38 protein-coding genes and 2 riboswitches are annotated in these 41201 nt (G+C 69.7%); of the genes, 12 read left to right on the top strand and 26 right to left on the bottom strand.

Annotated features, from left to right (window positions below; genetic code table 11):
- From BM297_RS15290 to BM297_RS15280, 3 genes are all read left to right on the top strand, one after another.
- On the top strand, positions 1 to 152 hold a 152-nt coding region (locus BM297_RS15290; protein ID WP_175526664.1), incomplete at its 5' end, for a transposase.
- Between the two features lie 739 nt (positions 153 to 891).
- On the top strand, positions 892 to 1518 hold the full coding sequence (locus BM297_RS15285) for an alpha/beta fold hydrolase (protein WP_245768266.1): 627 nt from the start codon (positions 892 to 894) through the stop codon (positions 1516 to 1518).
- Positions 1519 to 1803: 285 nt separating this feature from the next.
- Positions 1804 to 2343: a hydrolase gene (locus BM297_RS15280; protein WP_092433031.1), complete on the top strand. Its 540-nt coding sequence runs from the start codon at positions 1804 to 1806 to the stop codon at positions 2341 to 2343.
- A gap of 13 nt (positions 2344 to 2356) precedes the next feature.
- Here BM297_RS15280 and BM297_RS15275 read toward each other — a convergent pair whose 3' ends face one another.
- The 15 genes from BM297_RS15275 to BM297_RS22145 form a co-directional block, all read right to left on the bottom strand.
- On the bottom strand, positions 2357 to 3868 hold the full coding sequence (locus BM297_RS15275) for a proton-conducting transporter transmembrane domain-containing protein (protein ID WP_092433029.1): 1512 nt from the start codon (positions 3866 to 3868) through the stop codon (positions 2357 to 2359).
- Positions 3865 to 5313: a complex I subunit 5 family protein gene (locus BM297_RS15270; protein ID WP_092433028.1), complete on the bottom strand. Its 1449-nt coding sequence runs from the start codon at positions 5311 to 5313 to the stop codon at positions 3865 to 3867. Before BM297_RS15270 ends, BM297_RS15275 begins: the two co-directional genes overlap by 4 nt.
- Positions 5306 to 5608 carry an NADH-quinone oxidoreductase subunit K gene (locus BM297_RS15265; RefSeq protein WP_092433027.1) on the bottom strand — a complete coding sequence of 101 codons (303 nt, stop codon included), beginning with the start codon at positions 5606 to 5608 and terminating at the stop codon, positions 5306 to 5308. Before BM297_RS15265 ends, BM297_RS15270 begins: the two co-directional genes overlap by 8 nt.
- Positions 5605 to 6261: an MnhB domain-containing protein gene (locus tag BM297_RS15260; protein ID WP_092433025.1), complete on the bottom strand. Its 657-nt coding sequence runs from the start codon at positions 6259 to 6261 to the stop codon at positions 5605 to 5607. Before BM297_RS15260 ends, BM297_RS15265 begins: the two co-directional genes overlap by 4 nt.
- Positions 6258 to 6521 (bottom strand): Na(+)/H(+) antiporter subunit B, encoded by a 264-nt coding sequence (locus BM297_RS21625; protein WP_139231069.1) that lies wholly within the window; start codon positions 6519 to 6521, stop codon positions 6258 to 6260. Before BM297_RS21625 ends, BM297_RS15260 begins: the two co-directional genes overlap by 4 nt.
- Complete coding sequence (locus tag BM297_RS15250) at positions 6518 to 6820, bottom strand: cation:proton antiporter (RefSeq protein WP_092433024.1); 303 nt, start codon at positions 6818 to 6820, stop codon at positions 6518 to 6520. The genes BM297_RS21625 and BM297_RS15250 overlap by 4 nt, the downstream gene beginning before the upstream one ends.
- Positions 6813 to 7085 (bottom strand): MrpF/PhaF family protein, encoded by a 273-nt coding sequence (locus BM297_RS15245; protein ID WP_092433022.1) that lies wholly within the window; start codon positions 7083 to 7085, stop codon positions 6813 to 6815. The genes BM297_RS15250 and BM297_RS15245 overlap by 8 nt, the downstream gene beginning before the upstream one ends.
- Positions 7082 to 7552 (bottom strand): Na+/H+ antiporter subunit E, encoded by a 471-nt coding sequence (locus BM297_RS15240; RefSeq protein ID WP_092433020.1) that lies wholly within the window; start codon positions 7550 to 7552, stop codon positions 7082 to 7084. The genes BM297_RS15245 and BM297_RS15240 overlap by 4 nt, the downstream gene beginning before the upstream one ends.
- 111 nt (positions 7553 to 7663) lie before the next feature.
- Complete coding sequence (locus tag BM297_RS15235) at positions 7664 to 8140, bottom strand: cytochrome P460 family protein (protein ID WP_092433018.1); 477 nt, start codon at positions 8138 to 8140, stop codon at positions 7664 to 7666.
- A gap of 291 nt (positions 8141 to 8431) precedes the next feature.
- Entirely contained in the window at positions 8432 to 9712 is a 1281-nt protein-coding gene (locus BM297_RS15230; RefSeq protein WP_092433015.1) for an amidohydrolase family protein, read from the bottom strand.
- Between the two features lie 114 nt (positions 9713 to 9826).
- Positions 9827 to 10687, bottom strand: coding sequence for a mechanosensitive ion channel family protein (locus BM297_RS15225; RefSeq protein ID WP_092433012.1), 861 nt, complete (start codon positions 10685 to 10687; stop codon positions 9827 to 9829).
- A 77-nt stretch (positions 10688 to 10764) separates the two neighbouring features.
- Complete coding sequence (locus BM297_RS15220; RefSeq protein ID WP_092433010.1) at positions 10765 to 11679, bottom strand: transglutaminase family protein; 915 nt, start codon at positions 11677 to 11679, stop codon at positions 10765 to 10767.
- Between the two features lie 14 nt (positions 11680 to 11693).
- A complete protein-coding gene (locus tag BM297_RS15215) occupies positions 11694 to 14195 on the bottom strand; it encodes a circularly permuted type 2 ATP-grasp protein (RefSeq protein ID WP_092433007.1) in 2502 nt (833 codons plus the stop codon).
- Between the two features lie 15 nt (positions 14196 to 14210).
- Positions 14211 to 17516, bottom strand: coding sequence for a transglutaminase family protein (locus tag BM297_RS15210; protein WP_092433001.1), 3306 nt, complete (start codon positions 17514 to 17516; stop codon positions 14211 to 14213).
- A gap of 153 nt (positions 17517 to 17669) precedes the next feature.
- On the bottom strand, positions 17670 to 18404 hold the full coding sequence (locus tag BM297_RS22145; protein WP_281250252.1) for an adenosylcobinamide-GDP ribazoletransferase: 735 nt from the start codon (positions 18402 to 18404) through the stop codon (positions 17670 to 17672).
- A 270-nt stretch (positions 18405 to 18674) separates the two neighbouring features.
- Positions 18675 to 18783, top strand: a riboswitch (guanidine-I (ykkC/yxkD leader).
- A 68-nt stretch (positions 18784 to 18851) separates the two neighbouring features.
- Between BM297_RS22145 and BM297_RS15200 the strand changes: the two genes are divergently transcribed.
- The 8 genes from BM297_RS15200 to BM297_RS15165 all read left to right on the top strand — a co-directional run bounded on the left by BM297_RS15200 (position 18852) and on the right by BM297_RS15165 (position 29081).
- Positions 18852 to 19919, top strand: a complete 1068-nt coding sequence (locus BM297_RS15200) for a putative urea ABC transporter substrate-binding protein (protein ID WP_092432996.1) — start codon at positions 18852 to 18854, stop codon at positions 19917 to 19919.
- A 73-nt stretch (positions 19920 to 19992) separates the two neighbouring features.
- Positions 19993 to 20808, top strand: a complete 816-nt coding sequence (locus tag BM297_RS15195) for an ABC transporter permease (protein WP_092432994.1) — start codon at positions 19993 to 19995, stop codon at positions 20806 to 20808.
- Positions 20805 to 21599, top strand: coding sequence for an ABC transporter ATP-binding protein (locus tag BM297_RS15190; RefSeq protein ID WP_092432992.1), 795 nt, complete (start codon positions 20805 to 20807; stop codon positions 21597 to 21599). Before BM297_RS15195 ends, BM297_RS15190 begins: the two co-directional genes overlap by 4 nt.
- A 10-nt stretch (positions 21600 to 21609) precedes the next feature.
- Positions 21610 to 22338 (top strand): urea amidolyase associated protein UAAP1, encoded by a 729-nt coding sequence (locus BM297_RS15185; protein ID WP_092432990.1) that lies wholly within the window; start codon positions 21610 to 21612, stop codon positions 22336 to 22338.
- Positions 22339 to 22347: 9 nt separating this feature from the next.
- Positions 22348 to 22983, top strand: coding sequence for an urea amidolyase associated protein UAAP2 (locus tag BM297_RS15180; protein ID WP_092432988.1), 636 nt, complete (start codon positions 22348 to 22350; stop codon positions 22981 to 22983).
- Positions 22984 to 23234: 251 nt separating this feature from the next.
- The gene (gene uca, locus BM297_RS15175; RefSeq protein ID WP_092432985.1) at positions 23235 to 26834 is read left to right on the top strand and encodes an urea carboxylase; all 3600 of its coding nucleotides are present in this window, start codon (positions 23235 to 23237) and stop codon (positions 26832 to 26834) included.
- Positions 26835 to 26989: 155 nt separating this feature from the next.
- Complete coding sequence (atzF, locus tag BM297_RS15170) at positions 26990 to 28798, top strand: allophanate hydrolase (RefSeq protein ID WP_092432984.1); 1809 nt, start codon at positions 26990 to 26992, stop codon at positions 28796 to 28798.
- Positions 28799 to 28862: 64 nt separating this feature from the next.
- The gene (locus tag BM297_RS15165) at positions 28863 to 29081 is read left to right on the top strand and encodes a cysteine-rich CWC family protein (protein ID WP_092432982.1); all 219 of its coding nucleotides are present in this window, start codon (positions 28863 to 28865) and stop codon (positions 29079 to 29081) included.
- Between the two features lie 27 nt (positions 29082 to 29108).
- Here BM297_RS15165 and cobC read toward each other — a convergent pair whose 3' ends face one another.
- The 11 genes from cobC to btuB all read right to left on the bottom strand — a co-directional run bounded on the left by cobC (position 29109) and on the right by btuB (position 40022).
- The gene (gene cobC / locus BM297_RS15160) at positions 29109 to 29675 is read right to left on the bottom strand and encodes an alpha-ribazole phosphatase family protein (protein ID WP_092432981.1); all 567 of its coding nucleotides are present in this window, start codon (positions 29673 to 29675) and stop codon (positions 29109 to 29111) included.
- Positions 29672 to 30727 carry a nicotinate-nucleotide--dimethylbenzimidazole phosphoribosyltransferase gene (cobT, locus tag BM297_RS15155; RefSeq protein ID WP_092432980.1) on the bottom strand — a complete coding sequence of 352 codons (1056 nt, stop codon included), beginning with the start codon at positions 30725 to 30727 and terminating at the stop codon, positions 29672 to 29674. The genes cobC and cobT overlap by 4 nt, the downstream gene beginning before the upstream one ends.
- Positions 30724 to 31245 (bottom strand): bifunctional adenosylcobinamide kinase/adenosylcobinamide-phosphate guanylyltransferase, encoded by a 522-nt coding sequence (cobU, locus tag BM297_RS15150; protein WP_092432978.1) that lies wholly within the window; start codon positions 31243 to 31245, stop codon positions 30724 to 30726. Before cobU ends, cobT begins: the two co-directional genes overlap by 4 nt.
- 177 nt (positions 31246 to 31422) lie before the next feature.
- Positions 31423 to 32901, bottom strand: coding sequence for a cobyric acid synthase (locus tag BM297_RS15145; RefSeq protein ID WP_394328020.1), 1479 nt, complete (start codon positions 32899 to 32901; stop codon positions 31423 to 31425).
- On the bottom strand, positions 32898 to 33896 hold the full coding sequence (cobD, locus tag BM297_RS15140) for a threonine-phosphate decarboxylase CobD (protein ID WP_092432976.1): 999 nt from the start codon (positions 33894 to 33896) through the stop codon (positions 32898 to 32900). The genes BM297_RS15145 and cobD overlap by 4 nt, the downstream gene beginning before the upstream one ends.
- On the bottom strand, positions 33889 to 34797 hold the full coding sequence (gene cbiB, locus BM297_RS15135) for an adenosylcobinamide-phosphate synthase CbiB (RefSeq protein ID WP_092432974.1): 909 nt from the start codon (positions 34795 to 34797) through the stop codon (positions 33889 to 33891). Before cbiB ends, cobD begins: the two co-directional genes overlap by 8 nt.
- Positions 34794 to 35444: a 5,6-dimethylbenzimidazole synthase gene (bluB, locus tag BM297_RS15130; protein ID WP_092433045.1), complete on the bottom strand. Its 651-nt coding sequence runs from the start codon at positions 35442 to 35444 to the stop codon at positions 34794 to 34796. The genes cbiB and bluB overlap by 4 nt, the downstream gene beginning before the upstream one ends.
- Before the next feature lie 86 nt (positions 35445 to 35530).
- The gene (locus tag BM297_RS15125) at positions 35531 to 36826 is read right to left on the bottom strand and encodes a cobyrinic acid a,c-diamide synthase CobB (protein ID WP_092432972.1); all 1296 of its coding nucleotides are present in this window, start codon (positions 36824 to 36826) and stop codon (positions 35531 to 35533) included.
- Between the two features lie 112 nt (positions 36827 to 36938).
- On the bottom strand, positions 36939 to 37556 hold the full coding sequence (gene cobO / locus BM297_RS15120) for a cob(I)yrinic acid a,c-diamide adenosyltransferase (RefSeq protein ID WP_092432971.1): 618 nt from the start codon (positions 37554 to 37556) through the stop codon (positions 36939 to 36941).
- A complete protein-coding gene (locus BM297_RS15115; RefSeq protein ID WP_092432970.1) occupies positions 37553 to 38125 on the bottom strand; it encodes a hypothetical protein in 573 nt (190 codons plus the stop codon). The genes cobO and BM297_RS15115 overlap by 4 nt, the downstream gene beginning before the upstream one ends.
- A gap of 55 nt (positions 38126 to 38180) precedes the next feature.
- Positions 38181 to 40022 (bottom strand): TonB-dependent vitamin B12 receptor, encoded by a 1842-nt coding sequence (btuB, locus tag BM297_RS15110; RefSeq protein WP_092432968.1) that lies wholly within the window; start codon positions 40020 to 40022, stop codon positions 38181 to 38183.
- A gap of 124 nt (positions 40023 to 40146) precedes the next feature.
- Positions 40147 to 40371, bottom strand: a riboswitch (cobalamin riboswitch).
- A 236-nt stretch (positions 40372 to 40607) separates the two neighbouring features.
- Between btuB and BM297_RS15105 the strand changes: the two genes are divergently transcribed.
- On the top strand, positions 40608 to 41057 hold the full coding sequence (locus BM297_RS15105; protein WP_092432967.1) for a bacteriohemerythrin: 450 nt from the start codon (positions 40608 to 40610) through the stop codon (positions 41055 to 41057).
- Positions 41058 to 41201: the final 144 nt, after the last annotated feature.

Genomic DNA, 41201 nt, shown 5'->3' with positions numbered 1-41201 from the left:
CCACGGTGGAACCGGTGTTCGGCAACCTGCGCCACAACAAACGGCTGGACCGCTTCACCCTGCGGGGCCGGGCGCGTGTGGACGGGCAATGGAAACTCTATTGCCTGACCCACAACATCGAAAAACTGGCTACCCACAGGGCCTGGCGATGAATGCCGTCCCCCGCAACCGAGCCGACCGCGCCCATCGCCAGGGCTTGCCAGCTCTGCATGGGCGTCAACCGGGCCGACTTTCAATCCAGAGACTCCCGAACACCCTGTTGATCACCCACCCCGGCCGCACGCAAAAAATCGCGGCGCGGGGAGGTGGCAGTGGTGTTTTCGGGTTTTTTCTACAGCTTCGTTAGGCGCTATTGTTTTTTTTGCACGTGCGGGCATGAAAGTCAGAAAGTCTCATTCCATTCCGATTACCCTCTCGCAACATGTGTTTTACCGTCACGTATTCGCCCGTTCCGGCGCCGCTTTCCTTTTGCGGTTCGTCGCCACTGGGCTGGCCTCCAGGCCGCTGGCGGCACCACCTTTTTCGGCTACTCTCATTAGGTGAGGGCAGGTGGCGGTAGCGTGCCTGTGGTTTCCGTTTTGTTTGCGGCCACGCTGTTCGTGTAGCCTTCATCCACTGCGCTCGGCTGGACTCCTCTGCCTGACTCGGCGCTCACCTGGGACGCGCTAAAGCGCATCCTTTAGCTTCAGCGTTGGCCGTCAACCCTTTGTTGTGGTGATCCGGCGTCCGAATTCAGTCAGTTGCCGTCATGCCAGCTGGTTGTCCCGATTAACCCGCACGGTAAAGATGAGGCCCACGGTGTTGCACATGCCACGAGAGAGAAGGTTTGACGCAAATGGGGCGAGACTGAACTACCTTGACTACGGGTCTTCCTCGGACCAACCGTTGATCATGCTGCATGGCGGAGCTTGGCGTTGGCAAGAGTACCTCTCGCTGATTCCGAGCTTGGGACAACGATGGCACACCTATTCGTTGGATCTGCGGGGAAACGGGCGATCCGGATGGGTTCCAAACAAATATCGTCTGCAGGACTTCGCAGAAGACAACGCTGAATTCTTGAGCCGATTGAACGCGCCCGCGGTGCTGGTGGGACACTCGATCGGAGGTGTAATCGCGCTCATGGTCGCCGCGCGATGCCCAGGCAAGGTGAAGGCCTTGATCATCGAGGATTCGCCTCTTACCTTAGACAACTACAGGAGAGTCATCGATTCAAGCCGTGACATGTTTGGCCTTTGGCTGAGACTCAAGAAATCGGCGCAATCGGAACAAGAACTATCCTTGGCGCTGGCGGAAGCATACAAGGATTACCCCGATGCAACCAGTACATGGACTTTGTTCTTCGCCGGATGTCTGTGGCAACTCGACCCCACTTTTTTCAATGCGCTGTTACACGATTTCGATGGCTTTACCGAAGGGTACTATTGTCAGGACATCCTGTCCAAGATTGAATGTCCGGTGCTGTTTCTACGGGGTGAGAGCAAGCTCGGCGCGCTAATTACGGATGAGGAAATCGCCTGACTGCAACACAATTTCAGCAATGTGCAATGTACCCAGATCAAGGGAGTCGGTCACCTCTTGCATCTCCAGGACAGAGGTCAGAAACCGGTTCTCGCCGCGATGAGGGCGTTTCTGGAATGCGTCTAGGGCAGCCGTTGGCCGCCGCCATGTATAACCAACCGCAGCAGTACGCACCCCAGTCGCTGGGGGTCACTGACGGGCCGCAACGGTGCTTCAGCGCAATACTCCAGAACGGCATGGTTGAGAAAATACACCATGCAAGACAACTCGCTCCAAGGAAAAAACATGCTGAGCAAAGAGAACACAGGCCTTATCATCGTCGACATTCAAGGCAAGCTGGCTCGTCTGGTATCCAATAGCGACTCTCTGATTGCACATTGCCAGAAGCTTATCAACGGAGCAAAAGCGCTAGACCTGCCAATAGTATGGCTTGAGCAGAACCCTGAAAAACTGGGCGCAACCGTTGACGAACTCAGCATGCTTCTAGTCGAGCAAGAGCCAATCCCCAAGTTCACTTTTGACGCATGCGAAGAGCCCGGCTTCATGCACGCCATCCGGGCATCAGGCAGGAACACATGGCTCGTTTGTGGCATAGAAGCTCACATATGCGTCTACCAGACAGCCTCTCACTTGAAAAACCTGAACTACGATGTGCATCTGGTGAGCGACTGCATTTCCTCTCGCGAGCTTGTCAACAAAGAACTCGCGATAACCAAACTGGCTAATCACGGGATTTCAATCACCGGCTTGGAAATGTGCCTGTATGAACTGGTTAAAGACTGCCGAGCACCGGAATTCAAAGAAATACTTAACCTGATCAAATAGGACGGCCGCGCTCTCACGGTATTTCCCGCTGGTATTCCCGCTCGGCAATCAGTTGCGCCCAGGCCAGCGGGCTCCAGGCCGTGTCGGCGAACAGGCCGGCGGCCAGCACCGCGCCTGCGGTGACCAGCGGCGGCAGGAGCAGCAGCCAGGCAATCTGGTACCACTGCCGCGTGTGGGTGGGTTCGTGCGGCCAGGCGAAGGGCCGGCGGCGGAACCAGGCGCGCCAGAGGATGGGCAGGAAGTAGGCGGCGTTGAGCAGGCTGGAGATCCACAGCACCCAGATGGCCCAGTGCATGCCGGCCAGCGCCGCCCCCTCCATTAGCCAGGCCTTGCTCACCGCGCCGGCGGTGAACGGCATGCCCATCATGCTCAGCGCGGCGATGCTGAACGCCAGGGTGGTCAGCGGCATGCGCCGGCCGGCGCCGTCCATCTCGCTGACCTTGTGGATGCCGAGGGTCTCGGCGTAGTTGCCGGCACAGAAGAACAGGGTGATCTTCATGATGCCCTGGTGGACTAGGTGCACCAGGCCGCCGACGCTGCCGATGGGGCCGAACAGGGCGACGCCGAGGACGATGTAGGACACCTGGCTCACCGTCGAGTAGGCCAGGCGCCGCTTCAGGTCGTCCTGGAACAGCGCGCGCAGACTGCCCCAGATGATGGTGATCGCCGCGACCACCGCCAGCGGGGCGAGCAGGCCGAGCGCCTGGCTGAGCTCGACGCCATACACCTCGTAGACGATGCGGGCGATGCCGAAGGCGCCGGCCTTGACCACCGCCACCGCGTGCAGCAGGGCCGAGACGGGCGCCGGGGCGACCATGGCCAGGGGCAGCCAGCCGTGCAGCGGCACCAGCGCGGCCTTGACGCCGAGGCCGACGATCAGCAGCACGAAGATGATCCGCAGCTCGCCGCCGTGCTCGGCCTGCAGGGCCGCCGCGATGCCGCCGTGGGCGAACTCGGTATGCCCCAGCAGGTGGTTCAGCCAGACGATGCCGGTCAGCAGCAGCGTACCGCCGATCAGCGTGTAGGCCAGGTAGACGGCGCCCGCCCGCAACGCCTGGGCGCTGCCGCGATGGACCACCAGGGGGAAGGTGGACAGGGTCAGCAGCTCGTAGAAGACGAAGAAGGTGAACAGGTTGGCGGCCATGGCGATGCCCATGGTGGCGGTGACGCAGACGCTGAAGAAGCCGAAGAAGCGGCTGCGGTGCGGTTTGCCTTCCAGGTAGCCGATGGCGTAGAGGGTGGTGAACAGCCAGAGAATCGCCGACAGGGTGATGAACAGCATGCCCAGGGCATCGGCATTCAGCGCCAGGTCGAGGCCGGGCAGCACGGCGAAGCGCACCTGGTAGGCCTCGCCGGCATGCACGCCGGCGATCAGGATGCCGACCAGCACCAGCTTGGTGATCGCGGCAAACAGGTTGAGCGCGGTGCGCAGGCCGTGGCGGGTTTCCGGCAGGACGAAGATCAGCAGGCCGGGCAGCAGCGACGAGGCCAGCACGGCGAGCGGCAACAGCTCGTGGCCGGTCATGCCGCGCTCCCGATGGACAGCAGCGCCATCAGCTCGACACCGCGCAACCCGAGCAGCACGCTCGCCGCCGCCAGCACGAAGGCCATCAGTTCCAGGCTGCGCGGCACCGCCACCAGCTTGCTGGCCCGCGGCGCACGCAGGAAGGCCTGGCGCAGCACGCGGAACACGTACGCCGTCGCCAGCAGACCACCGACCAGCACCATCAGGGCGATGATCCAGTGCCCCTGCTGCAGCGCCGCCTCGATCAGCAGCCACTTGGCGAGGAATCCCGACGAGGGCGGCAGGCCCATGATGGTGATGCCGGCCAGCCCGAAGGCATACAGGCTCAGCGGGCGGCGCCCGGCCACGCCGGCCAGGCCGGCCACCGTGTCCTGCCCGGTGGCCTTGATCAGTGCGCCCGCCGCCGTGAACATCGCGGCCTTGGCCAGGCCGTGGGCGAAGGCATGCATCATGCCGGCCTGCAGCGCCCCGGCGGCGCCGAGCAGCGGAAAGATCAGGAACAGGTAGCCGAGCTGCGCCACGGTCGAATAGGCGATCAGCATCTTCAGGCGCGGCGCGCGGATCGCCTTCCAGGAGCCCCAGAGGATCGCGGCCGAGCCGAGTGCCACGGGCAACCAGGCGATCAGCTCGACGTGCGCCGTGAGGGCGCCGAACGGCCCCAGCCACAGGCGCAGGATCAGGTAGAACGACGCCTTGACCACCAGCGCCGAGAGCAGCGCGGAAACCGGCGCCGGAGCGCCGCCGTGGGCGGACGGCAGCCAGTAGTGGAAGGGAAACAGCGCCGTCTTGAGCATCAGCCCGACCAGCATCAGGCCTCCGGCGATCCACACGGCGCGCGGCGCCTCGCTGCTCAGCAGCGGCTCGAGGGTGGCCAGGGAGACCGTGCCGTAGGCGCCATAGATCAGCGCCACGCCGAGCAGGTAAGCGCCGGAGCCGGCCAGGGCGGCGAACAGGTAGCGCAGCGCGGCGGCGACCTGGCTCGCCCCGCCGCCGGCGGCGACCAGACCGACGGCAGACAGGCCGACCAGTTCGAGCGTGACGTAGAGGTTGAACAGGTCGGCGGAAAGAAACAGCGCATTGAGACCGGCCATCAGGATGCCGGTCAGCGGCCAGAAGTAGCCGGCCTCGGCGCTGCCATCGGCATAGTAGGCCCGAGCATAGACGGCCAGTGGCAGGGCGATGAGCTGGGCCAGCAGCAGCATCAGCAGCGACAGGCCGTCCGCCGCCAGGGCGATGCCCAGCGGCGCCGGCCAGCCGCCGACGGCATGGCTGGCGGCGAGCGAGCCGGACAGCGCGATCGCCAGCAGCAGGGCCAGCCCCAGCTGCAGCGCCAGGCCGATGATCGCCGGCCGCGCGCCCTGCCCCGGGCCGAGCAGGAAGGCCAGGCAGGCCCAGGCGAGCGGCAGCAGGACCAGCCAGACCATCCAGGTGCCGGGCTCAGTCATCGTCCACCTCGGGCAGTTGCGTACGGCCCGTCAGTGCATGCAGGCGGCGCAGCAGGGCGAGGGCCAGCGCGGTGGAGGCGACGGCGACGACGATGCCGGTCAGCACCATGGCATGCGGTACCGGATCGGCCACGTCATGGCGCTGGGCCAGGCCGACCAGGACCAGGAAGGCGCCGCTGCCCATCAGGTTGAAGGCGAGGATGCGCCGCAGCAGGTGGTCGATGAGCAGCACGCCAGCACCGCCCATGGCGAACAGCAGCACGCCGACGATGGCGAACAGCAGGCCGCTGGTCATCGCTCGCCACCTTCGTCGCAGGACATGAACAGGAACAGGCCGCCAAGGATCAACCCGAGGGAGAGCGTCAGGCCGGCCTCGATCAGCAGGATCAGCGCACCGGCCTGGGCCGGCGGGTACTCCAGTAGCGCGCCGCGAGCCAGCATGGCCGCTGCCACGCCGAGGAAGATCAGGAAGCCGCCGACCAGCCCCCAGCGCAGCCAGGCACGCGGCTGCATCCAGCCCGGCAGCAGTCCGGTGAGATGCAGCAGCACGGCCGCGGCGGCCAGCACGGCGCCGGCCTGGAAGGCGCCGCCGGGCCGGAAGGCGCCGGCCCACAGCAGGTAGACGGCGACCACCACCATCGGTGCGGCGGCCACACGCGCCAACAGGGCCAGCGGCGGCTCGAAGGAGCTCAGGGCGCACAGCCGGCGTTCGAGGCCGAGGGCGAGCAGCGCGAACAGGGCGAGCAGCAGCACGGCGATTTCCAGCAGGGTGTCGTAGCCGCGGTAGTTGAGCAGCACGGCGGTGACCGGATGCGCCACGCCGCTGGCCGCCAGGTTGCTGGCCACGGCGGGGCGCAGATCGATCGCCGCCGGGGGCAGCTCGAACAGGGCGCCGATCAGCCCCAGGCTGAAGAGCAGCGCGCCGAGCATGCCGGCCAGGCGTTTCATGAGCCCTCCTGGTCCGTGTCGCGCCGGCGCAGGGTGCCATAGGCGTCGAGCAGCAGCGCGCCGGTCAGTCCCGCGCCGATGGCCGCCTCCGCCAGGCCGATATCCGGGGCCTGCAGCCGCGCCCAGGCCAGCGCCATCAGCAGGCCGAAGACGATGAACATCACCACCGCGCGGTCGAGTCCGGGCGCCGCGAGGGCGCGCCAGGCGCTCCACAGCAGGGCGCAGCCCAGCAGCAGGTCGAAGCCGAGGGCGAGGCTCACGGCTGCTCCTTGCGCCAGGGGACGATGCCCAGCGCATCGGCACGGCGGGCGATCGCATAGCTGACCCCCGCACTGGCGGCGAGCCACAGCGGCCAGATCAGCAGCAGTTTCAGCGCGGCGGCCAGGCTGTCCGCCTGCAGAGCCAGCCCCAGCAGCAGGCAGCCGAGGCCGAGGTTGTCCGCCTTGGCCAGCGCATGCAGCCGGCAATAGACATCGGGAAAACGCAGCAGGCCGAGGGTGCCGGCGAAATAGAAGAAGGCACCGGCGCAGAGCAGGCCGCTGCTGGCAAGCTCAAGCATCGGGGTGCTCCCTGCGGTGCCAGGCGCGCCTGGCGAAGGCGATGCCGGTGATCGCGGCCAGCAACGCGATGACCAGCGCCACGTCGACGAACGGCCCTCCTCCGCCCCCATGGGCCAGCAGCACGAGGATGCCGACCCCGGTGGTGCCGAACAGCAGCGCCACCAGCATGCGGTCGGCGGCGGTCGGCCCGCGCGCGGCGGCGAACAGCGCCACCAGCAGGTTGACCAGCAGGAACAGCGCGATGGGCAACTCGAATCCGGTCATTGGCTGACTCCGAACATCCGTGCAATGTGCGCTTCCAGCACCTCGACCTCGGCGAGGATCGGCAGCCGTTCATCGACCACATGAATGCGCAAGCGGTCGTCGCGCAGCTCCACCCCGAGCGTGCCGGGCATCAGCCCCAGCGTGTTGAGCAACAGCACGCTGGGCGCGCCGGGCGGCAAGCCCAGCTTCCACTCCAGTATGGCTGGCTGCAGCGTCTGGCGGCCACGCAAGGCCATCCACGAGACCTGTGCCCCGCCGCGCGCCGAGTTCCAGACGAAGAAGGTCAGATAGCCGAGCAGACCCGCCAGGCTGATGCGCCGCGATCCGGGGGGGAGCAGGCGCAGGCTCGCCCACAGGGCCGCGAAGACCGCGAGCACGCCGAGGCCCCAGCTGTCCGCGCGCCCTTCCACCAGCACCCACCAGAGCAGGGCGAACAGCAGGCTGCGCAGGATGATGGCGCGGCTCATGGCGCGGCCGGCCGGCGCGGCTCGCCGCCGGCGATAGGCGCGAGGCTGCACGGTGCGCGCAGGCGCGCAGCGTGACTGATGGCCATGACCGCCCCGCCGCGCCGGGCGAACTCAATCGCGCGGACGGCTGAACACGTAGTCGTGGTCCTTCTCGGGAGCATGGCAGGCATAGCAGGCGGTCGCCGCGTCGGCACCCACGGTGCGCTTGGTCGGATCGCCGCCGGCGAAGCCTTCGAAACCCCAGCCGCCGGTGGCGGCGTACTTCTGCGCATCCTTGTGCATCACCCCGACCACCTTGCGCGCGCCCTCGGTCACCGCGCTGTCGGCGCGCTGGGCTTCCAGCAGGTCGAAGACGATCACCGCGCCATCGGGAAACTTGCCGGCCTGATAGCCTTCCAGGGCCGCCGCATTGGCATACAGGTGATGGATGCCGCCGAAGGCCTCGAACAGCGGGTGGCCCTGCTCGATCACCATGCTCTTGACGTGATGCCAGTGCCGATAGCCGGTCGGATAGGGCACCTCGGGGTCCGCGGCCAGCGCGGTGGACGCGGGCAGCACGGTCAACAGGGCCAGCAGTAGCGATTTCATGACGTGTTCCTCGTTGCGGGTCGGCCGGAGCTGCAGCGCAGCCACCGAGAACGAACCGACCCTGGATTGCCCGAACAAGGACGACCCGACTCGCCCCCGCGGGAATCGCCCTGGAACACCGCCTCGACACCCCGACAACCGCACCAGCCGCAGCCACGGCAGGGCCCAACGACACCTTGCTCGCGGCAGGCCTGCACACTCATGCATCGAGTCGATGCATGAGCAGCGTAGGAGCGCCACATCCCCCTGTCAAAACCGGGCCTGGCGGCAAGAGCCGTCCGCGCGGCACCTTCAGGGACGGCCGGTCTGCCAGTCCACCGTCGCCGGCCGCCCCGGCAGGGCCAGCCTGGCCACTGCCGGCGGCGTACGGGCCACGATGCGCCCGCCGCGCACCACCGCCAGGCGGGTGGCGCGCAGGCGGATCGCCTCGATCGGGTCGCGCGCCTGCAGCAGCACCAGGTCGGCGCGGCAGCCGGGTTCCAGGCCGTAGCCGTCCAGGCCGAGGATCGCCGCGGGCGTGCTGGTGACCGCGGCGAAGCAGGCGCGCATGGCCTCCTGGCCGGTCATCTGCGCCACATGCAGGCCCATGTGGGCGACCTCCAGCATGTCGGCGCTGCCCAGGCTGTACCAGGGGTCCATCACGCAGTCGTGGCCGAAGGCGACCGGAATGCCGGCGGCGAGCAGTTCGGGCACCCGGGTCATGCCGCGGCGCTTCGGGTAGCTGTCGTGGCGGCCCTGCAGGGTGATGTTGATCAGCGGGTTGGCCACCGCGGCGACGCCGGCCTCGGCCAGCAGCGGCAGCAGCTTGGAGACGTAGTAGTTGTCCATCGAGTGCATCGAGGTCAGGTGCGAGCCGGTGACCCGGCCGCCGAGGCCGAGGCGCTGGGTGTGGCTGGCGAGCGTCTCGATGTGCCGCGACAGCGGGTCGTCCGACTCGTCGCAGTGCATGTCGACGCGCAGGCCGCGTTCGGCGGCCAGTTCGCAGAGGATGCGCACCGACTCGGCGCCGTCGGCCATGGTGCGCTCGAAGTGCGGGATGCCGCCGACCACCTCGACGCCCAGGTCCAGCGCGCGCTTGAGGTTGTCCAGCGCGCCGGCGCTGCGCAGCAGGCCGTCCTGCGGGAAGGCGACCAGTTGCAGGTCCAGCCAGGGCTTCACCGTCGCCTTGACCTGCAGCAGCGCTTCCACCGCCAGCAGGCGCGGATCGCAGACGTCGACATGGCTGCGGATCGCCAGCAGGCCCTTGGCCACCGCCCAGTCGCAGTACTGCAGGGCGCGCTCGACCAGCGCCTCCTGGGTCAGCTGCGGCTTCAGCTCGCCCCACAGGGCGATGCCTTCGAGCAGAGTGCCGGAGGCGTTGACCCGCGGCAGGCCGTAGGACAGGGTGGCGTCCATGTGGAAGTGGGCGTCGACGAAGGGCGGGCTGACCAGCTGGCCGGCGGCGTCCAGCTCCTCGGCGGCGCTGGCGGCCAGCGCCGGCTGCAGGGCGACGATGCGGCCGTCGCGGATGGCGATGTCGAGGCCGCTGCGGCCGTCGGGCAGGGTGCAGTTGCGGACGATGAGATCGAACACGGGGGTCTTCCTTGCGTTTGGGTTCCCGGGATGGCGCGGCAGCGACGAGCATCGCAAGGCCCGGCCACGATTGCCATGAGCGTGGCCGGGCCTGACCGCTGGTCGCCGCCCCGTTCAGCCCTGGCCTCCCCCTGTCTGCTGCAGCATCACCAGCTGCGCCGGCATCGGCGCCGGGAAGCCCGCCTCGCCGAGGGCGTCCTTGATCGTCCGGTTGGTGTCGAAGTAGACCTGCCAGTAGTGGTCGGTGTGGCAGAACGGGCGTACCGCCAGCACCGGACCGACCAGGTTGAACTCGAGGATTTCCACCTCCACCGGCGGATCGGCACGCACGTTGTCGATGGCGCCGATGCGCTCCTTGAGCAGGGCCGCCGCCGCCTTCCAGTCGGCGGCGCCGGACAGCTGGGCCTTGAGTTCGACGCGGCGATACGGATTGGCCGTGTAGTTGAGAATGTTGTCGGCGAAAATCTTGTTGTTGCCGACCAGGGTCAGCACGTTGTCCGGGGTGGTGATCGCGGTGGCGAACAGGCCGATCTCGGTGACCGTGCCGGTCACCCCGCCGGCGCTGATGAAGTCGCCGACCTTGAACGGGCGCAGGACGATGATGAAGCCACCGGCGGCCAGGTTGGCCAGCAGCCCCGACCAGGCCATGCCGATGGCCAGGCCGACCGCGGCGATCAGCGCGGCGAAGGTGGTGGTCTGCACGCCGAAGTAGCCGAGGATGCCGATCACCAGGAGGATGTTGAGGGTGACGGTGATGAACGAGCCGAGGTAGCGCAGCACCGTCGGGTCGACCTGCTGGCTGCCCAGGGTCTTCTGCACCAGGCCGACGGCGACACCGATAAGCCAGCGGCCGACCACCCAGAAGGCGATGGCGGCGAGGATCTTCACGGCGAAGGCCGCGCCGTAGTCGGTGACCAGCTGCCAGAGCTGGCTGGCCTTTTCGGTACCGGCGGTAATCAGAGCTTGTTCGTCCACGGCGGAGCACCTGTGCGGAGAGACTGACTCCGAAAACGCTAGCAGCTCTGCGGAAAATCGCCCGTTCGTGCCCGCCCTCAGATGCCCCGCGCCAGCGCCTCCTCCAGCGGCATCACCGTCACGCTGACCTCGGGATCGTGGCTGCCACCGCCGAGGATCACCCCGCGCAACGGCGAGACGTCGCCGAAGTCGCGGCCCCAGGCCAGGGTGATGTGCTCCAGCGCCGGGATCAGGTTGTTGGTGGGATCGAAGTCGACCCAGCCCAGACGCGGGCACCACACCGAAATCCACGCGTGCGAGGCGTCGGCACCGATCAGCCGCGGCTTGCCGGGCGGCGGCTGGGTCAGCAGGTAGCCGCTGACGTAGCGCGCCGCCAGGCCGCGCGAGCGCAGGCAGGCAAGCATCAGGTGGGCGAAGTCCTGGCACACGCCGCGCTTTTCCTCGAGCACCTGCGCCAGCGGGGTGGCCACCTGGGTGGCGGCGGCATCGTAGGTGAACTCGCCGAAGATCTTCGCCATCAGCGCCTGCACCGCCAGCAGCAGCGGGCGGCCGGGCACGAAGCAGTCGTCGGCCCAGGCGACGAAGCCCTGCTTGAGGTTCACGTAGGGCGACTCGAAGCGGTAGCGCGCCGCCTCCAGCTCCTCGGCAGCGAGGCGCTTGCCGCAATAGCTCAGCTCCAAGCGCACCTGCTCCCAGGTCGGCGAGTCGGCCAGCTGCAGGGTGGGCCGCGGCAGCACCGTCACGTCGAGGCAGGCGCCGACCTTCAGCTCGTCGTGCGGGCGCTCGAAGGCCAGGCGGGTCAGCGGGTTGCCGAACACGTCGAGGCCGTCGACCCGCCGCGTCGGCTCCGGGCTGACGCTCAGCTGGCGACTGCGACAGCGCTGCCAGAGGCTCTCGCGCGGCCACAGGTGGGCGAGCTGCTGGGCCAGCGACACCGGCGCCGAGTAGTGGTAGTGGGTGTCGTGGAGAATCCGGTAGTGGGCGCCGTTCATTACAACTGCACTGCTCATAAAGACTGGGTCTGCTGGCTGGCGTCGACGTGCACGAAGAAGCGCAGGCCAAGGTGATCGGAAAGCTGGCCGGCCGCGGCGGCGACCTCCAGCAGCTGTTCGGCCAGCACCGCCAGTACCGCCGTGCTGCCGGCGCTGGCCAGCGGGTTGAATTCCAGCGGGCCCAGATCGAAGCCGGCCAGACGGGCGCTCAGCGCCTGCAAGCCCGCCCCCTCCTCGCCCAGCTCGAAGCGCTCGCCGAGGCTGGCCAGCGAACGCTGCAGCGAGCGCAGCTGGAACAGCACCGCATGCGGGTTCTGCGCGTCGAGCACCAGCAGGTCGAGCACCGGAATCAGCTGCGCCGCGGCCAGGTAGCGGGTGCGGTAGGTGATGCTGCTGTTGCCCAGCTCGAGCAGCCAGGCCAGCGCCGACTGGTCGTGGGCCGCCGGGCCGGCGACGAAGTCGGCGATGCTCTCGGCGAGGAACTGCAGGCGCTCGATGCGCCGGCCGATCATCAGGAAGCGCCAGCCGTCGTCGCGGGTCATGTCGTCGAGGGCGAAGCCGGACAGCGCCGCCAGCGACATCAGCAGGCGATCGAGAAACTCCAGCAGCGCTCCGGGATCGGCTTCCGCGCTGTCCAGTCCCTGCGCCTCCTGGTGCAGTTCCACCAGCGCCTGCCAGTTCTCCCGCGACAGCTTGCCGCGCACGCTGGCGGCAGCCCACTGCAGGTGCTGCAGGACGACGCGCAGGCTGGCCGGCCAGTCCTTGTCCAGAATGGACTGCAGCAGGCGCGTCTCCAGGCTGGCATCCTCTTCGCCGAGCGGGGGCAGCAGACCGAGGGTTTCCGCCAGGGTCAGCGCCGCGTGCAGGGCCTGCGGGTCGTCATCGTCGTCCACGTAGCGCGCCAGCAGGATGCGCAGCAGGCGCGCACTACCTTCGCAGCGCTCGCAGTAGCGACCGAACCAGAACAGGTTTTCCACCACCCGCGACGGCAGGTAGGGGTCGCTGCGCACCACGTCGGCCACGCCCAGCGCACGCCCCCACTGCCAAGGTTCGCTGCCGATGTGCCGCTCGCCGAGCACCCAGGTGTCCTTGCTCGCCCCGCCCCACTGCATCGACAGGGTGCGCGCACTGGCGCTGGCCGCCACCCGGGTCAGGCCGCCGGGCATCACCCGGTAGCCGTCGGGGCCGGCCACGGCGAACACCCGCATGCCGATCGGTCGCGCCTCCAGCCGGCCGCTCTCGGCCTGCCAGATCGGCGCCTGCGAGAGCAGCGGACGTTCCTGGCCGACATAGGCGTAGGGCCGCTGGCGCAGGCGCTCGGCCAGCGCCGCGCGCTGCTCGGCATCCAGCTCGGGACCGAACTGCGGGGCGAAGTGCTGCGAGGGAAAGGCGGCGCGGATCAGCAGCTGATCCAGCTTGTCCAGCGCCTCCTCGAGCACCGGCGGCTCGCCGCACCACCAGCTGGCGATCGACGGCAGCTGCAGCTCCTCGCCGAGCAGCCGTTCGCAGATCAGCGGCAGGAAGCCCGGCAGGCCGGGCGATTCCAGCACGCCGCTGCCCAGCGCATTGGCCACCAGCACGCGGCCCTGGCGCACCGCATCGAGCAGCCCCGGCACGCCCAGCGCCGAGTCGGTGCGCAGCTCCAGCGGGTCGCAGAAGTCGTCGTCGAGGCGGCGCAGCAGCGCATGCACGCGCTTCAGCCCGCCGAGGGTCTTCAGGTAGACGGTGCTATCGCGCACGGTCAGGTCGCTGCCCTCGACCAGTGGGTAGCCGAGCTGGCGGGCCAGGTAGAGGTGCTCGAAGTAGGTCTCGTTGAAGCGCCCAGGGGTCAGCAGCACCACCAGCGGCGTCTCGCCATCGGTCGGTGCCTGGCGGGCCAGGGTGTCCTGCAGGGTGCGGAAGTAGCCGGCCAGGTACTGCACGCGCAGGTCGCGGTACAGCTCGGGAAAGGCGCGCGAGACGATCTGCCGGTTCTCCAGCGCGTAGCCCGCCCCGGACGGTGCCTGGGTACGGTCGGCGGTCACCCACCAGCGGCCGTCCGGCGAACGCGCCAGGTCCACCGCGTAGACGTGCAGCCAGGTGCCGCCCGGCGGCTGCATACCCTGGCAGGGCCACAGGTAGTTGTCGTGGCCGAACACCAGGTCGGCCGGCAGCAGGCCCTCGGCGAGCAGCTGCTGCGGACCGTAGATGTCGGCCAGCACCGCGTTGAGCAGGCTGGCGCGCTGCGCCACCCCGGCGGCCAGCTCGGCCCACTCCTCGGCGGGGATGACGTTGGGCAGCAGGTCCAGCTCCCACGGGCGGTCGGCGCCGTCCGGCTCGGCGTAGACGTTGTAGGTCACGCCGTTTTCCTGGATCTGCCGGGCCAGCAGGGCCTGGCGCTGGCGCAACTGCGCCGGCGAGCAGCGCTGCAGGTGGGCGAGCAGCCGCCGCCAGTGCGGACGCACCTCGCCCTTGGCATCGAGCAGTTCGTGGTAGGCCGCGGCGCTGCGCGGGTAGTCGGCTAACAGGTCGGACATGGGTTACTCGTCAACTCAGACCCGGCGCAGGTCGAGGGTCATCGGCAGTTCGCGGTTGTCGACCGCCTGCGGCGCGGCGACCTTGCCCGGCGTGTGGCCGTGGCGGAAGAAGCGCGCCAGGCGCCGGCTTTCCGCCTCGTAGGCGTTGACCGGCAGGGTCTCGTAGTTGCGCCCGCCCGGATGGGCGACATGGTACTGGCAACCGCCGAGCGAGCGCTGCATCCAGGTATCCACCAGGTCGAACACCAGCGGCGCATGCACGCCGATGGTCGGCTGCAGGCAGTTGGCCGGCTGCCAGGCTCGGTAGCGCACGCCGGCGACGAACTCGCCGGGCGTGCCGGTGGGCGTGAGCGGCACCGGCACGCCGTTGCAGGTCAGCACGTAGCGGTCCGCGGCCATGCCGCTGACGCGCAGCTGCACGCGCTCCAGCGAGGAGTCGACGTAGCGCACCGTACCGCCCGGCGCGCCCTCCTCGCCCAGCACGTGCCAGGGCTCCAGCGCCTGGCGCAGCTCCAGGTCGATGCCCTGCACGGCGAAGTCGCCGAGCTTGGGGAAGCGGAAGGCGAAGTGCGGGGCGAACCACTCCGGGCGAATCGCGTAGCCGTACTCGTTGAGCTCGTGCAGCACGTCGTGGAAGTCCTGCTCGACGAAGTGCGGTAGCAGGAAACGGTCGTGCAGCTCGGTGCCCCAGCGCACCAGGCGCTGCGGGCGGTAGGGTTCATGCCAGAAGCGCGCGACCAGCGCGCGCAGCAGCACCTGCTGGGCCAGGCTCATGCGCGCGTGCGGCGGCATCTCGAAGCCGCGCAGCTCGAGCAGGCCGAGGCGGCCGCTGCTTGAGTCCGGCGAGTACAGCTTGTCGATGCAGAACTCGGCGCGGTGGGTGTTGCCGCTGACGTCCACCAGCAGGTGGCGCAGCAGGCGGTCAACCAGCCACGGCGGGCAATCGACGCCCGGCGCGGGCATCTGCGCGAAGGCGATCTCCAGCTCGTACAGCGCGTCGTTGCGCGCCTCGTCCACCCGCGGCGCCTGCGAGGTCGGGCCGATGAACAGGCCGCTGAACAGGTAGGACAGCGACGGGTGGTTGTGCCAGTAGCTGATCAGGCTGCGCAGCAGGTCCGGGCGGCGCAGGAACGGCGAGTCGCCCGGGGTGGCGCCGCCGAGGACGAAGTGGTTACCGCCGCCAGTGCCGGTATGGCGGCCGTCGATCATGAACTTCTCGCTGGACAGGCGGGTCAGCCGCGCCGCCTCGTAGAGGAATTCGCTGCGCTCGACCAGCTCGGCCCAGCTGGCCGCCGGGTGGACGTTCACCTCGATCACGCCCGGATCAGGTGTGACGCGGAAGTGGGCGAGACGCGGGTCGGCCGGCGGCTCGTAGCCTTCCAGCAGCACCGGGCAACGCAGCTCGGCGGCGGTGGCCTCGATGGCGGCGACCAGCGCCAGGTAATCCTCCAGACGTTGCAGCGGCGGCAGGAACAAATACAGGCGACCGTCGCGCGGCTCGGCGCACAGCGCGGTGCGCACGATGTCCGCGGCGGACTGGAACGGCGCCGGGGCGGCCTCGGCCAGCTTGTCCACCTTGCGGCCGCGCGCCGGCTTGGCCGGCGCCTGCAGCTGCTGTTCGATCGCCCGGCTGTCGGGCAGCGCCGCGAACGCCTGGTTGGGGTCGAGCGGCGACACGTAGGGGTAGTCGCTGGCACGCACCCAGGGTTGCGCGTCCAGCGGCAGGCGATAGCCCAGCGGCGAATCGCCGGGCACCAGGCGGCAGTGCTCGTCGCGCAGGAACCAGGAGCCGCTCATCCAGCGGGCGCCATCGTCGCTGCGCGCCAGCGGCAGCACATGGCCGGTCACCGCGCCGAGCCCGGCGCTGAACACCTTGCGCAGCCGCTCGCGCTCCAGCGGGTCGCCGAGACGCGCGTCCTCGGGGGTGACGTTGCTCGGCAGGTTGCGCTCGCGCCACAGGTAGTACAGCCAGTCCTCGAAGGCCGGGAAGACGTGCTCGCCACTCAGGCCGAGCTGGCCGGCCAGGGTCTCGAGGAAGCGCGCGGCCAGTGCGGCATCGGCGCCGTAGTCGGCGGACTCGTCGGCCAGCAGCGCGGCATCGCGCCAGATCGGCTCGCCGTCCTTGCGCCAGAAGCAGTTCAGCGACCAGCGCGGCAGCTGCTCGCCGGGATACCACTTGCCCTGGCCGAAGTGCACCAGCGCCTCTGGGGCGTAGTGCTCGCGCAGGCGGTGGAACAGCTCGGCGGCCAGGCGGCGCTTGTGCGGCCCCAGCGCGGCGGTGTTCCACTCCGGGTCGTCCGGGTAGTCGATGGCCACGAAGGTCGGCTCGCCGCCCATGGTCAGGCGCACGTCGGCACTGGCGAGGTCGGCGTCGACCTGCTGGCCGAGTTCGGCGATGGCCTGCCACTGTTCCTCGCTGTACGGCTTGGTCACCCGCGGCGCTTCCCAGACGCGCTCGACGCGCATCGCGTGGGAGAACTCGCACTCGCACGGGTCGACGCCGCCGCTGATCGGCGCCGCCGAGGACGGCTCGGGGCTGCAGGCCAGCGGAATGTGGCCCTCGCCGGCGAACAGCCCGGAGGTGGGGTCGAGGCCGATCCAGCCGGCGCCGGGCAGGTACACCTCGCACCAGGCGTGCAGGTCGGTGAAGTCCACCGCGGTGCCGGACGGGCCGTCGAGGGCCTTGACGTCGGCGGTGAGCTGGATCAGGTAGCCGGAGACGAAGCGCGCCGCCAGGCCCAGGTGGCGCAGCAGCTGCACCAGCAGCCAGGCCGAGTCGCGGCACGAGCCGGAGCCCTTGTGCAGGGTTTCCTCCGGGGTCTGCACGCCCGGCTCGAGGCGGATCAGGTAGCCGATGTCGGCGGACAGGCGCTGGTTGAGCGCCACCAGGAAGTCGGCGCTGGGCGTCGGCGTGCGTTCGATGGCGGCCAGGTACCTGGCGAACCGCGGGGTGGCCGGCAGGGTCGCCAGGTAGGGCGCCAGCTCCAGGCGCTCGCCGGCGGTGTAGGCGAAGGGAATCTGCTCGGCGTAGGGCTCGAGGAAGAAGTCGAAGGGGTTGAACACCGCCATCTCGGCGACCAGATCGACCTCGATCTTCAGCTCGCCGGTCTTCTCCGGGAACACCAGGCGCGCCAGGTAGTTGCCCTGCGGGTCCTGCTGCCAGTTGATGAAGTGCTCGCCCGGCTGCACCTTCAGGGCGTAGGAGAGGATGCGGGTGCGGCTGTGCGGCGCCGGGCGCAGACGGACGATCTGCGGTCCGAGGTTGACCTGGCGGTCATAGCGGTAATGGGTGACGTGATGCAGTGCGACATGGATCGACACAGCGGGCCTCCTGCGAGCCTGAGCGATAGCCCGGCCACGCAAGACTTGTGCCGACATCCCAACGGCGCGCTCGCCGGGAGCTGACGGCAGAGTTAAGCACCAATAGGTGGCGCCCTGCCCCCTGCCCGCTCAACTGATGCACAGCAACAGTGCCTAAATGACCAATACCACCAGCACCCCACACTCCAGCAACTCCAGCACCGCGCCGGCGGTATCGCCGGTGGTGCCGCCGATGCGCTGCAACAGGGCGCGCCGGCACAGGGCGAACAGCAGCGCGGCACTCGCCAGCGCCAGCAGCCCCGGCCAGCCGCACAGCAGGGTCGCCACGACCACCGCCAGCAGCACCCGCCAGCCGGCCCGCTTCGGCAGGTGCGCAGCCATCGCGCTGCCCAGGCCGCCTGCGCGCACGTAGGGCGTGCCGAGGAACAGCAGCAGCAGCGCGCCGCGGCCGAGCAATGGCGCCAGCAGCAGGGCCAGCCACTGCCCGCCCTCCAGCAGCGCCCACAGCGCGGCGAACTTGAGCAGCAGCACCAGCAGCAGGGTCACCACGGCGATCGGCCCGCAGCAGGGGTCCTTCATGATCGCCAGGGTTCGCTCGCGGTCGCCGAAACCACCGACCCAGGCATCCGCCGTGTCGGCCAGACCATCCAGATGCAGGCCGCCGCTGGCCAGCACCCACAGCGCCAGCAGCAGCGCCGCCGCCAGCGGCGCGAACACCCCCGAGAGCAGCCAGGCCGCCGCCAGCAGCACGCCGCCGAGCGCCAGGCCGACCAGCGGATACCACAGCAGCGAGCAACCCAGCGCCTCGGGCGCGGGCATGCCGGGCAGGCGAATCGGCAGGCGGGTGAGAAATTGCAGGGCGATCAGCAGGGGCAGCGGAACTTTCACGCGGGACTTCCGGGATGGCGAACAGGATCGGGGGCGCCACCTTAACCCGCAGCGGCCGACGCCACCAAACGCGCCACGATGGTGCGCCCGCGCACCGGCCCTGCCCCCAAGCGGACCGCAACCAGCGCTGCTGCAGTGCGGCCAACAGCGCTGCAAACCCCGCGCAGTGCGGCCTGAGCAAAGCTGGCACGCCGTTCGCTTAGGGAACAGCGCTACACGGAAATTCGAGCAGGAGCTACCCAGGGACTGGGTTCGCGGCACGACAATCTGCAAATGGCCGACTAGGGTTCCGGCCTGCGATCGAACGGATCGCAGGTGGCTGGTCCGAGAGTTGGCGACCTCCAGCGAGGTTACACGGCGGGACAAAAGCCCGGGAGATGACGCGACCACCCGTTTGCAGGGACGCCGCGCGACTCCTGCCCGCCCCAACCGACCCGGAGGTACTCCATGCGCAAGCCCCGTCTGTTCGCCGCCCTCGCCGCCAGCCTCGCTGCCGCCATCAGCTTCGGCAGCCATGCCGCTCCCAAGGAACACTTCAGCGTCTGCTGGACCATCTACGCCGGCTGGATGCCGTGGGAATACGGCGACAGCCAGGGCATCGTCGACAAGTGGGCGAAGAAGTACGGCATCGACATCGATGTGGTGCAGATCAACGACTACGTCGAGTCGATCAACCAGTACAGCGCCGGCCAGTTCGACGGCTGCACCATGACCAACATGGACGCGCTGACCATCCCGGCCGCCGGCGGCGTCGACTCCACCGCGCTGATCGTCGGCGACTTCTCCGACGGCAACGACGGCATCGTGGTCAAGGGCGAGAACAAGACCCTCGCCGACCTCAAGGGCACCCCGGTCAACCTGGTCGAGCTGTCCGTCTCCCACTACCTGCTGGCCCGCGGCCTGGAAACGGTCGGTCTCGCCGAGAAGGACCTCAGCGTGGTCAACACCTCCGACGCCGACCTGGTCGCCGCCTTCGCCAGCGACGACGTGCAGGCCGTCACCACCTGGAACCCGCTGCTCGCCGAAGTCGCCGCCACTCCCGGAGTGAGCAAGGTGTTCGACTCCAGCCAGATTCCCGGCGAGATCATCGACCTGCTGGTGGTCAACAGCGCGACGCTCAAGGACAACCCGGCCTTCGGCAAGGCGCTGACCGGCGCCTGGTACGAGATCATGGCCACCATGGCCGCCGACAGCGCCGCGGGCAAGGCGGCCCGCGAACACATGGCCAAGGCCTCCGGCACCGACCTGGCCGGCTTCGAGGCGCAGCTGGCCGCCACCCGCATGTTCTATACGGCCAAGGATGCCGTGGCCTTCGCCAGCAGCGCCCAGCTGCAGGACACCATGACCCGCGTCGCCGAATTCTCCTTTTCCCACGGCCTGCTCGGTGAAGGCGCGGCCGATGCCGAGGCCATCGGCATGAGCTTCGCCGGCGGCCTGGTCACCGGCAATGCCGACAACGTCAAGCTGCGCTTCGAGCCGAGCTACATGAAGCTGGCGGCGGACGGCCAGCTGTAACGGCTTCCCTCCCCTCTCCCGCCTGCGGGAGAGGGGCTGGGGGAGAGGGCAATCTGCCAAGAGAGAAACTCCCATGCGCCTGATCAACCGCCATCCGGACCGCGCCGGCCGCCTGCTGCTGGTGCTGCTGCCCTTCGCCCTGCTGCTGTTCGCCTATTTCAGCGGCTCGGCGGCGCGGCTGGCCGACAACCCCAACGACAAGCTGCTGCCCAGTGCCACGCAGATGGTCGCCGCCGTCGACCGCCTGGCCTTCACTCCCGACAAGCGCAGCGGCGACTACCTGTTCTGGAAGGACACCGGCGCCAGCCTGGCGCGCCTCGGCATGGGCATCGGCATCGCCGCGTTGGTCGGCCTGGGCCTGGGCATCGCCGCCGGCAGCCTGCCGCTGCTCGGCGCGCCGCTGTCGCCGCTGCTCACCGTGCTGTCGATGGTGCCGCCGCTGGCGATCCTGCCGATCCTGTTCATCGTCTTCGGCCTCGGAGAGCTGGCCAAGGTGATGCTGATCGTCCTCGGCATCACCCCGGTGCTGGCCCGCGATCTGGAACAACGCGCCCGCGAAATCCCGGTCGAGCTGCTGATCAAGGCGCAGACCCTCGGCGCCAGCACCTGGACGCTGATCCTCCGCGTGGTGCTGCCGCAACTGCTGCCGCGCCTGCTGATCGCCCTGCGCCTGGTGCTCGGTTCGGCCTGGCTGTTCCTGATCGCCGCCGAAGCCATTGCCGCTACCGACGGCCTCGGCTACCGGATCTTCCTGGTGCGCCGCTACATGGCCATGGACGTGATCCTGCCCTACGTGCTGTGGATCACCCTGCTCGCCTGGCTGATGGATCTCGGCCTGCGCCAGCTCACCCGGCTGGCCTTCCCCTGGTATGAAGGAGCCAAGGCATGACCCCGTTCCTGGAAGTGAAGAACGTCTGGCAGGAATACGCCGACCAGGTGGTCATCGAGCGCCTCAACCTCAAGGTCGCCGAGGGCGAGTTCTGCACCCTGGTCGGCGCCTCAGGCTGCGGCAAGTCGACCTTCCTGCGCCTGCTGCTCGGCCAGGAGCGCCCCAGCCGCGGCGAGATCCTCCTCGGCGGCCAGCCGCTGGCCGGCGAGCCGGACGCCAGCCGCGGCATCGTGTTCCAGCGCTACACGGTGTTCCCGCACCTGTCGGTGCTCGACAACGTCGCCCTCGGCCTGGAACTGCCGCGCTCCAAGCTGCTCGGTCGCCTGTTCGGTGGCGCCAAGCGCGAGGCCCGCGAGCAGGCTGCCGAGATGCTGAAAAAGGTCGGCCTCGGCCATGCGCTGGACAAGTACGCCACCCAGCTTTCCGGCGGCATGCAGCAGCGCCTGGCCATCGCCCAGGCGCTGGTGATGAAGCCGCGCGTGCTGCTGCTCGACGAACCGTTCGGCGCCCTCGACCCGGGCATCCGCAAGGACATGCACGCCCTGCTGCTGGAGCTGTGGCGCGAGACCAACCTGACCGTGTTCATGGTCACCCACGACCTCTCCGAGGGCTTCAGCCTCGGCACGCGCCTGCTGGTGTTCGACAAGGTGCGCGTCGACCCGCACGCGCCGAACGCCTACGGCGCGCGGGTCACCTACGACATTCCCCTCAACAGCGACCGCCGCGCCGCGCGCGCCGCCGTCGACGCCCTGCCCGCGCACATCGGCGCCGGCCTGCAACCGATCCTGTAAGGAGCCAACCATGAGCGACTCCCTGACCCTGCGCCCGACCCTGTACGAGGAACTCGTGCCCGGCGGCGGCCACACCTCCTTCGTGCTCAAGCGCGGCCAGGTGCTGCGCATCACCGACCTCGAAGGCGGCGCCAACGTCAGCCTGCTGCTGCTCAACGCCGTTGAGAAGAGCGAGCGCCTCAACCTGCCGGACACCCTCAAGTGCCAGCACACCGCCAAGCTCACCGCCGGCCACTGCCTGTACTCGGACATGGGCCGGGTGCTCGCGGCGATCACCGCCGACACCTGCGGCTGGCACGACAGCTTCGGCGGCGTGCTGAATGCCGAGGAGGTACGCGAGAAGTACGGCGCCGGCCGCTACCAGGAGCTGCGCAACGGCTTCCACCGCAACGGCACCGACAACCTGCTGGTCGAGATGGGCAAGTGGAACCTCAACCTGCAGGACCTGCTGATGACCCTCAACCTGTTCAGCAAGGTCAGCGTGGACGAAGGCGGCGCCTTCGCCTTCGAGGCCGGCAACTCGCGCGCCGGCGACTACGTCGAGCTGTACGCGCCGATGGACACCCTGGTGGTGCTCACCGCCCTGCAGCACCCGCAGGACCCCAACCCGGTCTACTCGCCCAAGCCGGTGCAGCTCACCTGGCACCGGGTCGACAGCGACGGCATCAGCGTGCTGTGCCGCACCTCGCGTCCGGAGAACGGCCGCGGCTTCCACAACACCGAACGTCTGTACATCTGAGGACCCGACATGAGCCTCGTCGCAAGCTCCCTGCATCCCGAAACCGCCGCGTTCCGCCACGTCATTCCGGCCGGCGAGCCGTACCTGTTCGAGGTCAAGGCCGGGCAGACCCTGCGCCTGCTCGACCTGGAAGGCAACCAGGCGGTCGACACCCTGTTCTACAGCGCGAAGAATCCGCGCGAGCGCTACGACCCGCAGCGCACCCTGCGCCGGCAGAACAACGTCTACCTGACCACCGGCACGGTGCTGTATTCCAACCTCGGCAATCCGCTCTTGACCATCGTCGCCGACACCTGCGGCCGCCACGACACCCTCGGCGGCGCCTGCGCGCAGGAGAGCAATACCGTCCGCTACGCGCTGGACAAGCGCTACATGCACAGCTGCCGCGACAACTTCCTGCGCGCCAGCCTGCACGACGGCCGCCTGGACAAGCGCGACATCGGCGCCAACATCAACTTCTTCATGAACGTGCCGGTCACCCCGGAAGGCGGCCTGACCTTCGCCGACGGCATCTCCGCGCCGGGCAAGTACGTCGAGCTCAAGGCGCACATGGACGTGATCGTGCTGATCTCCAACTGCCCGCAGCTCAACAACCCGTGCAACGGCTGGAACCCGACCCCGGCCGAGGTGCTCATCTGGGCTTGAAACGCTACGCCCCACGACGGTGCGAGCGGACGGTGCAACCTGCCGGACACGCACGGTCACAGGGCAAATCTGCGTCGGGATAGCCGCCGTAAGCGGGTAATAGCGGGCTGGCCCGCAATTTGCTCAGTCAATGGCACCGTGCCTGAACCCGCACGCTCCCATACCAGCTCGTACCGAGCCTCCAACCACGGACGACCGTGGTGCAGAAGATTTCCGGCGGGACGACCCGCCACTGCATGGTGGCCTCCTCCATGTTCAATAAGCTCCTGATCGCCAACCGCGGCGCCATCGCCTGCCGCATCCTGCGTACCCTCCGTTCCCTCGACGTCAAAGGCGTGGCCGTCTACTCCGAAGCCGACGCCGCCAGCCTGCATATCCAGCAGGCCGACGAGGCCTTCAGCCTCGGCGAAGGCCCGGCTGCCAGCACCTATCTGCTGGTCGACAAGATCCTCGCCGTCGCCAAACAAAGCGGCGCCCGGGCCATCCACCCCGGCTACGGTTTCCTCTCCGAGAACGCGGCCTTCGCCGAGGCCTGCGAGGCCGCCGGCATCGCCTTCGTCGGCCCGACGCCCGAGCAGCTGCGCGTGTTCGGCCTCAAGCACACCGCCCGCGCGCTGGCCAAGCAGCACGGCGTGCCGATGCTGGAAGGCACCGAACTGCTGGACAGCCTCGACGCGGCGCTGGTCGCCGGCGAACAGGTCGGCTACCCGGTGATGCTGAAAAGCACCGCCGGCGGCGGCGGCATCGGCATGCGCGTGTGCCGCAGTGCCGAAGAACTCTCCGAGGCCTTCGAGGCGGTCAAGCGCCTGGGGCAGAACAACTTCAGCGACTCGGGCGTATTCATCGAGAAGTACATCCAGCGCGCCCGCCACCTGGAGGTGCAGGTGTTCGGCGACGGCCGGGGCGAGGTGCTGGCCCTCGGCGTGCGCGACTGCTCGGTGCAGCGCCGCAACCAGAAGGTGCTGGAGGAAACCCCGGCGCCCAACCTGCCGGCCGGCATGGCCGAGGAGCTGTGCGCGGCGGCGATCAAGCTGGCCAAGGCGGTGAACTACCGCAGCGCCGGCACCGTCGAGTTCGTCTACGACAGCGAGGCCGGGCGCTTCTACTTCCTCGAAGTGAACACCCGCCTGCAGGTCGAGCACGGCGTCACCGAGCAGGTGTGGGGCGTCGACCTGGTGCGCTGGATGATCGAGCTGGCCGCCGGCACGCTGGCGCCGCTGGCCGAACTGGCCAAGGGCCTCAAGCCCAGCGGCCACGCGATCCAGGCACGCCTGTACGCCGAAGACCCGGGCCGCGACTTCCAGCCCAGCCCCGGCCTGCTCACCGCCGTGGCCTTTCCCGAAGCAGACGGCCAGCGCCTGCGCATCGACACCTGGGTCGAGGCCGGCTGCGAGATCCCGCCCTACTTCGACCCGATGATCGCCAAGGTCATCACCTGGGCGGCGGACCGCGAGCAGGCCCGCGCCGCGCTGGACCAGGCGCTGGCCGACTCAGTGCTGTACGGGGTGGAATCCAACCGCGACTACCTGCGGCAGATCTTGGCCGATGCGCCTTTTGCCTCCGGCAATCCCTGGACCCGCTGCCTGGAAGGCCTGAGCTACCGGGCCACGACCTTCGAGGTACTCAGCGCCGGCACCCAGACCACGGTGCAGGACTACCCCGGCCGCCTCGGCTACTGGGCGGTCGGCGTGCCGCCGTCGGGGCCGATGGACGACCGCGCCCTGCGCCTCGGCAACCGCCTGCTCGGCAACCCGGAGGGCGCCGCCGGCCTGGAAATCACCATGAGCGGGCCGCTGCTGCGCTTCAACACCGACGCAGTGGTGGCGGTGACCGGCGCGGTCATTCCCGTGCAGCTCGACAGCGTCGAGCAGCCCATGCACACCGCGCTACTGATCAAGGCCGGCAGCACCCTGAGCCTCGGTACCATTAATGGTGCCGGCGCGCGCAGCTACCTGACCCTACGCGGCGGCCTGCAGCTGCCGGACTATCTGGGCAGCAAGAGCACCTTCACCCTCGGCCAGTTCGGCGGCCACGGCGGCCGCGCCCTGCGCGCCGGCGACGTGCTGCACCTCGCCCCGCTGGCCGATGTCAGCGCCGGCGCTGCGCTGGCCGCCGAGCTGTGCGGCGAACTACCGGCCGTGCGGCAGATCCGCGTGATCTACGGCCCGCACGGCGCGCCGGAATACTTCACCCCGGCCTACATCGACACCTTCCTCGCCACCGACTGGGAGGTGCACTTCAACTCCAGCCGCACCGGCGTGCGCCTGATCGGCCCGAAGCCGGAGTGGGTGCGCGACAGCGGCGGCGAGGCTGGCCTGCACCCGTCGAATATCCACGACAACCCCTACGCCATCGGCGCGGTGGACTTCACCGGCGACATGCCGGTGATCCTCGGCCCGGACGGCCCGAGCCTGGGCGGCTTCGTCTGCCCGGTGACGGTGATCGAGGCCGACCTCTGGCAGCTCGGCCAGCTCAAGGCCGGCGACAAGGTGCGCTTCGTGCCGGTGAGCCTCGACACCGCGCGCGAACTGGCACGGGCGCGCCGTGAAGAGTGCGCGGATCTCGCGCCGGCGGCGGTCGAGTGGCAGGCAATCGCGCCGCAGTCGCCCATCGTGCTGGACATCGGCGCGGACGACACCCGCCTGGTCGCCCGCCTGTCCGGCGACACCCACCTGCTGCTGGAGATCGGCGCGCCGGAGCTGGATCTGGTGCTGCGCTTCCGCGGCCACGCGCTGATGCAGGCGCTGGAGGCGAAGGACCTCGCCGGCGTGATCGACCTGACGCCTGGCATCCGCTCGCTGCAGGTCCACTACCAGCCGGAAACCCTGCCGCTGGCCGTGCTGCTGGAGACGGTCGCCGGCCTGTGGGACGCGGTGTGTGGCGCGCAGGATCTCAAGGTGCCGTCGCGCATCGTCCACCTGCCGCTGTCCTGGGACGATCCGGCCTGCCAACTGGCCATCGACAAGTACATGACCACGGTGCGCAAGGACGCGCCCTGGTGCCCGAGCAACCTGGAGTTCATCCGCCGCATCAACGACCTGCCCAACCTCGACGAGGTGCATCGCACGGTGTTCGACGCCAGCTACCTGGTGATGGGCCTCGGCGACGTATATCTGGGCGCACCGGTGGCCACCCCGCTTGACCCGCGCCACCGCCTGGTCACCACCAAGTACAACCCGGCGCGCACCTGGACCGCGGAGAACTCGGTGGGCATCGGTGGCGCCTACATGTGCGTGTACGGCATGGAAGGCCCCGGCGGCTACCAGTTCGTCGGCCGCACCCTGCAGATGTGGAACCGCTACCGCGAGGTCGCAGCGTTCCGCGGCAAGCCGTGGCTGCTGCGCTTCTTCGACCAGATCCGCTTCTACCCGGTGAGCGCGGAGGAACTGCTGCGTATCCGCCGCGACTTCCCGCTCGGCCGCTTCGAACTGCGCATCGAGGACAGCGAGCTGGCACTGGCCGACTACCAGCAGTTCCTGCAGGACGAGGCCGAGGGCATCGCCGCCTTCCGCAGCCATCAGCGCGGCGCCTTCGCCGCCGAGCGCCAGCGCTGGATCGACTCCGGCCAGGCGCACTTCGAGGTGGAGGAAGTCGGCGCCGACCTCGGCGAGGACGCGCCCCTCGGCCACGGCCAGCATGGCATCGACAGCCATATCGCCGGCAACCTCTGGCAGGTGCAGGTGAGCGAGGGCGAGACGGTCGCGGCCGGCGACGTGCTGGTGATCCTCGAGTCGATGAAGATGGAGATCCCCCTCACCGCCCCGGTCGGCGGCGTGGTCCGCGAGGTCCGCGTGCAGCCCGGCTCGCCGGTGCGCGCCGGCCAGCGCGTGGTGGTGCTCGAGGAGGCCTGACCCCCTCACCCCAGCCCTCTCCCCCGCGGGGAGAGGGGGCAGACCGCAGCCAGCCTGGAGTGTCAGGCACAACACGAACACGCCCCTCGCCCGCCCGCCGGACAGGGGTCGGGGGTGAGGGCCAGTCGCCCCGCCGCCGTACCGGAGAAATGACCATGCCCCACGAATTCGACCTGCGCCTCGACGCCCTGCGCGCCGCCTACCTGGATGGCCGCACCACCCCACGCGGGCTGATCGCATCCCTGCGCGCCAAAGCCGAAGCGCTCAATCCCGAGTACCGGCTGTTCATCCACCTGCTGTCCGCCGAGGAAATCGAGCCCTATCTGGCCGCCCTCGACGGCAAGAGTCCGGCGGAGCTGCCGCTGTACGGCGTGCCCTTCGCCATCAAGGACAACATCGACCTGGCTGGCATGCCGACCACCGCCGCCTGCCCGGCCTTCGCTTACGTTCCGGAAAGCAGCGCGACCCTCGTCGAGCAGCTGATCGCCCTCGGCGCCATACCGCTGGGCAAGACCAACCTCGACCAGTTCGCCACCGGCCTCAACGGCACCCGCTCGCCGTACGGCGCGTGCCGCAACAGCCTGCACCCGGACTATCCCTCCGGCGGCTCCAGCTCCGGCTCCTCGCTGGCCGTGGCCCTCGGCGTGGCCAGCTTCGCCCTCGGCACCGATACCGCCGGTTCCGGCCGGGTGCCGGCGGCGCTGAACAACCTGGTCGGCCTCAAGGCCAGCAAGGGGCTGATCTCCACCGCCGGGGTGGTGCCGGCCTGTCGCACCCTGGACTGCGTCACCTACTTCACCGCCACCGCCCGCGAGGCCAGTGCGCTGCTGGCGCTGACCGCCAGGCTCGATCCGCGCGACGACTACAGCCGCGCCAACCCGCTGTGGAACGAAGCTTCGGCCTTCGGCACGCCGCGACCGTTCCGCTTCGGCGTACCGCGCGCCCAGGACCTGCGGTTCTTCGGCTGCAGCGAAGGTCCGCTGCAGTTCGCCGCCGCCGTGCGCCAGCTGGAGGCCCTCGGCGGCACGTCGGTGGAGGTCGACTTTGCGCCCTTCCTCGAGGCCGCGCGCCTGCTCTACGAGGGCCCCTGGGTCGCCGAGCGCTACAGCGTGGCCGGCGAACTGCTGGAGGCGAACCCCGAGGCGGTGCTGCCGGTGATCCGCGCCGTGCTGGCCAAGGCGCCGGGGGCCACGGCGGTGGAGGCGTTCCGCGCCCAGTACCGCCTGCAGGCGATCAAGGCGATCTGCGACCGCGCCATGGCCGAACTGGACTGCGTGCTCACCCCGACCATCGGCCGCCCAGTGACGCTGGCCGAGCTGCACGCCGAGCCGGTGCTGCGCAACGCCGAGCTGGGCTACTACACCAACTTCATGAACCTGCTCGACTACGCGGCGGTGGCGGTACCGACCGGGGTCATGGCCAACGGCCTGCCGTGGGGCGTGACCCTGTTCGGCCGCGCCTTCACCGACCAGTACCTGCTCGGTCTGGCCGATGCTGTGCAGCGCCAACACGCCCTGCCGCTGGCCGGCGGCCGCGCGCTGCAGCTGCCGGCACCGGCCGGGCCGGCGCGCCACGACAAGGCGCGGGTGGTGGTGTGCGGCGCGCACCTCGATGGCCTGCCGCTCAACTGGCAACTGCGCCAGCGCGGCGGCCGGCTGGTCGAGGCCACCCGCAGCGCACCGCATTACAAGCTCTATGCCCTGGCCGGCGGCCCGCCGCTGCGCCCGGGCATGCTGCGCGTGGCCGAGGGCGGCGCGGCCATCGAGGTCGAGGTGTGGGAACTGCCGAGCACGGAACTCGGCTCCTTCCTCACCGGCATCCCGGCGCCGCTGGGCCTGGGCAAGGTCGAGCTAGCGGACGGCCGCTGGGAAACCGGCTTCATCTGCGATGCCTACGGCCTGGAGGGCGCCGAGGACATCACCGCCTGCGGCGGCTGGCGCGCCTGGCTGCAGGCACGCGGCTGAAGGCTTGCCAAGGTCGGGCCAGCCCAGCATGCTGCCCCGGTCTTCCCCCTGCAGCCCGCAACCCATGCCCAGCCCCGACCCGCTGTACTGCCCGCTGTGCGGCCGCCCCAATCAGTGCGGCCAGGCCGACCCGGCGAACCGCGACCAGCCCTGTTGGTGCTTCTCGGCCAGGATCGACCGCCAGGCGCTGGAGCGCGTTCCTGAGGAGGCCCGCGGCCGCAGCTGCCTGTGTCCCGAATGCGCGCGCAGCGCGACCGACACGACAACCAAGCACAGCGGCTGAACACGCCTATGCGCCGGCCACCGGCGTTCAGCCCTCGACCAGCACCAGCCCCTCGCTCACCCGCAGGCGCTGCAGGGCGCCGTGGCCCACCTCGACCTGCATGAGATCGCTGCGCGGCAGGCCGCGGGCGCGGGCCAGCAGCAGGCGCATCACCCCGCCGTGGGTGACCAGCAGCACCTGCTCGCCGGCGAACTGTTCATGCAGCCGCTCGATGGCTTCGAGCACGCGCGCCTCGAAAGCGCTCAGCGGCTCGCCGTCCGGCGGGGTGAAGGCGTAGGGGTCGTTCCAGAACAGGCCCAGCGCCTCGGCGTCGGTCTGCATCAGCTCGGCGGCGCTGCGGCCGTCCCAGGCGCCGAAGTCCAGCTCGCGCAGGCCGTCTTCCAGCTGCAGCGGCAGCGCGTGCCGAGCGGCCAGCTCGCGGGCGAAGGCGGCGCAGCGCTGCAGCGGCGAGCTGACCACCCGCTGCCAGCGCGCGTCAGGGTCCAGCGCCGCGCGCATCTGCTGCCAGCCGCGCTCGGTCAGCGCATCGTCGATGCGCCCGCGCAGGCCGCCGCCCCGTTCGGTCTCGCCGTGGCGCAACAGGTCGACAATCATGACGGCCTGTCGCTCACCTGCGCCTCGGCGAAGGTGGCCATGCCGCCGTGCAGGCTGCAGGCCAGGCGCAGCAGCGGCACCGCCAGCGCCGCGCCGCTGCCCTCGCCCAGGCGCAGGCCGAGGTCGAGCAGCGGCTCGCCCTTGAGCGACTGCAGCACCAGGGCATGCCCCGGCTCGGCGCTGCGGTGGCCGAACAGCAGCCACGGCCGGCAGCCGGGGTTCAGGCGCACCGCACAGAGCGCGGCAACGCTGGTGATGAAGCCGTCGACCAGCACCGGCAGGCCGTACTGGGCGCAGGCGACGAAGGCGCCGGTGAGCGCGGCGATCTCGAAGCCCCCCAGGCGACGCAGCGCCTCCAGCGGCTCGCTGCAATCGTGGCGGTGCAGCAGCAGGGCGCTGTCGATCACCCGCTGCTTGTGCGTCACCCCCGCCTCGTCCAGTCCGGTGCCGGCGCCGGTCAGCGCCAGCGCCGGCAGGTCGAGCAGCGCGCAGCCGAGCGCCGCCGCGGCGGTGGTGTTGCCGATGCCCATCTCGCCGCCGATGTACAGTCCGGCGTGGACCTGGCGCGCGCGCTCGACGCTGGCGCGACCGGCGGCCAGCGCCGCGTGGCACTGCTCGGCGCTCATCGCCGGCTCGCGGGTGAAGTTGGCGGTGCCGGGGCCGAGGGCGTAGCTGTGCACGCCACCCAGCGGTTCGCCGTCGCCGGCGGTGCCCAGATCGATCACCTCCAGGCGGGCGTGCAGCTGGTGGGCCAGCACGCTGATCGCCGCGCCACCGGCGACGAAGTTGTGCAGCATCTGCCGGGTGACCGCCTGCGGATAGGCGGAAACGCCCTCCTCGACCACCCCATGGTCACCGGCGAACACGGCGATCCACGGCTGTTCAAGGTGCGGGCACTCGCGGCCCTGCAGCGCGGCCAGGTCGATGGCCAGCTGCTCTAGGCGGCCCAGCGCACCGGCCGGTTTGGTCAGTCGCGCCTGGCGCTGCACGGCCTTCTGCCGCGCCACGTGGTCGGTCGGTTGGCAGGGCGCCTGCCACCAGTATTCGCTCATAGGGACTCCCCCTTCAGAACCATGGGCAGCCCTGCCACACAGAAAGTAACCCGCTGCGCCCGTTCGGCCAGCGCCTGATGCAACCAGCCGGCCTCGTCGACATAGCGACGGGTCAACTCACCCAGCGGCACCACCCCCAGGCCAGTCTCGTTGCTGACCAGGATGATGCGTCCGGGCAGCTCGCCAATGCGCTGCAGCAAGGCGTCGCGCTGCTTGGCAAGCTGTGCGCCCTCATCAAGGCATAGCAGATTGGTCAGCCACAGGGTCAGGCAGTCGACCAGCAGACAGCGGTTTTCCGCCGCGTGGTCGCTCAACGCCTGCATCAGCTGGATCGGCTCCTCCACCAGCGCCCAGTCGGCCGGACGCCGGGACTGGTGATGGGCAATGCGCGCGCCCATTTCGCCGTCGCCGGCCTGCGCGGTGGCGACGTAGGTCACCGCCAGGCCGGACTCCAGGGCCAGGCGTTCGGCCAGACGGCTCTTGCCGGAGCGGGCGCCGCCGAGGATCAGTTCAAGCATTGAGGTTCGTCTCTGTCGATTCAGGGGTGGGGGCAATCGTGCATTTCAACGGACTGGCGGCGGATCGCTCCCTCTCCCGCCGGCGGGAGAGGGCTGGGGTGAGGGTGGACAGGTCACGCCCGCAGGCCCTCACCCCCGGCCCCGCTTCCGGGACCGGCGCGACAAGCGGCGGCGCGGTCAAGGCGCCAACCCGCACAGCTCACGCAGCCGCGCGGTATCCAGGTGCGCCTCGACCAAATCGGCCAGGCGCTCGATGTCGCGTTCGCGCAGGGCCTGGTAGTCCGGGCTGACCACCTCGCGCAGACCGGCCCAGCGCAGCAGCGCGCTGCACGCCGCCGGCGATTCGAACAGGCCGTGCAGGTAGGTGCCGAGCACCTGGCCGTCGGCGCTGAGGGCGCCGTCGCCGCGACCGTCGTCGAGCCGCACGGCCGGACGCTCGAGAGCGGCGCCGCGGCAGACCCCGGCGTGGATCTCGTAGCCGCTCACCTCGGCCTCCTCCAGCGCCAGGCAGCCGCGCACGTTGCGCAACTGCTTGTCGGCCTCCAGCACGGTGTCCAGCGCCAGCAGGCCGAGGCCGCGGCTGCTGCCCGGCGCGCCTTCCAGGCCGAGCGGGTCGGCGATCTCGCCGCCGAGCATCTGCAGCCCGCCGCAGATGCCGAGCAGTTTGCCGCCGTAGCGCAGGTGGCGCTGCAGCGCCGGCTCCCAGCCCTGCTCGCGCAGGAACGCCAGGTCGGCGCGCACGCTCTTCGAGCCGGGCAGCACGATCAGGTCGGCCGGCGGGATGCTCTGGCCGGGGCCGACGAAACTCAGCTCCACCTGCGGATGCAGGCGCAGCGGGTCGAAGTCGGTGTGGTTGCTGATCCGCGGCAGCACCGGCACCACCACCCTGAGCCGCTCGCCACTCTTGGCCACCTGACGCTGGTCGATGGCGTCCTCGGCCTCCAGGTGCAGGTCGTGCAGATAGGGCAGCACGCCGAGCACCGGCTTGCCGGTGCGCGCCTCCAGCCAGTCGAGGCCCGGCTGCAGCAGGGCGAGATCGCCGCGGAAGCGGTTGATCACGAAGCCCTGCACGCGCGCCTGCTCCGACTCGCTGAGCAGTGCCAGGGTGCCGACCAGGTGGGCGAACACGCCGCCCTTGTCGATGTCGGCGATGAGGATCACCGGGCAGTCGACCGCCTCGGCGAAGCCCATGTTGGCGATGTCGCCGGCGCGCAGGTTGATCTCCGCTGGCGAGCCGGCGCCCTCGACCATCACCACCGGGTACTGCGCGCTGAGGCGCTGGTGCGACTCGAGCACCGCCTGCATGGCGACGCGCTTGTAGTCGTGGTAGGCGGCGGCGTCCATGCTGGTGACGGCGCGGCCGTGGATGATCACCTGGGCGCCGATGTCGCTGCTCGGCTTGAGCAGCACCGGGTTCATGTCGGTGTGCGGGGCCAGATTGGCGGCCTGGGCCTGCACCGCCTGGGCGCGGCCGATCTCGCCGCCATCGGCGGTCACCGCCGAGTTGAGCGCCATGTTCTGCGGCTTGAACGGCGCCACGGCGACGCCCTGGCGCGCCAGCCAGCGGCACAGCGCGGTCACCAGGGTGCTCTTGCCGGCGTCGGAGGTAGTGCCCTGCACCATTAGAGTCGTGCCTTGCACCATCAGGGTGGTCATGGGGATTCCTTCTGATAGTCGGCCAGCGCCTGGGCCAGGCGCTGCCAGCCCGCCTCGTCCGCCGGCAGGCCGAAGCGCAGGCTGGCCGGCTCGCGGAACAGGCGCACCAGGATGCCGCGGCGGGCGAGAAACTCGTGCAGTTCGGCCGCGCGCGGCGTGCGCAGCCAGTGGAACAGCGCCGTGCCGCCAGCCGGCGCCAGGCCGTGGGCGCACAGCAAGGCGGCCAGCCGCTGCCCGGCCGCCTGCAGGCGCAGGCCACGCAGGCGCCGCGCCGCCGCGCTGGACTCGGCCAGCGCCTGCACGCCGAGCGCCCGCGCCGGACCGCTGACCGTCCAGGGGCCGAGACGCTCGGCCAGCAGCTCGAGTAACGCCGCCTCGGCCAGCACGAAACCCAGACGCACGCCGGCCAGACCGAAGAACTTGCCGAACGAGCGCAGCACGATCAGTCCCGGCTTGTCGGCATGGGCCGCCACGCTGTGCTCGGGCGTGCAGTCGATGAACGCCTCGTCGACCAGCAGGCAGCCGCCACGGGCGTACAGCCGCGCATGCCAGTCGAGCAGTTGCTCGGCGGCGAACAGCTCGCCGGTGGGATTGTTGGGGTTGGCCAGCACCAGTACATCGAGACTGTCGAGACGCCGCTCGATGTCGGCGGCGGCCAGGCGGACCAGCCGATGCCCCGCCCGCTGCCAGGCCTGGGCGTGCTCCGCATAGCTCGGCTCGAGCACGCCCACCCGGCAGGGCGGCAGCAGTTGCGGCAGCGCCTGGATCGCCGCCTGGCTGCCGGCCACCGGCAGCGCGTTGGCCGCGCCGTAGCCGCTGCAGGCGGCCTCGCTCAGGCCGTCGTCGTCTTCCGGCAGGCGCGCCCAGGCCTCGACGGCCATCGGCGGCACGGGCCAGGGTTCGGGGGCGATGGCGGTGGACAGGTCCAGCCAGTCGCCCAAGGGAATGCCGTAGCGCTGCGCCGCGGCGCGCAGACGGCCACCGTGCTCAAGCATGCAGCCAGCCTCCGAGCAGCACGAGCGCCAGCCACAGCAGCACGCCGCGGCGCAGCAGACTGAGCGCGGCGGCGATGCTCTCGGCACTCGCCGGCGCGCCCTCGCCGAGGGGCGGGCGCTGGTGGAGTTCGCCGTGGTAGACGGCCGCGCCGCCCAGCTCGACGCCCAGCGCGCCGGCGCCGGCGGCCATCACCGGACCGGCGTTGGGGCTGTCCCACTGCGGCGCCTGACGGCGCCAGCAGGCCAGCGCGCGGCGGGTCTGGCCGAGCAGCGCGTAGGTCAGCGCGGTGAGGCGCGCCGGCACATAGTTGAGGCCGTCGTCGATGCGCGCCGCCGCCCAGCCGAAGCGCTCGAAGCGCGGCGTGCGGTAGCCCCACATGGCGTCGAGGGTGTTGCTCAGCCGATAGAGCACCACGCCCGGCGCGCCGGCCACGGCGAACCAGAACAGCGCGGCGAACACCGCGTCGCTGCCGTTCTCGAGCACCGACTCGGTGGCGGCGCGGGCCACGCCGCCCTCGTCCAGCGCGGCGGTATCGCGGCTGACCACCCGTGCCACGCCGTCACGCGCCGCCGGCAGGTCGCCGCGGCGCAGGGCATCGAGCACCGGCAGGGCGTGTTCGTGCAGGCTGCGCAGGCCCAGCGCGGCGTACAGGGCGAGGATTTCCAGCAGGCCGCCGAGCAGCGGCAGCTGCACCAGCAGCCAGCTGAGCGCGGTCAGCGGCAGCACCGCCAGGCACCAGGCGCTCACCCCGTGGCTGCGCCAGCCGCGACCGTGGCCGTTGAACTGCGCCTCCAGTCGATTGGCCAGGCGGCCGAAGGCCACCAGCGGATGCCAGCGGCGCGGCTCGCCGAGCGCCACGTCCAGCGCGACGCCGGCGAGCAGGGCAAGGCCCAGGCTCACGACTGCTGGCCCCAGTGGTTCTCGAACAGCATGTCGGCCAGCGGCTTTTCCTCGGCCCAGCCCTCCTCGACCAGCATCGGCCGCGGGTAGAACTCCTCGACCGGGCCGAGGCACAGCAGCGCCAGCGGCTCGGCGCCCTCCGGCAGGCCGAGCAGCGCGCCGAGCGCCACGGGCTCGAACAGCGACACCCAGCCCATGCCCAGGCCTTCGGCGCGGGCCGCCAGCCAGAGGTTCTGGATCGCGCAGGACAGCGAGGCCAGGTCCATCTGCGGCAGGGTGCGGCGGCCGAAGATGTAGCGCTCGCGGCCGTCCATCAGCGCTGCCACCAGCAGCTCGGCGCTGTCCTCGATGCCCTCGACCTTGAGGCGCATGAACTCGCTGGAGCGCTCGCCGAGGGCCTCGGCGGTGCGCACCCGCTCGGCCTCGACCAGCGCCTTGATCTGCCGGCGCAGCATGGGGTCGGTGATGCGGATGAAGCGCCACGGCTGCATCAGGCCGACGCTGGGCGCCTGGTGAGCGGCATTCAGCAGGCGGGCGAGCAGCTCGGGCGCCACCGTGCCGCCGCTGAAGTGGCGCATGTCGCGGCGCTCGGCGATGGCGCGGTAGACCGCGGCCTTGTCCTGGGCGCTGAAGGCATGGGGGTTCATCGCAGTTTCCTGCGGCTTGCTGGCGTTTTCGTCGGTCATTGGCGGATGGGTCGCAGGCGCGAGGCCGGCAGGATCTCCAGAGGGGGTCACGGGCGCAGCAGCGCGGCGGCGGCGCGCGGCGCCGAGGGCAGGTAGAAGTGGATGTAGCTGGCGGTCAGCCGGCCACTGCGGTACAGCGGCTCGCGGACGCGCCGGTAGTTGGGGCATTCGCCGTGGGCGATGGGCTCCAGCGCGCAGTCCATCGTCGAATGGTGATAGCTGTGCCCGCGCAGCCGCTCGCCGTCCAGCTCGACCTCCTGCATGGCCAGGGTCACCAGTTTCGGCTGCATCTGCGCCTCGCCCGGCAGCAGGCCGAGCAGCTCGCCACGCTGGCCGTCGAGATCGGTCAGGCCGTCGAGCAGGTAGAGCATGCCGCCGCACTCGGCGAGGATCGGCTTGCCTGCGGCATGATGGGCGCGGATCGCCACGCGCATCGCGACATTGTCGGCCAGTTGCTGCAGGTGCAGCTCCGGATAGCCACCGGGCAGGTACAGGCTGTCGACCTGCGGCAGCTGGCGGTCGGCGAGCGGCGAGAAGAATACCAGCTCGGCCCCCTGCGCGCGCAGCAGGTCGAGGTTGGCCGGGTAGACGAAGGCGAAGGCGGCGTCGCGAGCCACGCCGATACGCACACCCTGCAGCAGCGGCTGGCTGGCGGCGGGCTCCGGCGCGGAAAACTCCACCGGCGCCGGCAGGCGCAACGCGGCACTCGCGGCCAGCGCCGCGGCGGCGGCATCCAGACGGGCGTCGAGGTCGGCCAGCTCGGCCGCCTGCACCAGCCCCAGGTGACGGCTGGGCAGTTCGATGGCGGCGTTGCGCGGCAGCGCGCCGTACCACGCCAGGTGCGCCGGCAGGCAGTCGCGGAGGATCTCGCCGTGCCGCGCGCTGCCGACCCGGTTGGCCAGCACGCCGGCGAACGGCAGGTCGCTCTGGTAGCTGGCCAGGCCATGGGCGATGGCGGCGAAGGTCTGCGCCATCGCCGAGCCGTCGATCACCGCCAGCACCGGCACGCCGAAGCGCCGCGCCAGGTCGGCGGCCGAGGGTGTGCCGTCGAACAGGCCCATCACCCCCTCGATGAGGATCAGGTCGGCCTCGCTCGCCGCCTGCCACAGGCGCCGGCAGCACTCCTCCTCGCCGACCAGCCAGAGGTCCAGCGCGTCGACCGGCATGCCGCAGGCACGGGCGAGGATCATCGGGTCGAGAAAGTCCGGGCCGCACTTGAACACCCGCACGCGCAAGCCCTGGTTGACATGATGGCGGGCCAGGGCGGCGGTGACGGTGGTCTTGCCCTGGCCGGACGCCGGGGCGGCGATCAGCAGGGCGGGACAGTGGCGAGGGTTGTTCATGGGTTACTCCATAGGGACGCGGACAGGCACGCATTCATTGGCGACCGGGCTACCATGACTGACCCGTTCGTCGGGAATAAATTCGCATCTGCGGCTGCAATGGAGAAGCGCATCAGAACTCCACGCCCTTCTGCGCCTTCACCCCGGCCTGGAAGGCGTGCTTGACCAGGCCGATCTCGCTGACCGTGTCGGCCACCTCGATCAGCCCCGGCAGCGCGCCGCGGCCGGTGACCACCACGTGCTGCAGCGGCGGGCGCGCGGCGAGGTCGGCGAGCACGCGGTCCAGCTGCAGGTAGCCGTACTTGAGGGCGATGTTCAGCTCGTCGAGCACCACCAGGGCGATCTCGGGGTCCTGCAGCAGTTCGCGCGCCACCACCCAGGCCTGCTCGGCCTTGTCGATGTCGCGCTGGCGGTCCTGGGTCTCCCAGGTGAAGCCCTCGCCCATCACGAAGTAGCGCACCTCGTCGGGGAAGCGGCGGAAGAACGCTTCCTCGCCGGTGCTCGCCGCGCCCTTGATGAACTGCACCACGCCGGCCTTGCGGCCGTGGCCGAGGGTGCGCGCCAGCATGCCGAAGGCGGCGCTGCTCTTGCCCTTGCCGTTGCCGCTGTTGACCAGCAGCAGACCGCGCTCGTCACTGGCCTCGGCGATCTTGGCGTCGACCACCGCCTTCTTGCGCTGCATGCGCGCCCTGTGACGCTGGTCGCGGGCGGTTTCGTCCGGCGCGCTCATCGGCTCACCTCGGCGCTACGCAGTTGCCTGAAGGCATGCGCGGCCGCCAGCAGCAGCGCCGCCACGCCGACATACAGGGCCAGCGCCTGCAGCGACAGCGGATAGTAGGCGGCGATGCGCGGCAGGAAGCCGGCCAGGCTCGCGTCCGCATAGCGGCCGGAGAAGAAGTAGAAGCCGCCGCTGGACAGCAGGTGGCAGACGACGCTGGAAACGAGCAGGCAGGCCAGCAGGCTGGCGAGGCTGGACCAGGCGTCGCGGTGCAGGCGCGCATACGTGCGGCCGCCGAACCACAGCGCGGCGTAGGCCGGCAGCAGCAGCCAGTAGGCCGGGGTCACGCACCAGTTGCTCGCGCCGCCCCAGGTGACCGCGGCGAGGTCGAGGCCGACCGCTTCGAGGAACAGCGCCGGGAAGGCCCAGCGCGCCGGCAGCAGCGCGCCGGCGAGGAAGAACACCGCCCAGGAAGCGCTGGGCAGGTTGATCTCGCTGAAGTGGTGGCCGCGGGTCACGGCCAGCAGCAGCGCCAGGGCGATGCCGATGGCCAGGCGGATACGGGGGGACAGGTCGAGCATGCTGAATCTCCAGATAACGAAGGACGGCGCCCCGCTCGCACGGGGCGCCGGCGGGTCAAAGCGCCTGATAGCGCACGGTGAAGTACACGGCCTGGCCCGGCTGGTTGAAGCCGGCGGCGGTCTGGTAGTCGGCATCCAGCAGGTTGGTCACCCGCGCCTGCAGCCGCCACTGCTCGTCGAGGCGGTATTCGCCGCGCAGGTCGAGGGTCGCGAAGCCGGACAGCTCGCGCTGGTTGGCCAGATCGTCGTAGCGCTGGCCTTCGGCATGCAGGCTGGCGCCGGCGCTGAAACGACCGAAGGCGCGGTCGATGTCGAGGTTGAGGATCTGCCTGGCGCGGCGCGGCAGTTCGTTGCCGTCACTGGCACCGTCGGCGCGGCTCTCCGGCTCCTGCAGGGTCAGGTTGGCGTTCCAGTCCCAACCCAGCCACTGGCTGCCGAGGCTGGCCTCGACACCGCGAATGCGCGCCTGGTCGACGTTGTTCGGCGCCTCGAGGCGCGAGTCGTAGGCGATCAGGTCGTCGACGCGGGTGCGGAAGGCGGCCAGCTGCCAGTGGCCCCAGGCCGGCTGGCCCTGCAGGCCGAGCTCCAGGCTGCGCGAGGTTTCCGCGTCCAGCGCCGGGTTGCCGTAGCCGGGGTAGTACAGCTCGTTGAAGGTCGGCGCCTTGAACGCACTGCCGTAGCTGGCGTAGGCGCGCAGCTCGTCGCTCAGCGCGTAGCCGTAGGCGACGCTGCCGGTCTCGTGGTCGCCGAACTGCTGGTTGTCGTCGCGGCGCAGCGCCAGCTGCCAGTCGTGACGCCCGCTGCCGCCGAGGTACTGGGCGAAGTAGCCGTCGTTGTCGCGCGAGTCCTCGGCATAGGCGGTGCTGCCGTTGACTTCGTCGTGCTGGTGGTCGACGCCGAGCACCAGGGTGTGGCCAGCGGCCAGGCTCACATCGTTCTGCCAGGACAGCGAGTCGCGACGGGTGTCGAAGCGCGAATAGAAGGCACCGTCCTGATCGGCATCGGACTTGTCCTCGGCGCGCCCGGCCTGCAGGGTCACCTGCCAGGGATCGAGCGGGGCGAAACGCGCGCGCAGGCCAGCGACCTTCTGCACGCCGTCGGCGTTGGCGCCGAAGCCCGCCGTGCGCCGGGTGTTCACCTGGTCGTAGTCGTTGTGGGATTTGGCCTGCAGCAGGTTGCCGTCCAGCTCCAGGCCATTGGCGAAGCGATGGCCGGCGCGCAGCGAGGCGGACAGGTTGCGGTAGCCGTCGCGGTCGTCCTCGTAGCCGCTGGCGCTGCGCGGCTTGACGTTGATGCCGTCGGTGTCGCTGGCGGACACGCCGAAGTTGAACCAGCTCGAACCAGCGCGACCGGACAGCCCGGCGCTGCCGCTGTGGCTGGCGTGACTGCCCGTCCCCGCCGAGAGGAAAGGCCGCAGGCCGGCGCCGGCGTCCTTGCGGGTGAAGATCTGGATCACCCCGCCGATGGCCTCGGAGCCGTACAGGCTGGAGCGCGGGCCGCGGACGATCTCGATGCGCTCGATCAGCTCCACCGGCAGATCCTGGAAGGCGGCGCTGCCGCTGGTGGCCGAGCCGACCTTGATGCCGTCGATCAGCACCAGCACGTGGTCGGACTCGCTGCCGCGCAGGAACAGCGAGGTGGTCTTTCCCGGGCCGCCATTGTTGGCCAGCGACACGCCCGGCACGCCGCGCAGCAGCTCGGGCACGGAGGTCGCCTGCTTGCGCTCGATCTCCGCGCGGTCGATCAGCGTCACCGCGGCCAGCGACTGCTCGGCGGTCTGCGGGGTACGGCTGGCGGTCACCAGCAGCGGCGCGAGTGGCAGCGCTTCGGCCGCCAGGGAAAAGGGGGATACCGCGCACAGCAGGATGGCTGCGGGGGTCACAACGACTTTGCTCATCGATCACTCTCTGCATCGCGCTCACCCGCGCGATCAGGATTGCAGGAGGCATGCAGAGGACATGACGACGAACAGACGGAATATCCAAGGAAAGCCGCCCACCCGACGGGTAGCGCCCTCCGCGATACCGTGGATGCGACAGGCCGGTCTCCGGGCTTGCGAGTGGAACCTGGGTTCCCGAAGTCGCGCCTTCCCATGCCTGAGCACAGTGGTCAATAGCGACGTCTTGACTCGCCTACCGTTGCGGGGGCAGCGCCGGACTTGTGTGCGACATTTCGCACACGCACCGGCTTCCCTGTTTCACCCCGCCGAGCCTTGGCTGGGGGGCACCTGAAGCAGGGCGCGAAGGTTAGAGGGTCGTGAGGAATGCGTCAAACGCTGCGCTCAAACCGAGGCCAATACTTGCAACAAAACACATATGTGATGAATTTCACAAAACAACCGAATCGCTGTAAAGACCGCATACACCTCATGGCCTTTAAAATGGCACCGTGCTACTAAAGGCTCATAGGCACCCTTCTGGGGCACAACCTTTCAACCCACCCACCGCAACAGCTTGCAATATATTGCACGAGGATTTTTTACATGGGCTTTGTCATTTCCTGGTCACCCGAGTTCGAGACCGGTATCGATATCGTCGACGAACAGCACAAGCGGATTTTTGAATACCTGACCGAAATCGACCACGCCATCAAGGCTCAATCGACTGCCGAAGTCGAGTATGTGGTCAAGGCCCTGCTGGACTACGCCATCTCGCACAACACCTTCGAAGAAAGCCTGATGGAAAAGGCCGGCTATCCGATGCTGGACGCCCATCACCAGGTCCATGAAGCCTTCAAGGCCCGCGCCCAGGCCTATGGCGCCCGTCTGGCCAGCGGCGAAGATCACTTCCGCCTGGCTCGCGAAGTGCGTACCGACATCGGTCTGTGGCTGACCAACCACATCAAGCGCGACGACAAGCACTACGTGCCCTACGTGAAGAAGAGCCTCGACGGCGGCTTCGTGTCGCGCATGCTGGGCAAGTTCTTCGGCTGATCAGCCCTGCGCCATCGCACCGAACCAACAGGCAGCAAGACCTGAAAACAACACCCCCGTGCCCCTGCAACACCTGATAGTCAACACAACAAAAGCAACACCCAGAAAGCACGACATAACAACAAGAACAGGACGAATTACATG

Source organism: Geopseudomonas sagittaria (assembly GCF_900115715.1).
GTDB lineage: Bacteria > Pseudomonadota > Gammaproteobacteria > Pseudomonadales > Pseudomonadaceae > Geopseudomonas > Geopseudomonas sagittaria.
Note: the sequence above shows the minus strand (reverse complement) of the source record. Positions and strands in the feature narration are given on the sequence as shown.

What these genes read in the sequence shown, in the direction of transcription:
- uca (WP_092432985.1), top strand. Translation starts at nt 23,235, where the DNA reads ATGTTCAATAAGCTCCTGATCGCCAACCGCGGCGCCATCGCCTGCCGC.
- BM297_RS15245 (WP_092433022.1), bottom strand. Translation starts at nt 7,085, where the DNA reads ATGACCGGATTCGAGTTGCCCATCGCGCTGTTCCTGCTGGTCAACCTG.
- cobO (WP_092432971.1), bottom strand. Translation starts at nt 37,556, where the DNA reads ATGAGCGCGCCGGACGAAACCGCCCGCGACCAGCGTCACAGGGCGCGC.
- BM297_RS15275 (WP_092433029.1), bottom strand. Translation starts at nt 3,868, where the DNA reads ATGACCGGCCACGAGCTGTTGCCGCTCGCCGTGCTGGCCTCGTCGCTG.
- BM297_RS15215 (WP_092433007.1), bottom strand. Translation starts at nt 14,195, where the DNA reads ATGTCCGACCTGTTAGCCGACTACCCGCGCAGCGCCGCGGCCTACCAC.
- BM297_RS15165 (WP_092432982.1), top strand. Translation starts at nt 28,863, where the DNA reads ATGCCCAGCCCCGACCCGCTGTACTGCCCGCTGTGCGGCCGCCCCAAT.
- BM297_RS15270 (WP_092433028.1), bottom strand. Translation starts at nt 5,313, where the DNA reads ATGACTGAGCCCGGCACCTGGATGGTCTGGCTGGTCCTGCTGCCGCTC.
- BM297_RS15235 (WP_092433018.1), bottom strand. Translation starts at nt 8,140, where the DNA reads ATGAAATCGCTACTGCTGGCCCTGTTGACCGTGCTGCCCGCGTCCACC.
- BM297_RS15200 (WP_092432996.1), top strand. Translation starts at nt 18,852, where the DNA reads ATGCGCAAGCCCCGTCTGTTCGCCGCCCTCGCCGCCAGCCTCGCTGCC.
- BM297_RS15105 (WP_092432967.1), top strand. Translation starts at nt 40,608, where the DNA reads ATGGGCTTTGTCATTTCCTGGTCACCCGAGTTCGAGACCGGTATCGAT.
- BM297_RS15280 (WP_092433031.1), top strand. Translation starts at nt 1,804, where the DNA reads ATGCTGAGCAAAGAGAACACAGGCCTTATCATCGTCGACATTCAAGGC.
- btuB (WP_092432968.1), bottom strand. Translation starts at nt 40,022, where the DNA reads ATGAGCAAAGTCGTTGTGACCCCCGCAGCCATCCTGCTGTGCGCGGTA.
- BM297_RS15190 (WP_092432992.1), top strand. Translation starts at nt 20,805, where the DNA reads ATGACCCCGTTCCTGGAAGTGAAGAACGTCTGGCAGGAATACGCCGAC.
- BM297_RS15240 (WP_092433020.1), bottom strand. Translation starts at nt 7,552, where the DNA reads ATGAGCCGCGCCATCATCCTGCGCAGCCTGCTGTTCGCCCTGCTCTGG.
- BM297_RS15145 (WP_394328020.1), bottom strand. Translation starts at nt 32,901, where the DNA reads ATGACCACCCTGATGGTGCAAGGCACGACTCTAATGGTGCAGGGCACT.
- atzF (WP_092432984.1), top strand. Translation starts at nt 26,990, where the DNA reads ATGCCCCACGAATTCGACCTGCGCCTCGACGCCCTGCGCGCCGCCTAC.
- BM297_RS15180 (WP_092432988.1), top strand. Translation starts at nt 22,348, where the DNA reads ATGAGCCTCGTCGCAAGCTCCCTGCATCCCGAAACCGCCGCGTTCCGC.
- cobT (WP_092432980.1), bottom strand. Translation starts at nt 30,727, where the DNA reads ATGAGCGAATACTGGTGGCAGGCGCCCTGCCAACCGACCGACCACGTG.
- cobU (WP_092432978.1), bottom strand. Translation starts at nt 31,245, where the DNA reads ATGCTTGAACTGATCCTCGGCGGCGCCCGCTCCGGCAAGAGCCGTCTG.
- BM297_RS15220 (WP_092433010.1), bottom strand. Translation starts at nt 11,679, where the DNA reads ATGAACGGCGCCCACTACCGGATTCTCCACGACACCCACTACCACTAC.
- bluB (WP_092433045.1), bottom strand. Translation starts at nt 35,444, where the DNA reads ATGAACCCCCATGCCTTCAGCGCCCAGGACAAGGCCGCGGTCTACCGC.
- BM297_RS15260 (WP_092433025.1), bottom strand. Translation starts at nt 6,261, where the DNA reads ATGAAACGCCTGGCCGGCATGCTCGGCGCGCTGCTCTTCAGCCTGGGG.
- BM297_RS15250 (WP_092433024.1), bottom strand. Translation starts at nt 6,820, where the DNA reads ATGCTTGAGCTTGCCAGCAGCGGCCTGCTCTGCGCCGGTGCCTTCTTC.
- BM297_RS15285 (WP_245768266.1), top strand. Translation starts at nt 892, where the DNA reads ATGCTGCATGGCGGAGCTTGGCGTTGGCAAGAGTACCTCTCGCTGATT.
- BM297_RS15195 (WP_092432994.1), top strand. Translation starts at nt 19,993, where the DNA reads ATGCGCCTGATCAACCGCCATCCGGACCGCGCCGGCCGCCTGCTGCTG.
- BM297_RS15185 (WP_092432990.1), top strand. Translation starts at nt 21,610, where the DNA reads ATGAGCGACTCCCTGACCCTGCGCCCGACCCTGTACGAGGAACTCGTG.
- BM297_RS15265 (WP_092433027.1), bottom strand. Translation starts at nt 5,608, where the DNA reads ATGACCAGCGGCCTGCTGTTCGCCATCGTCGGCGTGCTGCTGTTCGCC.
- BM297_RS15115 (WP_092432970.1), bottom strand. Translation starts at nt 38,125, where the DNA reads ATGCTCGACCTGTCCCCCCGTATCCGCCTGGCCATCGGCATCGCCCTG.
- cobD (WP_092432976.1), bottom strand. Translation starts at nt 33,896, where the DNA reads ATGCTTGAGCACGGTGGCCGTCTGCGCGCCGCGGCGCAGCGCTACGGC.
- BM297_RS15125 (WP_092432972.1), bottom strand. Translation starts at nt 36,826, where the DNA reads ATGAACAACCCTCGCCACTGTCCCGCCCTGCTGATCGCCGCCCCGGCG.
- cobC (WP_092432981.1), bottom strand. Translation starts at nt 29,675, where the DNA reads ATGATTGTCGACCTGTTGCGCCACGGCGAGACCGAACGGGGCGGCGGC.